A 55,474-nucleotide genomic window follows, 5' to 3' on the forward strand; every position below is an offset into this window, starting at 1 on the left:
CAGGGGAAGGGTGGAACGCCGCGATCTATAAACTATGATCTGTTTCCCTGACGCCATGGAACGATACACCGCGCGTATTCAGCACGAGACGGTCCATTCTGTATCGGCCGGTGTAACAGGTATCCCCACTCTGCGTTACTCATACTGCCGGACAAAAGTCAGTGAACACTCGATCGCGTCTCACGGATCGTCGCTTGTGGCGACGGCCGTTCGAGTGCGATCGACGTGTGAATAGTTTTGTCCGGCAGTATCAATAGTTTCCACGTCGAATTTCGACTGCCAGTAGTAGCGTCGGGCCCCACCCAGACGAAGGTGCGGCGGGCGAGTGCGTACGGGACGGCACGAACACGAAGACAACCGGGCAGGCCAGCGGGGCCGTCCGCCGGGCCTCGGGAGCAGGACTTGTCGGCGGTGAGTCGACCGTGTCGGTGGCTTCCCGTGCCGGTCCACTAAACTGCGATTTACGGCTCATTCTCGTTGATGTCTCCGCGCCTGCTGACCTTCGAATGGACGGCTCCGATCGTTCGGACGCCCCAGAAAATGGTGACGCCGATACCACCGAAGGCTAGCAGGGACACGAAGACCCGGAACAGGTACTCTACAAGGGTCACGCTATGGCCCGTATGCAGTACGACGAACGCTGGTGAACCGATAAGCGAAAACATGGATCGGTCAGATCAGCTACGCGGTGTGAACTCCTCGGTACGACAACACAACCCCGACAATGAACACGATCGTCGCGAGGTAGATCGGTCCGAGATGCGTCACCCAATCGTGGGAGAACGCATTTCCCGTCCAATGCATCGGTAACGCGAGCGCCAGGCCGACGACAGCTGTGACGATCGCAGTCGTCCACGCCCAGGTGAGTCGCTGGCGCACGCCGTACCACGAGAGGCCCGTGATGGCGATGCCCGTCGAGATTATGAACGCGGCAGTGGCGACGTGGAGGTGACTGATGTAGTACGCCACCGTCGGATCGAGTTCGGCGCTCGTCATCCCATCCAGCGTACTGACGCCGAGTTCGAAGCCATCCCCCACGAAATTCATCACGAGAAACACGACGCCGTAACCGACGAACGCGATTCCGGCGAGTGCCATCAACAGCGCTCCGTTCCGGAGTTGCGACTCAATTTGGACCTGTTCTTCCTGTTCGTCCGCGACCGGGTGATTCGTCGTCATGGTGATTATTTGGTCGCCCCGAGTGAGATGCTCTTGACGCCGTACTTCTGGCACGCGTTCGCCGCCCGCTCCGAGACGAATTCGTACTGCGTGTTTTCTCGGACGTCTGTCACCGAGAAGCCAGCCGCTTCGATGGACGTCGTATACCGGTCGATCTGCTCGGCCCCGCCGATGCAGGCCGCCCAGAGGTCTTCGTCGTTTTTGATGCTCTCCGGCAGTAGCTCCTCGCTGATGATATCGGAGATGGCAAGCCGACCGCCGGGGGCGAGCACCCGATGGGCTTCCTCGAACACCTGCGGCTTGTCCGGTGAGAGGTTGATGACCCCGTTCGAGATGACGACATCGAAGGTCCCATCGTCGAAGGGAACGTCCTCGATGTAGCCGTGCTCGAACGAGACGTGCTCCATTCCCGCATCGTCGCGCAACGTGCGAGCCTTCTCGAGTTGCTGGTCCGTCATGTCTAAGCCGGTCACGCTTCCGGCGTTCCCCGTGTGAAGCGCTGCGACGAACGCGTCCGTGCCCGATCCACTGCCGAGATCGAGGACGTCGTCTCCGTCCTCGATAGCAGCGAGATCGAAGTAGTACCCAACGCCGGCGAACGATTCCATCGCCGCCACGGGAATTTGATCGAGGTGCGCCGGCGGATACCCGAGACGTTCCGCCAGCTCTCGCCCCATCTCGAAGTGATACTCTTCGTCGGAGTCCTCCGCGACATCCTCGTAGACTGATTTCACCGCTTGTTCCAGTTTATCGACATCGAGTGAGTTTGCCATTTGTCCCCACCTCAGTCGTCGGCACCCACCTCAGCAGGCGTATTCACCGTGAGGTTGACGTCCTGTTCGAGCGAGACGAGCGTGTAGACTGGCGCCCGCCGAGCCCACTCGTCGACCTCATCCTTGTCGAGGTCGGGGCTCTCGATCTCGATCTCGGCGATCAAGTTTTCGAACACCGTGTCGGCGTTCCCGAGATCCTCCACACTGAAGAGGACGCCGGGGTCAAAGTCGGTGCGAACGCGCGTCTCGAGGTGATCGATGTCGACGCCGGTTGCGACGGCGTTGATGGTAATGCCGACGTTGATGCACGAGGCAAGCGCGGAGAGCGCAACCTCGATCGGCTCCATTCGATCCGTCGCCCCGGCCCAGCCGCCGGCCTCTAGCACTTCCTTCCACCCGCCGTACGGGATCGTGTACGCGCGGGTGTCGCGCTCGATCGTCTCGCCGCCGAGATCGTACGAGTCTATCGTCGCCAGACTGTGGGCACAGGTCCCCTCGTAGGTCGACCGGGCGCGTAGCCCGAGCCGGACTTCCTCGGGATTCTCGGCGGCGTGTTCCGCGAACGCAGCGAACTCCTCGGTGTCGACCCCGTGGGTGACCTCTCGTTCGGATGTCATGGATCAGACCACCTGGAGGTGCTCCTCTCGGAGTTCGTCGTCCGAGTAGTCCCGTCCGTGGTCCTCCTGCATGTGGTTCTTGGCCAGTTCGACCGCTTCGAGTTCGTTCTCCGACTGGATGATAAAGCGGCAATCGCCGGCTTCCGATTCACAGTCGAGTTTGTACGCGTCTACCATTGTGTCTCAGTTGCCTTGCGGCATTCGTGGTAACGTGCCACAAGGTTAGATAGCTACCTCATGCCGTGTGCGCAGCAGGCAACAGCCCGTGTGGAGTCTGCGAGTTCCGCAGTCGTTGCCGATCGATCAGGTGCTGAAAAACCGCGTCGTCATTGCAAGCGAGGTGACCGGAAACACGGCGGGACCCGTCACAGCTACCTCTTGGTTCCGCTACGAACGGCTACCTACTGTCCTCCGGGGGCCCGATGGTCTCGCCTCTCATCCGGCTGGTGGGTCCCGTGGAGCAAGGGAAAAGAACACCAACCGGTCCGATCACCGCCTCATACGGTCTGCTGTAACGATTTACCGGTGCAACCGCGCCCGTCCTGCGGTTGCGCCGGAAACGACTTACAGCAGTCCGTATCAAAGATCGTTTTCGAGAGGGAGTGTTGGCGTCTTTCGTCGGTGGGAAGCGAAGGTTGATTCCGCCCATTCGCGCGCGTCTGTCGCGTCGGTGTCGACAAGAACTCGAACCGTAACCCCCTCGGTGCCGTACCCAATTATTGCGATTCGGTCGTCGCATATACTGACCCCAAACGGCGGTAACCCATCGTGTAATCGGACATCGAGATTGCCGCTCTCTAATGCCTCCGAGAACAGATCCGGGCAGTCCGAGCGAATGTAATCGGCCACCCTCGGCGGGTTGATGAGCTCTGTTTCCATCCCATCGATAACTCTCCGGCAGAGTTCGTTCTTACACGAATCGAGCATGGCAACGTCGAGGCCGGTAAACCGCAATCGATCCGTCTCCTCGATTAGCGAACAGAAACGGGTGATCGGCCGGGATGGGTCCTCGGGGTCAGCGACCGTTACGGTTGCATCCGAGCACATGTCGATGGTGAAACCGCTTTCTTCACCCGGAAGCAAGCGCCAAACGTTACGTAGCTTCTGTTCGGTTTCGACTCGGTCGATCACATCCGCCATCGCTGACGCAACGAAGGCACCCAGTTGTGTCACCGCGTACTGATATCCATCCCTGTAAACCCAATCGCGATCTTCGAACTCGCTGAGCGTCCGTCTGATCGTGGACTCCGAAACGCCGGTCATCTCCCAGAGTTCGGACCGGCTTCGAGGACGAACCGTGAGCGCGATAAGCGTTGGCGCACGGTGTTCGGATCGTGCAAGGTACGCTATATCGTCGATCGGCGTCTTCGTGCCACTTAACCCCATGGTACTAATACACACGAGGGGTTGAAAAGCCCTATTTTTGGCATCCATGCGAAAACCGTTACCGCCGTGCTGCCCGCCTGGTTCCCCGCCCTGACCGCCCTCATCGGCGTCTGGTTCCTCCTCAATGCCCGCAACTCGGCCGCCCCGACCACACGCCGTCCGCGACTGCGGACGAAGACATGAGCACAACCGAGGGATGCTCGTGCTGAGCCACGCCCACCTCGTCGCCGAAGAACTGAAATCCGACCCCGAGCCGAAGACCGTCACCGAACTCGCCGACGCGTGCGATCTCACCGACTCTCGAGTTCGCGAGGCGCTCGATGCGATGACCGACGACGGGACGGTCTATCGGGTGGACCGCGATTCAGCAGACGTCGACCGATACGAACTCGACGAGTCCAAGATGGCCGGGATTGCGTTCGTCCGCTCGCATGGAAAACGCATCGTTCGGCGGTCGGAACGGCCGTTTCGGTGCTAACGAGACGCTATCGTGTCTCTTTGCTGTATTTTAACTACGAGCAACGCACTGATGGCGTATGGAGACGGATCCTGAGCCCGCAAAACGCGTGGTCACCTTCGATCTGATGCTCGCCCTCTCGAATCTCGTTGTCTGTCTGCTGCTAGGTGGCGTGGTCGCGTTCGAGTTCGACTGGTGGCCCGTCGGCGTCGCCGCCGCCCTCGTCACGGGCGTGCTTAGCGCCGCCGCGGACCGAGGGCGGGCGGGACAGTGGCTGCTGAGCGCCGTCGGCATCCTGGCCATCGCCGTCCTCGTCTGGCTGACGATCACCGACGCGCTCGTACTCGAAGCCATCCCGTGGCTGCTCCTCGGTCTTGCGGCCGGAATCGCCGTCAACCGGCTCTATTTCGGCGTCGTTCGACCGGTTCCAGCATTTCGACGCCGCGGATATACCGGTGACGCTGCCGTCGATGACCGGTCACAATAACACGGCAGCGCTGGCATACTCACGACCCGCCGATAGCATTGCATTGCACTCGTTCTGTTCCAATCCACGAACCGGTTCTCTACTCGGCCGTCGGTGCGGGATGGAGGTACTGCTCGAGCGAGTTCACGACGAGGTCGCGAAAGCGGTCGTAGTCGGCGTCGGTCGCGACCGACCCGTTCGGCGGCGCGTCGGTGAGACCCTGTCCGTCACAGACCAGCGCGCCGCGGGCGAGGTCGCTGTCGGTGGCGACCTCGAGGTGGTAGGCGTTCGTCTCGAGCACGGCGGGGTCGGCGATGGCGGCGATAACGAGCGCGTCGTGGATGGCGGCCGATTCGATGCCGTATTTCGCTAACCGGTCCGCGTCGTAGTAGGTGAGCCACTCCCGGATCGAGCGGCCGATCGGGTCGTCCCGCGGGAGCGAGTCGAGCAGGTTCGGCGGGAGCGTGGCGGTTCTGGTCACGTCGAGGCCGACGATCGTCGGCGAGAGGTCTTGCACGACGCGGGCCGCGGCGTGGGGGTCGGTGTGGAAGTTGGCCTCGGAGAGCGGAGTCACGTTCCCCTGGCTGAACGCAGCGCCGCCCATGACGACGAGTTCGTCGAGCAGGTCGGGGAGGTCGGGTTCGAGCGCGAGCGCGAGGGCGACGTTCGTCAGCGGCGCGATTGCGGCGAGGGTGAGGTCGCCCGCATGCTCGCGCGCTTGCTCGACGATGAACTGCGCGGCGTGCGTGTCGATGGGGGCGGTCGCGGCCGTCGGTTCGGGCAGATCGCCGCGGATGCCGCCGGGGCCGTGAATATCCGTCGAGGTCCGGAGGTCGACGGTCAACGGACGCGTTGCGCCCTTCGCGACGGGGATGTCGGTTCGGTCGACGAGTTCGAGGATCGCGCGGGCGTTGGCCGTCGTGTCGTCGACGGCGGCGTTCCCGTGGGCGGTCGAGAGGCCGACGACATCGAGGTCGTCGCGAGCGAGCGCCGCCAGAATCGCGACGGCGTCGTCGCAGCCGGGGTCGGTATCGAGCAACACTGGTCGGGACATACTGGAGAGGTCGGCACCGGGAAGGGATAAAACGCCGGTCGCCCGCCGTCCGGAGACGAGTTCAGGATGTTCACTCGGTCACGCTTCCGTCGGCGAGGAGGGCGACCGCCTCTGGAATCCGGTCGAGCATCCCTCTCGCGAGGAGATATCGGGCGTACCCGTTCGCGAGTTCCCAGCGCCGTTCCTCGTCGGTGGTCGACGAACGGCGTTCGAGCCCCCGATCCCCGGCGGCGAGCAGGTCTCGGCTCTCCGAGAGGAACAGCCGTGCGAGCGGCTTCGGGTCGGTTTCGAGCCGGTTTTCGAGTCGGTCCAGCGCCTCCCGTTTGGCCTCGTCGATCGGGGTGGGATCGAGTTCGTCCGTTCCGTCGGTTTCGATGCGCTCGCGTTCGTCGCGCGCGGCTGCGAGCCGGAGCCAGGACAGCGCGAGCGTGACGGTACCGTGGACTTCGTATCCGTTCTCGACGTGTCTGTCGGCGGTACTGGTGGGCGATCGTCCGGCGGACGAACGCGAGTACAGCGCCGAGTGAACGTCGCGTCGATCGTCGGCGAACTCGGCGGTGTCGAGGCGCGTCTCCCACTCCTGGTGGTCGTCCCGGAGGTCGCGAATCCGTTCGTTCAGTTCGGCACGGCTTTCGGCCAGCGAGTTACGAATGTCGGAGCCACCGGTATCTCGTTCGCGAAGCGCGTCGCGGTAGGCCTTCGCATCGCGAACGCGCAAGCGACTCCGCTGGACGTCGCCGTACACCCGCGCGACCCGTTCGGCACGGCTCGTTTTGCCGTGGGATTCGATATCCGTCTCTTGCCGGCGCGAGAGCCCCTGCTCAGCCTGCGATAGACTGTACTCGACGGACCGACCGTAGGCGAGGAACGTCTCGATATCGGCCGTCTCGTAGGTGAACTGCTCCGTGACCGCTGCCGTCTCTTCGAGCCCGTCCGCGACGCCCGCGGTCGGATCGGCGTCGAACTCGTCGAGGCGCGACCGCGCGTACGCCTCCGCGGTCGCCGCCTGGGAGAGGTGATACCCCGCCGACTCGACCGTACTGACGACCGGCGGCTCCGTCGGGAGCGCGTCGGCGAACTCGGCGGCGGTCTCGAGTTGCCGCCCGGTGATCGTAGTCCGTTCAGCGGGTGGTTCCATCCGGTCCCAGGCCGCGAGACCGGACGCGGCGTGATCGGCGATTTCGTCGGCGGTTTCCTCGAGAGACGCGGTCGTGGTTTCGACGGCCGGGGGAACGTCGGGGATCTCCCGCCGTCGAGTGCGACCGTACGCGGCTCGATCCGGAAGTACGCTGAAGACGGTCGAACAACCCGCCAGCGCGACCGTTCCGGCCGCCGCGGTTCCGGTGAGAAACGCTCTCCGAGAGGACGATGATGGGCGGCGCATACGCGTTCAAAATTCAGGTTGGTTGAAATGTATTCCGGTCGCCGATCGCCTCGTAGTCGACGACGCTAACCCGCTCGAGCGGTTCACTCGACCTACCAGCGATGCGCGCGTTTCGACTCGCCTACGACGGCACCGCCTATCACGGCTTCCAGCGCCAGCCCGACGTGGCCACCGTCGAGGACGATCTCTTCGACGCGCTACGCTCGCTCTCCGTCCTCGCCTCCAAGGCCGACAAACCGGCGGGCTACGCCGCCGCCGGACGAACCGACGCGGGCGTTTCCGCGCTCGCCCAGACGGTCGCGTTCGACGCGCCCGACTGGCTCACCCCGCGGGCGTTGAACAGCGATCTCCCCGCGGACATCCGCGCCTGGGCGGCCGCCGACGCCCCCGACGAGTTCCACGCGACCCACCACGCGCGCCGGCGCGAGTACACCTACCAGTTGCACGCACCGCCCGCGGACGACGCACCACGGCGGTCGGGCACCGCCGACAGCACCGGCGACCCCGACCGCGCCGTCGACGACGACCGATTCCAGCGCGCCTGCCACGCCCTCTCCGGCGATCACGACTTCCACAACCTCACGCCGGACGACCACAACACGGAGCGATCCCCGACGCTGACCGCAACGCGGGACGCCGAGTTCATCGTCATCACCGTCACCGCCGGCGGGTTCTCTCGCGAACTCGTTCGCCGACTCGTCTCGCTAGCATGGGCGGTCGGCACCGGCGACGCACCGCTCGAAAAGGTCGAGCGCGCGCTCGGCCCCGAGCCGTTGCCCGGGCACGAGGGCATCGCCCCGGCACCGCCGGAGCCACTCGTCCTGACTGACGTGCGCTATCCTGAACTCGAATTCGAGGTGGATTCGCAGGCGGCCGAGAGCGCGCGGGCGGTGTTCGAGACGAGACGGATCGAGCGACACACCGGCTCGCGGGTGGCGCGAACCGTCGCGGACGGCCTCCAGTAACCCGGAGGTATCACGCCGCGGTGGACGCGGGGCCGGCGAGGCCGCCGGGACCGCCGAGACGACGGACCCTTTTTATGCCGCGGTTCACACGTCGAATCATGGAACTCTCTCCGGAGGAGTACGGTGCGTACTGGCGCGCGTCGATTCGCGTTGCGGCCGGGATCGTGATCGTCGTCCTCGGGTCGCAGGCCGTCGTCGCGCCGCTGCTTTCCTATCCGAACCCGCCAGCAATTGCACTCGGGGTCCTCCTGTTCGTCGCGATCGTCTTCGTCGGCTGTTTTCTCGCGATGTTAGGCGTTGCGCGCGCCGTCCGGACCGCCGTCGACGTCGAACTCCGCGGGTAACGATTCGTCCGTCGTCGGCGGTGACCGGTGGCCGCTCACTCCCACCCAGTCGGCCAGATCGAGGCCGCGCGCATCCCCGGTTCGTACGCCTGCGCCTCGAGGCGCTCGCGGAGTTCAGTCTCGTCGACCCGCGCGATTTCCGTCGCCGTCAACTCGCGCACCAGCAACGCCGTCAGGATGGCGTGTTCGCGCAGCGTTCGCGGGTCGACCTTGTCGCGGGTGTCGGCCGCCGTGTGCCCCCAACCGCGGCCGCGCTCGCCGCCCGCGGGCGGTTCGCTGTGGAGTTGGAGCGCGGGCACGCCGTCTCGCAGGAACGGCCAATGGTCGCTGAACGGGTGCGGGTCCGGTTCGTGGACGATCGGCTGGCCGGCGTCGGTCGCGACCGCGTCCGCGAGGTCCTCGAGTTCACCCGAGCCGTGCGAAAACGCCTGCAGGTCTCGGAACCGACCGGCACCGTCGACGTTGACCACGGCGCGGATCGACGCCGGTGCCGGATGCAGGTCGTCCGCGAGCGCTTCCGCGCCGAGAAGCCCGATCTCCTCGCAGCCGACGCCGGCGATTCGGACTCGACAGTCGAGTTCGTCCGCGATGGCGGCGAGCATCGCCGTTGCGCCGACGACGGTGGCGATACCGCAGCCGTTATCGAGTGCCCCTTCGCCGACGTCGTGAGCGTCGTAGTGGGCGAGGACGAGCACCGCCTCGTCGGTGGCGGGACCGAGGGTCCCGCGGACGTTCTGACTCGTGCCGGCGGTCGTCTCGGCGTCGACGCGAAGGCGAGCGTCCCGATTCCGACCCGCGTACTCGCCGAGCCAGTCGCCGGTCTCGGCGCTGACGCCGACCGCGGGAATCTCCGCTTCGCCGTCGAATCGGAGAGCTCCAGTCGGCGGCAGTTGTCCGGGGACGTGATTCGCGAAGACGAACCCCGCCGCCCCCGCCTCGACCGCGTGCCCGTACTTCTCCATCCGGTGGACGAACCGCTGCGAACCGGGCGTCGTCGTACTCGCGACCGCGATCGCGCCCTCCAAGTCCGCCGCCTCGATTTCGGCCGGCGTGCCGTAGCCGACGTCGACCAGCGGTCCCGCGAGTTCACCCGCCGGCGAGTACGGGAGCGCGACCGTCTCGAACGCTCGTTCGCCCGACGGCCCCTCGGTGTCGACCGCGAGCGACGAGGACCCCCGCTTCCAGTATCGCATCCCGAACTCGTCGAGTCGCACGTCCTCGAGTCCGGCGTCGGCGAGCGCGTCGCGGACGAACTCGGCGGCGCGGCGTTCGCCGGGCGAGCCGCCCGTTCGGTTCGGGAGTTCGGTCAGGTTCGTCAGCAGGTTCCAAGGGCGGTCGTCGGTCCAGGCGCGGCCGATCGCCCGTTCGATCGCTGCCGATTCGAGCAGGGTGGTCGGTTTCCGACCGGCCGGTCTCTCGTCGGGCGATTGCGGGTCGCGGTCGTCCATACCGGGACATTCACTCGAACGCACAAAAGCGCACGTGCGGCCGCAGGAACCGCCGAATCGGTGTCGTCAGATACGGGGTTCGATACCCTTTACCACCTTCGTTCCGAAACCGCGGCTATGAGTTCCGTTCCAGAGCGGTCCGAGATCGACCAGGAGTACACCTGGGACCTAGAGAGCGTGTACGCGAGCGACGACGAGTGGGAGGAAGCCTACGAGACGGTCGCCGAGCGCGTCGAGGAGTTACAGCACTACGAAGGGCAGACGACCGACGACGCCGAAACGCTGCTGTCCGTCCTCGAACTGCGCGATTCGGTCATGCGCGAAGTGTCGACGGTCGCGGCCTACGCCCGCATGCGCCGCGACGAAGATACGACCGACCAGCAGTACCAGGCGCTTGCAGCCCGCGCGCAGTCGCTTGCGGCCGACGCCCAGTCTGCGGCCTCCTTTATCGATCCCGAACTCCAGGAGCTGACCCGCGAAGCGTTCGACGAGCTAGTCGAAGCGGAACCGAAGCTGGCGACCTACGACCACTACGTCGACGACGTGCTTCGGATGAAACCCCACACCCGCTCGGCGGAAGTTGAGGAACTGCTCGCGGATCTGAGCGAGGTCACCGGCGCGACCAGCGACGTGTACAACATGCTCTCGAACGCGGACATGACCTTCCCGTCGGCCGAAGACGCTGAAGGCCACCAAGTCGAGATCACCCAGAGCAACTTCACGAACCTGCTCAAGCGACCCGACCGCGAGTTCCGCCGGCGCGTGTACGAGAACTACTTCGACGAGTGGCAGTCGATGCGAAACACCGTGGCCACGACCTACAAAAACAGCGTCAAGGCGGACGTCAAGACCGCGCGAGCGCGCAACTACGACACGGCGCGCGAGGCCGCACTCGACGGCCCCAACGTTCCCGTCGAGGTCTACGATACGCTCGTCGAGAGCGTCAACGACAACCTCGACAAACTCCACCGCCACGCCGAACTCAAGCGCCGGGCCCTCGGCGTCGACGACCTCCAGATGTGGGACCTCTACATGCCGCTGACCGGCGACGAGGGGCCAACTGTCGAGTACGATCAGGCCGCCGAGTACGTCGTCGACGCGCTCGAACCGCTCGGCGACCCGTACCAGTCCCGCGTCGACGAGGGACTGAACTCGCGCTGGGTCGACGTCTACGAAAACGAGGGCAAACAGTCGGGTGCCTACTCCAGCGGCACCTACGACACCCAGCCCTTCATCCTGATGAACTACCAGGACGACATCACCTCGATGTACACGCTGGCCCACGAACTCGGCCACTCGATGCACTCCCAGCTCACGAAGGACGAACAGCCGTTCGTCTACTCGGGTTACGAAATCTTCGTCGCCGAGGTCGCAAGCACCGTCAACGAGGCCCTGCTCACGAACCACCTCCTCGAAACCGTCGAGGACCCCGAGTTCAGAACGCACGTCCTGAACGAGTTCTTAGAGCGCGTCCGCTCGACGCTCTACCGGCAGACCCTCTTCGCAGAGTTCGAACACGAGGCCCACCGGCTCGAGGAGGCGGGCGAACCGCTCACCCCGGATCGGCTGGACGAACTCTACGGCGGACTCAAAGGCGAGTACTACGAGCCCGCGGTCGTCGACGACCGCATCGCCCGCGAGTGGATGCGCATCCCGCACTTCTACCGCGCGTTCTACGTCTACCAGTACGCGACCGGCATCTCGGCCGCGCTGGCCATCGTCGACGGAATTCTTCCCGATGGAGCCGGCGGCGAACCGGACCGCGACGCCGCCGCGTCCTACCGCGAGTTCCTCCGGCAGGGCTCGCGCGAGTATCCGCTCGACCTCCTGCGGGTCGCCGGCGTCGACATGAGCAGTGCCGACCCGATCGATCGCGCGCTCTCGACCTACGGCGACCGACTCGACGAACTCGAAGCGCTGCTCGAGTAACGGTCCGTCGTCGGCCATCCGAACCACAGGTTATCACGCTCGTGTAGCTCGTTCGGGTATTACCAAACCGTGAGTAGGCGGCCGCGGCGTTCGAAAACCGTCCGCGACCCAAAGGCACATTTATCGTCGGGGACTTATCCGTGCACGTCAAGATGTCTCGAAGCCCGTCTCTCCCCGAACGACCTCACCGCGATATCGACCCCGATCTCCCCGACGACGAGCGGCTCGAGGCGCTTCGTGGCCACTACACGGAACTCGTTGATGTCAACGCACAACTCGAAGAGCAACTCGAAGACACCGACGAGCGCCGCGAGGACCTTCGCGAGCGCGTCGACCGCGTCGAACGCGAAAACGAGACGCTCAAGAGTTCGTCGCTGTACATCGCGAGCGTCGAGGACGTAGTCGGCGACGGCGAGGTCGTCGTCAAGCAACACGGCAACAATCAGGAGGTGCTCACCGAGGTTTCCCCGCGCATCGCAGAGCGTGTCGAAGCCGGCGACCGCGTCGCCGTCAACGATTCCTTTTCCATCCAGTCGATCCTCGATACCGAGACCGACGCGCGCGCACAGGCGATGGAGATCACCGACCGCCCCGCCGTCAGCTACGAGGACATCGGCGGCATCGACGACCAGATTCGGGAGGTCCGGGAAGCCGTCGAACAGCCCCTGACCCAACCCGAACGCTTCGAGGAAGTCGGTATCGACCCGCCGAGCGGCGTCCTGCTCCACGGCCCGCCGGGCACCGGGAAGACCATGCTCGCCAAGGCCGTCGCCAACCAGACCGACGCCACCTTCATCAAGATGGCCGGCTCCGAACTCGTGCGCAAGTTCATCGGTGAGGGCTCGCGGCTCGTCCGCGACCTCTTCGAACTCGCTCGCGAGCGCGAACCGGCAATCATCTTCATCGACGAAATCGACGCGGTCGCGACCACGCGAACCGAATCCAAGACCTCCGGTGACGCGGAAGTCCAGCGAACCATGATGCAACTCCTCTCCGAGATGGACGGCTTCGAGGCCCGCGGGGAAATCCGCATCATCGCCGCGACCAACCGCTTCGACATGCTCGACCGTGCGATCCTTCGTCCCGGTCGCTTCGACCGTCTGATCGAAGTGCCGGAACCGGACCGCGACGGCCGCGAGCAGATTCTCAAGATTCACACGCGCGGCATGAACGTCGCTGACGGGGTCGACTTCGCCGATCTGGCCGACGAGACCGGGGGCTACTCCGGTGCCGAAATCGAAAGCCTCGCCACCGAGGCCGGAATGTTTGCTATCCGACACGACCGCGACGAGGTCCACCACGAGGACTTCGTCGACGCCTTCGATAAGATCGAGACGGACGATTCGAGCGACGTTATCTCCTCTGCGGGCTACTTCTACCAGTAACACCGGTATCGACGCTGGATCGCAAGTCCTTACGCCGCTCGTCGCTGATTCCACGGTAGCATGAGTACGATTCGAATCGTTCAGGGCACCGGGGAAGCCCCGACAGCGATGGCCTCCTACGACGCCGCACTCGCGGCTGCCGGCGTCGAAAACTATAACCTCGTCTCCGTCTCCTCCGTGATTCCAGCCGACGTTGCCGTCGAAGACGTCGGAACCGCTCCGGAGCTCGGCCCCGCCGGAGAACGGCTCACAGTCGTCGAGGCCTGTGCGACGACCGCCGGACCCGGTCAGGTCAGCGCCGCACTCGCCTGGTCCCGTGCCGACGACTCCGGTCCCGGTCTGTTCTACGAAGTCGCCGGCGAAACCGACCCGGAGGACGTCGAGCACCGCGTTCTCGAGGGGTTAGCCGCCGGCCAGGACCTCCGTGAGTGGTCGTTCGGCGAGCCACGCGTCGCCGTCGAACACAGTCAGTCCGAGTCGGGCGTCTACACCACGTCGCTCGTCCTCGCCGTCTACGGCGAGAGTGAGCCGATCTGTTGAGAACCACTCCCGTCGCTGCGACTCCCGACACTGTCGCCGGCGTTACTACTATCACTACCACTACCACTACCGTTCTCATTACCACTACTACGCCAGTCTCGCCGCCGGTAACAGTCCGTCTCACTATCGCATCACCATTACCCCACCACACCCACCACATCAAAGAGTGTCCGAAGGCGAACCCTTTTGACCCGCCGGCCCCTGATAGCAGACAGGCTTCTCATGAACGGAAATACGCCGTATGCAGGGCTTCCGGGGGAAACAGCTGCTGGTCAGCGCGCTGCGGCGGACATCCCCGACCTCTCGAGTTCACAAAAGCGGGTCCTTCACCGCGACGTCTCGCGGATCGCCGCCCGAACTCGCGAGTTCCTCCCGAACGAGTACGTCGTCGACGCCGATGTCTCGACGGGTGCGACCGGCCCACAGGTAACGGTTGCCGTTCGGCCGCCTGTCGGTCACGCTGTCAGTGCTGGGTTTACGCCGGAGATGGAGGACATCTCCGAGGAGATTATCACGGCAGACGAGCGCGACGAGGTTGCCCGCGGGCTGGCTGCAAGCGCGGCACTGCAGGTGAAACGGGCGGTCAGCGATGCGGTGACGCCGACGGCGAAGTAACGGTCTCCGAACTGGAATCTCCATTTCTTCTCAGTACAATAACTGTTCGAGTTGATGCTGTCGGCGCTCGAGGTCGATCGCCGGCTCCACCGACGGATCGCGCTGTAATCGATCCAGCACCAGCAAGGGGTCCGTTCCGGCGCGTTCGACATCCTTGAGAAGCGTCTCGATCGCCGATCGGTTCGTCGCCAGTGAACTCGCGAGTCCGATCGCGAGCGCGAGCGGAATCGCCTGCGATCGACGCGTGGGGAACGCCTCACTGACGGCGGCGAACTCGGGTTCGGCCCCGGTGTCAGTAGCGGCGTCGCCCGTATCAGTACCGTCAGCGGGACACTCGAGTCGCAGACAGTGCGTGCAGAACTCGGCCACGAGTTCAGTAGTGTCGTCGGTGCCAGTATCAGCATTAGCGTCAGTAGCGCCACCACCCGTCGACTGAGCCGTCGCAGAAGAGTCGGCTGACGAGCAAGCAAATCGGTAGTCAGCCGGAACCGCAAACGCGACAGTCGGCGAGCCACACACCGGACAGGCCATGCCGAGTTAGTCGTCGTTCCCGGGAACGCCACCCGTCGCCGGCGGTTCCATATCCTCTTTCTCGACGCCCTCGGCTTCGGAGTCGTCGGATTCGTCCTCGTCCGCCGCTTCCTTTTCTTCCTGTTCTTTCTTCTCCTTGATCTTCTTCAGTCGGAAGGTTTCCTCGCGCTCTTGCTCTTCGAGTTTCTGTTCGATGTACTCCTGATTTTCGTAGAGGTCGGGGAGAACTTTGAACTCGAGTGCGTTGACGCGACGCTTGGTCGTCTCGATTTCCCGAAGCATCTTCTTCATCGCCGTCTCGACTTCCGCGGCGAGGATGATGCTCTCGAGTAAGTCTTCGTAGGCTTCGGCGGCCTCGTCGATGCGGGCCGACGTCCCCATGATCCCGTAGCCACGCTCGCTAAGGTCCTTCGAGACGCGCGAGGACTCGATCTGCGGGACGACGACGCCCATGATGTTCTTCGATTCGGTCGTGATCTCGGGGTGTTCCTGCAGTGCAGCAGCGGCACCGCGAACGGCAACGTCGCCGTCCATCGCCCGCGCCATGTTGATCTTTCGCTGGGCTTGCTCGTAGTCGTTGGCCAGATCCCCGCGGACGTCCTGGGCCTTGTCCAGGATGTCCATGAACTCCATGATCAGCCCGTCCCGTTTCTTCTCGAGTGTCCCGTGCCCGCGTTCGGAAAGCTCGATGCGATCCTCGATCGCCATCAAGTTCTTGCGGGTGGGCTTGACATCGTTGGCCATCTTGTGGCGAGATTGCGCCCCCAGTCGGATAACTGTTTACAGTTGGTTCGCTCGTCCGGACAGTAGCGCTCGCAAACGGTTCTGTTCTCCGGCCCGCCTATCCAACTTATCCAAGAAAGAGGTCGGCCAGGTCGCTCGTCTTTCCACCTTTGTAGAGTTCAGCGTAGCCGCAGTTCGTACAGGAAACCACGCGAAAGCGACGGTTCTGAATGTCGAAGAACTTCGAGAACCCGGTTCCCGTTGTCGAGATATCGTCGACTTCGGTTTCCGTGTGGCCGCACTTGGGACAGCCGCTGTCAGTCTCGCTTCCGTCGCCGTGTTCGGGTCCGTCACTGGAATCGATCATACGACAGCCTACGAAGAGCGTCAGCAAATGTTTTGTGTTCTACGTGAGAACAGAGAATGGAAGAGTGCCCATGGCTGTCACCATCATTATCGTCCTCTGTATCGGGTTCGCGTTCGTGGCCGGCATGTATCTCCTGGTCGAGAGCGAAACGTCGAATCCGACCGTCATGGACCGAGATCAGGCCGAACAGGTAGCAAAGAAACAGGGCGGACTCGATCGGGAACACGAGACTGACACCGACCGTACGACGTGGGAGACCACTCGGAAGAGTGCTGCTACCGGCGGCGAGACAAAACAGGATTCCAAAAGGGAGCCGTCGGCCGAATCACAAACCGGCTGGGAATTCGACCGCGAGTAACATCCGGCCGCCGACACACTTGGTTGCTATCCCTGCCCGACCATCCCCTCTTCGTCCTCCCACTCCCGTTCGCGCAGTTCGTACTTCTGTACCTTCCCCGTCGCCGTCGTCGGCAACTGCGTGACGAACTCGACCCGCTGGACCGCCTTGTACCCCGCGAGATTCTCGCGGGTGAACTCGATCAGTTCGTCCGCCGATACGCCGGGATCGTTCACGTCCCCGCTGGAAGGCACGACGAAGGCCTTCGGCGTCTCACCCCACTGCTCGCTCGGCGACGGGATCACCGCAACGTCGGCAACCTGGGGATGGTCGAACAGCGTGTCCTCGAGTTCGATACTCGAAATGTTCTCGCCGCCGGAGATGATGATGTCTTTCTTGCGGTCCTGTATCGCGATCATGCCGCGTTCGTCGACGGTTGCGAGATCGCCCGTGTGGAAGTACCCATCGAGGCGCTCGGAAAAGGCCTCCGCAGTCACCTCGGGCTTGTTCCAGTACTCCTCCATGACCTGATTCCCGCGGACGACGACCTCGCCGATAGTCGTTTTGTCGCGGGGGACGTCGTTGCCGTCTTCGTCGACGACGCGAACCTCGGTCCCGAGAAAGCCGAGTCCCTGGCGCTTTTTGATAGCAAACCGGTCGTCGCTATCGGCATCGAAGTGTCGCCGAGCATCCGAGGTCGTGATTAGCGGCCCGGTCTCGGTCGCACCGTAGACGTGTTTCAGTTGCCAGCCGAACTCGTCTTCGACGGTACGGATGGTCGCCTCCGGCGGCGCGCTCCCGGCCGTTGCAATTCGCACGTCGCTCGCCCCGCTCGTTTCCGGGGGCGAGGACGCGTCCTCGTAATGGTCGATCAGCATGTTCAGCACCGTCGGTGCGCCACACAGGTAGGAAACGTCCTCCTCGCGGATCGTCTCGAGAATCCACTCGGCATCGACCCCGCGCGTACAGACGTGTTTTGCGCCCATTCCCGTTACGGCATAGATGTGGCCCCAGCCGTTGACGTGGAACATCGGCAGCGTCCAGAGGTACGTATCCTCGTCCGTGATGTCCTGATGGATCGAGATCAGGTACGCGTGGAGCGTCTCGGTGCGGTGGGTTCGACAGACCCCCTTCGGGTCGCCGGTCGTCCCCGAGGTGTAATTGATCGTGATGATGTCGTCCTCGTCCATCGTGGGGCGATCGTACTCGGCGGTTGCGTCCGCGAGTAGATCGTCGAACGACTCCCACACCTCGTCGGTTACGTCTGATCCGTTCGATCCGTCCGGCTCGGAGGCTCCGGTATCGCCAGCCTCTGCCCCGATGGCGTCGACGTCGTTCGTAATGAATGTCTCCGTTGGCACCTCCTCACGAATGGCCTCAACCTTGTCGGCGAACTCGTAGTCGGCGTAGATCACGTCCACACCGGCGTCTTCGAGAATGTACGCGTAGTCCTCGGGCGTCAACCGATAGTTGAGTGGCGTATGGACCGCTCCGAGTTGCATCGTCCCATAGGCCGCCTCGAGCTGGTAGTGCGTGTTCGGATCGAGCACTGCAACGCGATCACCCTTCTCGACGCCGCGGTCCTGGAGCATCGACGCGAACCGATCCGCGCGCGACCCGAGTTCAGCGTAGGTGAACCGTTCCCCCGTTGTCGCGACAACGGCCTCCTCGTCCCCGTAGTGACGCCGTGCCCGGTCGAGAAAATCCGTCACGAGCAGTGGTTTGTGCATACACCTCAACCAGGATCAACAATGATTATGGTTGTTTTGGTTGGGGCAGTACTGGGCCCATGGATCGGTGCCCGATAGTAGCTACTGCAAGTTAGTGCGTACCTGACCGTACAGCTGTCGTGCGAGTGTGTAAACAGTTTCGGGTGGTACGTCGCTGCCACTGTGGCTCGCGGACCGGCCTGCCATCGAGCCAGATACCAATAGCAACCCGAACGAATGAACGCAAACAGCGGCTGAAGGCGCTTAGGCCTCGACTTCGGCGGCTTCCTGCTCGTCTTCGCGGTAGTGCTCTTCGATGAGTTCTTCGTCGATCCGGTTGAGTTCCGTTTTCGGCAGGTCGGAGAGCAGATCCCAGCCGAGTTCGAGCGTCTCTTCGATGGATCGGTTGGTATCGTACCCCTGCTGGACGAACTCCGTCTCGAAGCGGTCGGCGAAGTCGAGGAACTTGTTGTCCCGCTCGGACAGCGCTTCGCGACCGACGATGTTCACGAGGTCGCGCAGGTCTTCACCTTCCGCGTAGGCGGCGTACATCTGGTCGGAGACGTCGCCGTGATCCTCACGGGTCAGGCCCTCACCGATCCCGTCGTCCATCAGTCGGGACAGCGACGGCAGGACGTTGACCGGTGGCTCGATACCCTGACTGTTCAGGTTCCGGTCCATCACGATCTGACCCTCCGTAATGTAGCCGGTCAGGTCCGGAATCGGGTGCGTGTCGTCGTCGCCGGGCATCGTCAGGATCGGAATCTGCGTGACCGATCCGTCCTTGCCCTCGATCCGACCCGCACGCTCGTAGAGCTGTGCCAGGTCGGTGTACATGTATCCGGGATAACCACGACGACCCGGAACCTCCTCGCGTGCGGCACCGATCTCGCGCAGCGCCTCGCAGTAGTTGGTCATGTCCGTCAGGATGACCAGCACGTGATAGTCCTTCTCGAAGGCGAGATACTCCGCCGTCGTCAGTGCGAGTCGCGGCGTGACCTGCCGTTCGACGGCCGGGTCGTCCGCGAGGTTCATGAAGACGACCGACCGCTCGAGTGCGCCCGTTCGCTCGAAGTCCTCCATGAACTCGTTTGCCTCTTCGGCGGTGATACCCATCGCACCGAAGATGACGGCGAACTCGGAGCCGTCCTCGTCGCCCTCTTCGTCACCGTCACTCTCCTCCGGCACGGTTGCCTGTCGCGCAATCTGCAGCGCGAGTTCGTTGTGCGGCAGCCCGGAACCGGAGAAGATCGGCAGTTTCTGTCCGCGAACCAACGTGTTCATGCCGTCGATGGCGGACACGCCGGTCTGGATGAACTCTTCTGGGTACTCCCGGGAGAAGGGATTGATCGCCTCGCCGACGATATCCTGGCGCTGGTCGGGAATGATCTCCGGCCCCCCGTCGATGGGGTTCCCGGACCCGTCTAGGACTCGCCCGAGCAGATCCTCGGTGACGGGCATCTTCATCGTCTCGCCCAGGAAGCGAACCGAGGCGTTGCGGTCGATGCCGCCAGTCCCCTCGAACACCTGAATCGAGACGATTCCCTCACTCGATTCCAGTACCTGTCCGCGCAGGGTCTCTCCCTGTGGTGTCTCGATCTCGACGATCTCGTCGTATCCGACGGGCTCGTCGACCTCGGCGAACACCAGCGGACCGCTGATCTCCGTGATAGTCTGGTATTCTTTCATCGTTAGTACAGTGCTCGCAGTTGTTCCTCGAGGTCGCTCTCGATCTCGTCGATGAACTCGTTCCACTCCTCCGCGGTACCCATCCGATTGAGCCGCGGGGTGGCGTCGACGTCCTGAATCTCCTCGACCGGAACGCCCGCCTCGAGCGCCTCGAAGGCCTCGTCGTTGAACGTCTTGATCGCCTGGAGCATCCGGTAGGTCTTCTCTGGCTCACAGTAGGTGTCGACGTCGTGCAGTGCGTTCTGCTGAAGCCACGCTTCACGCAGGTAGCGAGCGACTTCGAGCGTGAGCTGTTGGTCTTCCGGCAGTGCGTCTTTCCCGACGAGTTGAACGATCTCCTGGAGTTCGTCCTCCTCGTCTAACACGTCGACGGCCCACTGGCGAACGTCCGACCAGTCGCCGGCGACGTTCGACTCCCACCAGGGGTCGAGTTGATCCTTGTACAGCGAGTAGGATTCGTTCCAGTTGATCGATGGGAAGTGTCGTCGTTCCGCAAGGTCTGCGTCGAGCGCCCAGAAGGTCTTGACGATACGCAGCGTGTTCTGGGTGACCGGTTCGGAGAAGTCTCCACCTGGTGGCGAGACGGCCCCGACGACCGAAATCGACCCTTCGCCGCCGTTGATGAGTTCGAACTTGCCGGCGCGCTCGTAGAACTCCGACAGCGACGCGGCCAGGTAGGCAGGATACCCTTCTTCGCCGGGCATCTCCTCGAGTCGGCTCGAGATTTCACGCATGGCCTCCGCCCACCGCGAGGTGGAGTCGGCCATCAGCGCCACGTCATAGCCCATGTCGCGGTAGTACTCCGCGATCGTGATTCCCGTGTAGATACAGGACTCACGCGCCGCGACGGGCATGTTCGACGTATTTGCGATGAGGCAAGTCCGGGCCATCAGCGGGTTCCCAGTCTGTGGGTCCGGCAGCTCCGGGAAGTCCTCGATGACCTCGGTCATCTCGTTGCCGCGCTCGCCACAGCCGATGTAGACGACGATGTCCGCGTCGGACCACTTGGCGAGTTGCTGCTGGGTGACGGTCTTCCCGGAGCCGAACGGACCGGGAATCGCCGCCGTTCCACCTTTCGCAAGCGGGAACAGACCGTCCTGAACGCGCTGTCCAGTCACGAGCGGCTCGGTCGGCGTTTCCTTGTCACCGGCGGGTCGGGCCTGTCGGACCGGCCACTCCTGGTGCATCTGGATCTCCTCGCCGCTATCGAGTTCAGCGACCGTCTCTTCGACGGTGAACTCGCCGCTCTTGATCGTCGTGATTTCGCCGCCCTCATAGTCCGGCGGCACCATCACCTTGTGCTCGATGGTGACGGTTTCCGGAACGGTTCCGACGACATCGCCGGGTTCGACCGCATCACCCTCTTCGACTTCCGGAGTGAACTCCCACTCCTTCTCCAAGTCGATACCGGGTGCGTCGACCCCGCGGTCCAAGAACGCGGTCCCCATCTTGTCTTCGAGGACGTCGAGCGGGCGCTGGACGCCGTCGTAGATGGAGTCCATCATGCCCGGTCCGAGGTCGACACTCAGGGGCTCGCCCGTGTTCTCGACGGGTTCGCCCGGGCCGACGCCGGAGGTTTCCTCGTAGACCTGAATCGTGGTCAGGTTCCCTTCGATCTCGATGACCTCGCCCATCAGCCCTTCGTCGCCGACGTAGACGACGTCGTTCATCCGGGCGTCGAGGTCCGTGGCGGTCACGACCGGACCGCTCACGCTTTCGATTACACCGTCTTCATCGACGGCTTCGGTGTCTGTTGCCTGGCTCATAGTTTACTCACTGTCTGCGTTCGCCTGCGCTGACTCCTCGGTTTCGCCCTCGCTCTCGTCCATCAGGTCGATCCCGATCGCTCGCTTGATCTGCTCACGTAGCCCGCCACCACCGGTTCCGCTGCCGATCGTGACGACGACCGGTTCGACGCTCGTCTCGACGTTCTGACGGACGTTGCGCGAGAGGAACTCGAGATCGTCATCGTGCATCACGACAATCCCGACCTCGTCGTCGTTGAGCACCGTCGTGGCGGCATCATCGAGTGCAGCGTCTTTCTCGTCGTCCGGGACGTTCTCGAATCGACGGACGCCTGCGAGTCGGAATCCGGTCGTAAACTCCGGACTGCCGACGACTGCGATTTCCTGACTCATAGAATCACCAGTTCCTCTTCGATCTCGCTCTCCGTCAGCCCGACCTCCCGACCCCGCGCGATCGCACGGATGTTCTCGACCTCGCGTTCCTTCGCGAGGATGTACGACAGCACGGCCGAAATCGAGACCGGGTAGATGCTCGAGAGCGTATCTGCGTACTCGAGCAACGCAGCGTCTAGTGCGTGCTCGAACTGGATAAGGCTGTCAGCATCGCGCAATCGACCCAGCGCGCCCGACAACCGGTCGCCGTACCGCTTGTTCTCCGCGATATGGTCGACGAGTTCATCGTAGTCCGCGACGAGCCGGTTCAAATCGGATTCATCGAACAGGACGCCGCCGTCGATGTAGTAGGCCGCCGGATCGAGATCCGCACCGCTGCGGGCGAGTCGCAACGCGTTCCGCGCGTTTCGGAAGTCGATTTCGGCCTGCAAGAACTCGACGTAGCGCCCCATCGGCCCCTCCTGGGGCAGCGTCTGGGGTTGGAGCTGTCCCGGCGATTGTCCAACGTCCTCGAGTAAGTGCTCGTAGAACTCGCGATCTAACGCGTTCTCGAGTGCGACGAGGGTGTCGGTCTCCTCGAACTCCGCGTACGCTCCCGAAAGCGGCTCGTAGAAGAGCGTTCCCGACAGAATCTCGATCGCGTCCTCGATCGTATCGACTTCGAGAAGGCGGTCGAGCGTTCGGTCGTCGAGTTCACCGGCACGGATGAGGTCCGTCTCGATCTCCTCGGAATCGGTGTCGGTGTAGATACCGCGGATGATCGTCTTGAGGTTCCAAACGTCGAATTTCCGGAGGTACCGGGAGATGAGGTCGTACAGTCGCCCGTCCGACCACTCCAGCAGATCGTCGAAGTGCTTGGCGAGATTCTGGTTGAGGGCGTACTCGATCAGATCGACCCCCGAAAAACGCGTACCGAGTGCGTTGATCTCGCGTTCGTACTCCGTTTCCTCCATGAACCGCGCGATTTCGCTCGGCCCCATCCGGATCAGCTTCCGATAGTCTTCGTCTGCGAACAGCGAGGCTCGGCGGGACCGAACGCGAGCGTTCACGTATTCCGGATTCGAGGCGCCTACACTCACGCGAACCACCACGTGTGGTGAGTGTTTGCAGGGAGTGGCTCACGAGCCATGCGAGTGGTAACGACCGTACTCATTGATCGAAGAGTTGGGTGCTGATCTCCCGGAGGTTGTCTTCCCAGACGTCCTCGAGCACCGAGTCGAACGTGTTGTTGACTCGAACGCGGGACTGCTCGCTCTCGACGACGACGCCGCCGAGACAGTCGTACTCGCCGGCGAACTCGTAGCCGTCGTAGTTCGCGAGGATCGACTCGATCAGTTCCCGGTCGTCGCTCCGACCGTAGACGCTGACATCGTCGTCCTCGTCGAACTCCGAACTCGCGGCGTCGAGGAGATCGCGGGTGAGTTCTTCGCGGGTGTCGCCCTCGAGGGACGCGAGTTCGGCTTCGACTTCCTCGCGGACGTTGCCGAGAACGTCACGGCGGGCCTCCAGGCGCTTTTGTTTCGCCTCCAGTTTCGCACTGGAGAGTCGCTGTTCGCGCAACTGCTCGATCTCTCGATCGGCTTCGGCCTCGGCCTCGGCAACGATCTCCTCGGCGTCGGCCTCGGCTGCCGATTCGATCTCCTCAGCGCGTGTCTCGCCAGTTTCACGGATATCCTCCGCACGCGCGTGAGCCTCTTCTCGAATGTCTTCGACAACTGTGTCCAAACTCATTGGTGAGAGAAGGGGTGTGGTTACGCGCCGACGATGAAGACGACGACCAGCGCAAGGATCACGAGCGTCTCCGGCAGGACTGTCATAATCAGTCCCGGCACGAACAGGTCATCGTCTTCCGCGAGTGCGCCAACTGCAGCTGCACCGATCCCGCGCTCTGCGTATCCCGATGCGAGCGCGGCGAGACCGACCGCAAGCGCTGCGGCCCCGGCGTCGGTCAGGAACGGGCTTTCTTCGACGGTACCATTCTGCAGGACGATATTTGCGAAGTCTGCTGCGTTTTCAATCATTATTAGTAGTGGTCCTCAGTGTCGTTTCGATCGTGTCCGAACGGTTCGTAGTTCGCTCCACCGCCTTCATAAAACTTGTTAAAGAACTCGACGTACTCGAGGCGTACAGCCTGTAAGCCGGCGCTTGTCACGCCAAGCGCTAGCACGACGAGGTGACCGACGACGAGAATGACGAGCCCGCCGACGAGCGCTGCGGTCCCCGAGTGCATGAGGCCGTTGAAGATGACCTCGGCACCGTCGCCGTAGTGTTCGGCGACGTAACTTGGCTCGTGGGTCCGCAGGAAGTGGAACGCGCCATCCGGGTCCCGGTACGCACCGAAGAACAGCAGGTTGACCACGAACGCCATACCGGCCTTCGCGAGCAACACTGCGCCCATCCGGGTGTACGAGAACACGTTGACGATGACGTCGAGCGCCTCGACCGCCTCGACGGTGTCGGTGACGAGGAGCATACCGAAGCCGATCAGGAAGACGAGCAACGGTGCCGTAAGCAGGAAGTCGGTGATTCCCAGCGGAATCGTCACGAGTCCCCACTCGGGGAACCCGGTGAACCCGATCGGGAACGGGCCATCACTGGCGAACGTGTTGAACAGGAAGTCCGGTTTCGATCCCCTGCCCTGTGCCGAGAAGATCCAGATCCAGATGCCGTTAAGCATCAGGAGCCACGAGCCGCTGTGCATGACGGCGTCTTTGACGCCGTGGCTCATGTTCTCGTAGAAGTCCAGGATGTACCCGATGTTCAGGTGGACGATGCCGGCGATCACGCTCACGACCATCCAGCCGAGCGCGAAGTCGGCGGCCGCCGGCTCGAGTCCCTTGTTCAGCGGGAGCAAGTCGACGTGCAGCGTGTCGTGCCAGAGCACCTCGCCGAGCACGTGTAACCCGAATATCTCGCCGTAGATGAACCCGAACAGGATCGTGAACAGCCCCGCCCAGATGGCGACGCCGCCGAGACTCGTAATTCCCTTGCTGTCGAACTGGGTGGCCATGTACACACCGATGGCCACGTACAGGAGCCCGTATCCCACGTCCCCGATCATGAACCCGAAGAACGCCGGGAACGTCAGGAACAGGAATATCGTCGGATCGAGTTCACTGTACTTCGGACGGTTGACCGCCTGAACCAGCACCTCGAACGGTTTGGCTGCAGAGGGATTGTCCTGGATCGTCGGAGGCTCATCGCCCATCGTAACCGCCGAGCCGCCGTCCGTGACGGCCGTCTGTTTCTCGCCGTCGGCGGCCTCGTCGTCGGCGGTGGCGTCTGCGTCAGCCTGCGCTGGCGCATCCGCGTCTCCCTCCGGGGTTCCTTTCTGGATCTCTTCCGTGTGCGAGTGTGCACCGTGACGGTCGTAGCTCGCACGCTCGAGTTCTTCGATCTCGAGGCTATCACCGACGGCGTTCCGCAGTGCCGTGGTGAGCCGATCGAACTCGTCGGATGGCACCCAGCCTTCCGCGATGAACGCCCGGTTGCTGGTCGCAAACTGCAGCGGCGCTTCCGCGCGCTGGACCTCGATCGTCAGTTCCTCCTCGAGTTGAAGCAGGAACTGGCCGTCCTCGCGTTCGATGCGCTCGAGTTCATCGTCGATCTCGGTGAGACGCGACTCGAGGTCGGTTTTTCGCTCTTCGAGTTCGGCGACGTAACCCGACGGGCTCTGGTCGGTGTCTGGAACGTCGTAACGAGTGAACTCGATACCGACGAGGGCATCGTCGATGACGTTGCCGTCGTCTTCGCTTCCGCTTTCGCTTTCGTCGACAGCCGCCTCGACGGCGTCGGTCGGTGCGGCGACGATCGCGATGACATCGCCGCTGGTGAACGTTTCGTAGGCGCGGATGTCCTCGGCGGCATCGAGTTCGGCTTCGATTTCGCCGGGTGAGCCCTCGCCAACGAGGATGTCAACCGTTTCGTATCCCGAGAGCAAGTCGAGATCGATTCCGAGTTCGGCGAAGGGAGATACGCGATCGATTCGGTCTTCGACCTGGCGTAGTTCTTCGCGGATCTCGGTGCGCTGGTCGTCGAGTTCGTTGACTCGGGTGCGTACTTCCTCGAGTTGTTGTTCCCAGTTGTCCGCGAGCGTGCCCCGGGGAGCGGGGGTCTCCTCATCCGCGAGATCCAGCGTACTCTCGAGTGCTCGGACGGTGACGAGTTTTTCGGAGGCGTCGTCGGCACCCTCGATTGGGTTGCCGTTGTCGAAGCCTTCCCAGGACCCGTCGTAATCCGAGAGATGGACCAGATTCAGTTCGTGAATCGTCTCGATGACCGTGGGCATGACGCCCTTTGCACCGGTCACCGAGACCTTGCTCATCCGCTCAGGTCTGAGCATGGACGTCCTCCTGGAACAGGGAGACGACGTGGTCTGTTACTTCGTCGACCCGGTCTTGGGCACGCTCGGCGAGCGCCTCGCGCTCCTGTTCGCCCTCTTCGAGGACGCGTTCACACTCCGCGTTGATCTCGTCGCGCGCCTCCTCCAGACGGCGTTCTTTGAGATCTTGCGCCTCTTGTTCCGCTTCCGTGCGAATCTCCTCGGCACGTTCCCGGGCCTCGGCAATTCGCTCGTCGCGGTCGTTTTCTGCCAATGCGACGATCTCGTCGGCCTCTTCCTCCGCCGACGTAATTCGTTCGAGAACCTGTGGCCTCGGCATACTCTAAGCAAGGGAACGTTTGCGACAGCGCGTATATGGTAGTTGCGAAAGCGTCTCGGATTCACTGGCCTCGAAATTCGATCGCTGTGTCGCGTGCGATCATCTCTACTACCAGCCGGTCCACCGGCCGGACGCCGCGGGCGGAACAGCAGACATATCCCGGTTGGACAAAAATCGAACTCTCAATGGGAATCCTCGAGAACAAAGCCAGGGCACGGCTGTTCTATAAGTACCTCTCGACGGTCTACGATCAGGTGAACCCGTTCATCTGGAACGAGGAGATGCGTGAGGACGCGCTTTCCTTGCTCGAGTTCGACTCGGAGATGACGGTACTCGACCTCGGCTGTGGAACCGGCTTCGCGACCGAAGGCCTCCTCGATCACGTCGAGGAAGTGTACGCGCTCGATCAAAGCAACCATCAGCTCGAGCAGGCTTACGCAAAGTTCGGGAAACGCGCACCGCCGATCCATTTCCACCGTGGCGACGCCGAACGCCTCCCGTTCGCGAGCGACACGTTCGATGTCGTCTGGTCCTCCGGATCGATCGAGTACTGGCCGAATCCGATCCTCGCGCTCAGGGAAATTCGCCGCGTGCTCAAACCCGGCGGCCAGGTGCTCGTTGTCGGGCCAAACTATCCTGATAACGTACTGGCACAGCGACTGGCCGATTCGATCATGCTGTTTTACGACGAGTACGAGGCCGACCGGATGTTCAAACGAGCCGGCTTTGAAAACGTGAAACACGCGTTCCTCGGACCGTCGTACAATCCGGACGTTGCGATTACAACGATTGGACGCGCGCCGAAGTAACGCGTCCCGAGAAGTTGCTTGATACTCGAAACCACCTGCCTGCAGTCAGTCCGCTCTTACGTTGCCGTCGTTTCTACTTCCGTTAGCAGTTGGCCATCAAATCCGAGCGTGACGGTCACTGTGTCGCCACTATTCAGTGATGGCGTATTGTTCCCAGCGAGTGTAATGGTGGTTCGCTCACCGGTTTGCCACGTTGAATCCGCTTGAGCGTTGAACGGTCCGTCTGGCGTTCCACGAAATCCCTCCGCTCCGACGAACGGGATTGGTGGCTGTTTTTCGAGTTCAGTGTCGTCAATACGGACCGTCAGTGAGAGTTGGTCGACGGTGACTGAATCGCCAGCGATGTGTTCGAGGGTGATCGTCGAATCGTCACCGTCGGCCTGGAGTTCGAATGCCGCAGTTGGCGCCGGCGTATCGATCGACCACGTCGCGATACCGGCGGTGACAACTGCAACAAGACAGATAGTAACAGCAAGGAGTAAGACGACCCCAATAACGGGGCTAATTGCACGGGTATCAGAACGGTCAGCGCGTGCATCATCCCTTACTGATGCTGCTGACACAGCGGGACCGATAGTCACGTGCCAGACTGGATTCGGTCTCTGATATAAAGTATCGGATCAACGCTCCGTTGTCACGAACCGAGTCTCACCACAACTACCACGGGATCCCCGTACTCACACGGCTCGATTCACCGTTGATGGCGAGATCATACGCTTCGGTGGGTGGCAGATATTCGAGTTGTCCGTTCTCATCGGTTTCACCGATCTCGACGCCGTCAATCATAATCGTTGCCTGTATTGGCTCACCCGTATCTACATCGGTGGCCGTTAATTCGACTGGACCATGCGCTGGCGTCTTGTTCAGCGTCACCTCGAAACTCGAGTTCCAGGACTTCGTCTTGGATTCTACTGTCGGCAAGGAGTCGGCTGAGACTACTTGTATCTCTTGGTAAATATCACCCGTCCCGCCATCAAGATACGTACTGAGTTCACCGTGTGGATGATCGAGAGAAAGCCAATAGAAATTCTCTACGCTATTGTCCTGCGTATGAGAGCCCCGATGGCTGAGCGTCCAGGGGTAGAGCTCCTTGAGGCGCTCTTGTGCCTCATCTTGAGACTGGTACTGATTCTGTTCAGTCGTATCGCGGTTGTCGAAGCGTGCCGTCTCGATGAGATACGAATCACCGCTCAGTGTCGAAAGCCTATAGCCGTTCTGTGACGTCTGAATCCGGTATTCATACGTATTACCGGACCTAATTGATTGCGATGCATCGGCGATATTCGTCCGTATCGTTGATGTATAGAAATCGAGGGTCTTCTGGTCAGTACGTGGCTGTTGAGCGGGAAGTGAGTAATCTGATACCTGGTCGGCCCGGACCTTTAGGTCTGTGAGCAAGTCAGAAAGCGCAACTGCCTCGTGATAGGTCTCTAAATAAACCTGGATTAATTCTGTATCGCTTAAATCGCCGTCTGCATGGGCTCTGACAGCGGTGCGTTCGCGTTCGTCAAGAGCGTTGATTCGTTCCTGAGTGCGGTTGTATGCTGCTTGGATCATCGCTACTTGCTCGTCATTCGTTGCTTGGGCGAACTCTTGGTCGACGAGCGCATACTGTTCGTAGTCGACCTGCATTTGAATGCTACTGCTCGCGAGTGAGGTACCGAGGTCCGCTCCCGTTTCCGCGTGTGATCCTTGTATACCGCCCGATAGCGGAAGTTGGTTCGTCGTATTCTCGATCGCTACCGGCGTTTCTTGGGCCCCCTCTTGCAGACGGTAGTGCTGGTTCGCGCTACCGCCAGTACTTGCTTCCTGTTCGGGTGATGCTGCGACGACAGTCATCGCAGGCAGCGAACAGACGAGAAGCAACGCGAGGAGGGCAGGAGCCGCGTTGTTCATTGTATGGGCTTATGAATTCATGATATAAAAACGAGTCGCACTTGCGAAATCACCGGTTCCCAACACAATACAAAAATACCACTGGTCGGATGATCGAAGACGTTTGGTTCTCGTTGCCGGCGTGAAGCGGTGGGTTCCGCATTGGCAGTGGTGTCGAACGTTTCACCATTCATGCTACTTTAGACGGCTGATAGTACAGAAGGAGACGTTTTACGTGAGAATTCCATAGTATGCAACCATCAGAATACAAACCGCTGTTGGATGAAGATACCGTTTGCAAGTCGTGATAACGCTTTAAGTGTCGATGGAAAGCGTTTTTTCCCCCGGGAAACCACCAGTTGATAGATATGCGGTTGTCCACCGCCGGAACACTTGCCCTCATCGCCCTCCTTGCCACCACGTCATTCGGTTCGGTGGCTGCGGCGCCGTCAGCACGCGCCGGCACCCCTTCTGCTGGAATCGAGCAGCCACAGGCAACAGTTGAGCAGTCATCTACCGCATCTACGGCCGAAGCTGCCACGCTAGCCGATAGCTATGGAAACACCGAGAAACGTTACGCATACGCGAGCTATGGCGACCAACTCGACCAAATCATACGCATCAACGTCACCGATGACGGCGACACACACTGGGCCATAGAACACCGCGTCATCCTGGAAGATGAGGATGAAGTCGACGCCTTCACCGATTATGCAGCGGCGGTCACCGATGGTCAACGAGATGCAGACACCGACTTCCCGATCCAAGAGTTCCGTCAACAGGCGAGCGAAGCCAGTGACTCGACTAACCAAGACATGTCGATCACCGATGCAGGCTGGAACGAGTACGACGTGAAACCGTACGAGGATGCCATCGAGACAGACGATACAGACAGTACCGACTACGAGAGCGCTAAAATAGGTGTCATTTCCTACACCTTCACTTGGACGAACTTTGCAACGATCGAGGGCGATCGCATCTACTTCGGCGAGGCGCTGCAGACGGATTCGAACGACTACGTAATCTCGACGCTCTCTAGCGGCCAGCGACTCGTCATCGAATCGCCGGACAACTACGGTCTCGATACACCAACGCAGCTCACTTGGAACGGCCCCCACGAGTTCAGTGAGAACGAACTCGAAATTGTCTTCCTCCGCGGTGCCCAGCCGAGTACCGGCATTTGGGGTCTGATTACCGATGGACCGGTGCTGGCGGTCATTGCATTGGTTGGTATTATCGCGATCATTGTCCTGGGTTGGGCGGTGGCGTCACGGAACGGAAAGACGTGGGACGAGGTTCGTTCGTCGCTCGAATCGATACTTTCGTTTGAACGGGATGGGGGTCCTGATGGCGAACAACCGGGTGTCACAGCCGATTCAAACGCTGTCCGGGGTGGCACTGAGAGCACCGAGCCCCCACGAGAACCGGCTGCAGATGCGCCGTCGGAAGGTCAGGGGGCGCAGTTCGAGTTCACCGAGCCGGTAAACGAGGATATTGATCCGGAGTTGCTGAGCGACGAAGAGCGGGTGCAACGGATGCTCACCAGGAACGGTGGGCGGATGAAGCAGGCTGCGATCGTTTCGGAGACGGGGTGGTCGAACGCCAAGGTTTCGCAGTTACTCTCACAGATGGATGAGGACGATCAGATCGAGAAGTTGCGGATCGGGCGCGAGAACCTGATTACGCTGCCGGAAGTGGACCCGACAGAGGTCGACTGATCTGGATGAAATCGCTCTTCAGTTACGGCGGATTACTGTTCGTTCGACGCTGAGTCAGTTGTCGTCTCGGTCTCACCCTCTGTCTCGGTTTCCGTCTCCGGGTTGAACTGAATGCTCGTGCTAACGGCGTCGTAGATGTCGTCCCAGTCCTTGTCCTCGTCCATCAAGAAGACTTCGAGAGACAGGTCCCTATCGGCGAACTCCTCGATTCCGGCCGGTCGTACGTCGATGTGGTACGTGCCGTTGTCCTCCATTTGGACCTGACCGGTTCGTTCGATGAGTTTTCGCTCACCCGGCCCCTCGTTGATCTTGACGAAGAAGTACGGCTCGCCGATCACGTCGCCGTGTTCCGGCGGGTCCACGTTCTCCATGCTGGTATTGGCGACGACTTCGAGGTTGAAGTTCGAGTAGCCCTCCCCGTCTGCTGCGGGTTCCGTGTCGACGAACTCGACGCTCTCGATACGATCCTCACTTTTGTCCTCCAGTGGACGGTTCGGCTCTTGAGGGGCCGACCAGTCCTCGGTGGCCGTTTCGTCTTCGCCGTCGTCGACTTCATTGCCGTCGTCGGCTGTATCACCACTATTGTTGCCCGTTTCGGACCCCGTATCCGCGGTCCCGTTCGAGTGAGTCGTGTCGGTGGTATTCTCGGTTCCGTTGTCACCTGTGCCCCCATCTGCATCTGCACCGTTCTCAGTGTCATCTGCCGTCGACTCGTTCGACGCGTCCGGCTGTGACCCACCGAAGGCGCTACACCCTGAGAGGACCACGAGTAGTGCGACCGCAACGACGGCGAGTTTCCTGAACTGCATCGTAACCGATCGGTCACGCCGACGGCCCATTATTACGACGTGGATAAGCGACACTGGCTCGATTGCCGATTGTCGGAGTCGTTCCGACTCGAACCGGCCGATTCCGAAGTGTTGGCCGCTGTGGAACGGTCGGTCCGTTGTCCGTTGGACCCGCTCTCAACCCCGGCCGACGGACTCACAGGGCTGCCGACGGACACCACTCTATGCCGGTCGCTACTGGTATTTCACACGCACAAAAGGGCAACAACAGTTTGCTGTCGTCTCGGTCGCTGTCAGGCCAGCGGCGTTCGTTCGACGACCTGTCCGTCGTAACTCGGATACTGCTCGACGATTTCACCGCCTTCCAGGTCTCCCTCCTCGATCATCTCCTCTAACAGCCACCAGGCGACCTCGACGTGCTCCGATTTGACGGTGTAGAACTCCTCCGGCACCCCGAGTTCAGCGAAGCGCTCCGGTTCGGCGTAGGTCTTGCCGTAGACCAGCGTCCCGTCGTCGGTCACGTCGTCGAACTCGCGGCGGACGTTTCGGGCCATGCGCTTGAGGCGGCGGCGGTGCTGGGCGGCGTCCTTGAACACCGAGGTACAGAAGTAGACGCGCTCGTGGTCGCCCATCACGTCGAGAATGTCCTCCCGGGAGCCGTCGACGGCACTCATGTGGCCCTCTTTGAGTTCGAAGCCCTGCTCTTGCATTCGGCGGTAGTTCCCCTGGGACATCTCGAACTCGTTGACGTTGCAAAAGTCGGCAGCACCCTCGTCGAGAAAGTCGAGGAACTCCGTTTCGGCGCGGATACCGGGAATTTCGAAGGCCGGGGTGAGGCCTTCGTCGCGAGCGATGTAGAGGATCTCTTCCCACTCGGTGCCGTGGAGGTCGCCCCACTGCTCGTACGGCGGGTGGAAGCGAATCTCGTCTAAGCCGGCCTCGGAGAGGCGGCGCATGTTCTCGCGGCCGCCGGGGATGCCCGTATAGAGGTGGGTGTGGTGTTCCTCGCCGAACTCGTCCGTGAGCAACTCGAGGTAGTGACAGGTGCGGTCGAGAGCCTCCTGGGGTTCTCCGCCCGTGATCGAGGTTCCGAGCGCGTCCATTCGGTGGGCTTGCTCGAGGACGTCTTCGTCCGACTCGACGAGTCGCTCGTTCGCGTAGACGTCGGTGACGTTCTTGCGGTTCTCGCCGAGCGGGCAGTAAAAGCAGTCGCGCTGGTCGCAGTAGCCGTAGACGAACAGCACCATCTTGCCACCCTTCGCGCACTGCTCACAGCCCTTCGATATCATTCAGTATGTCGGGTTGTCGGGCCGCGTTCAAAAACTGCACGGATCGGATCGAGCGGTCTGATCGGGACAGCGTGGCGGTTCCTGTACCGCTCGGTCAGCCCAGAAAAGGCATATACCGCGCCGACAAACATCCGATCGATGCTGCTGGTCCTGTGTGTCGACCTCGACGATGACCTCGGTCGCAAGACGGGTTTTTCGACGCCGGTTATCGGCCGCGAGCCCGTCGAAGAGGCAGCCGTCGCGCTCGCGACCGCAGATCCGGAGGACTCGGATGTCAACGTCATCTTCCAGGGGTTGCACATCTACGACGACTTAGACGAGCGCGACGAGAGCGTCGAGGTCGCCGTCGTCACCGGGAACGATGAGGGCGATGTCAAGGCCAACCGGGAGGTCGGCGACGAGGTCGATACTGTGCTTGCAAGCCTCTCAACGGCGGAAGACGTCACCACGCTCGTCGTCACCGACGGTGCACAGGACGAATCCGTGATCCCGATCATCCGCTCGCGAGTGCCGATCGATGGCGTCCGTCGGGTCGTGGTCAGGCAAGCCCAGAACCTGGAGTCGATGTACTACACCATCAAGCAGGTGCTCGACGATCCCGAAACGCGGGGAACGGTGTTGATCCCGCTCGGAATCCTCCTCCTCATCTACCCGCTCGCACTGCTCGGGAGCGCGCTCGAGATGCCCGGATTGGTGCTTGGAACGACTTCGGCTCTCCTCGGTCTCTATCTCATCTCGCGCGGGTTGGGTCTCGGCGAGCGACTCGACGCGGCGGTCGAACGCGCTCGCCGCTCGCTGTACGCCGGTCGGACGACACTGCTCGCCTACGTCGTCGCCGCCGCGCTGTTCACCCTCGGTGGGATGAACGGACTGAACACCTTGGAACGAGTGCAGCGTGAGACCACTGGCCGCGTGAGCGCGCCGGTCATGGTCGCCGCGCTCGTCTACGGGTCGATCCAGTGGCTCGCAGCGGCCGGGATTACGACGAGTCTCGGCCAAATCACCGACGAGTACATCGCGGGGACCTTCGAGTGGCGCTACCTCAACGCACCGTTTTACGTGCTCTCGATTGCGATCGTCCTCCACGCCGTGAGCGCCTTTTTCCTCGGCACCGTCACGATCACGTATCTCGCAACGGCGCTGACAGCCGGCACGCTCCTCGGCATCGGAAGCACCCTGCTCTTTGCAGTCGCGGAGTCGAAATTTGCCGACTCGAACGCGGGATCGGAGCGGGGAACCGAAACTGGTGCGGGCTCCCGGTCGGACTCGGATCTTGGGCCGGGTCCCGGGCCGGAGCCGAGTTCAAACGCAAACGCACACCTGAACGCAAGATCGGTGACGAATACGGAGTCGGAAGCTGAGGCGGAATCGGAGGAGCGACATGCGACGGACAACCCTCCCTAATCCTCGACGACCCTCGATCCCAATCGATAATCCACCGTCGTCACATCGGGTGCACGTTGCGGTTGCATCCTATCCTCTCCCACCACCATCCCCACTCGCGTTCATATCGACCGCTATCGCTCCCGTTCGACGACGAACTCTGCCAACTGTTGCAGATACGCGCTGGCATCCGGATCGGCGGCCTCGACTCGATCCAGGGCGGCTAACGCTCGGTCGGCTTCCGATTGCGCACGGGCATTTGCCTCCTCGGGAGAGAGGTCGGTTACCTGGATGACCGACGGACGCTCCATGGCGGCATCGTGGCCGGTCGGCTTTCCTAACTCCTCGGCATCGGCAACCGCGTCCAGCACGTCGTCTCTGATCTGGAAGGCGACGCCGACTCGTTCGGCGTACTCGCCGAGCGCCTCGACCGTCTCCGGCTCCGAATCGGCGGCGATCGCCCCGAGTTCAGCCGCGGCTCGGAAGAGCGCGCCGGTCTTTCGTCTCGCGAGCGTCATGTACTCCGCTTCGGAGGCGGGCTGGGCGGAGAGTTCGGTCGCTTCGCCGACGCCGAGTTCGACCATAGCATCGGTGACGGCGCGCATCGCGTCGGGATCGGCGGCGAAGAGGTCGAAGGCCTCGCCGAGGAGGCCGTCGCTGGTGATGATCGCGGGGCCGTGGCCGAAGGCGGCCCAGGCGCTTTCGGTGCCGCGGCGCAGTTCCGAGCGATCGATGATGTCGTCGACGACGAGGGAGGCGGTGTGGACGAGTTCGATGCCGACGCCGAACTCGACTGCGTCCTCGACGGTGCCGCCGACGGTCTCGCAGGCGAGAATGGTGACCATCGGCCGGACGCGTTTGCCTCCGGAGAGCGTGACGTGGCGCACTTCCTCGGAGAGCGCCTCGGGGTCGATACCCTCGACCACGTCGTGGAGACGTTCCTCGATTAGCGCCCGTCTGCGCTCCAGAAGTTCCATTGGCAGCGTTTGGGAAGGTGGGAAAAAGTACGTGACGGTTCGGTCGACGGTTCGTGAGTGCGTGCCTTAGTTCGCCCCGTTCACGCAACTCGAGCCGTCAGTTGCTCCCATCGTCGACTTCGTCGTAGGTGAACGGATCGACGGGTTCGTCGTCCGCAGCCGTCTCGTCGTCTGTATCCGTCTCGGCATCAGCATCGTCGCTGGATCCGGCTTCGACGTCGTCCGAGTCGGAATCGGGTTCGGACGCGGACTCCGTCTCGGAGTTAGCTTCTGAGTCGGATTCTGAGTCAGGCTTCGTCCCGCTCGCCGCCTCGGTATCGGCCGTGTCGTCGCTCGTCGATTCGTCCAGTATCGTGCCCGAGTCACCGGTCGTCGCGAGTTCAGCCGACGCGTCGTCGGTACCGGCGTCGGTTTCGAGATCGGTCTCGTCGAACTCGAGCGTTGGCTCGTAGTCGCCGTCGACGAGTTCGCCGGGCGAGACGCCCGCCGACTCGACCGCGGAATCGGTGTCGAAGCGGTCGAGCATCTCGTTCAGGTGCGAGGCCTGGTTTGCGAGCGAGCCGGCGCTTTTCGTGACCTCCGAGAGGGCGGAGGTCTGTTCCTCAGCAGCGGCGGCGACGCGCTGGGATTCGGTCGCCGTCGATTCGGAGATGTCCGTCGCCGTCGAGACCATGGCGACGACCTCCTGGGTCGAGGCGGCTTGCTGTTCGGTCGTCGCGGAAATCTCCTGGACGCCGTCGTTGGTCTCCTGTGCGTAGTCGGCGATCTCGTCGAGCGCCTCCGCGGCGTTCTCGACCGCGTCGACGTGCGAGGAGATCTTGTCCGCCGTCTTCTCGACCTCCGTCGCCGTCCGTTCGGTGCGGTCGTTGATCCGCTCGAGACGCGTCTCGATGTCCTCGGCCGTCTCCTTCGTGTCGGCGGCCAGTTCCTTGACCTCGGCGGCGACGACGGCGAACCCTTCGCCTTTCTTGTCCCCGCTGCCGCTCCGGGACGCTTCGATGTTCGCGTTCAGCGCGAGCATGTTCGTCTCGCGGGCGACCTCCGTGATGAACTCGATCAGTTCATCGATCTGTTCCATCTCGGCGGTGAGGTCCTCGATGGCCTCGACGGTCTCGGTCGATTCGGCTTCGATTTCGTGCATGCCTTCGATCGCCTCGCGGGCCGCTTCGCGACCGTATCGGCCTGTTTCGGCCGTCTGTTCGGCGATGTCGGCGACCTGGTTCGACGAGGCGGCGATCTGTTCGGTGGTCGCCGAGAGGCCGCTCATCTCGTCGGAGACCGCCTGCAGGTTCTTGTTCTGTCGGTCCGCGCCGTCGGAAATCTCCTGAATGGAGTGACTGACCTGCCCGGACGCGGAGCGAACCTCCTCGGCGCTCGCCGTGACTTCCTCGCTCGCCGCGGCCACCTCGTCCGCGAAGGACTTGACGTGTGCCGTCGTCTCCTCGAGTTCGTCGACCATTTCGTTGAACGCGACGGCGATGTCGGTCATCGCCTCGTTATCGCTTTCGGGATCGAGTCGCTGCGTGAGATCGCCCGCGGCGCACAGTTCCATCACGTCGCGGTACTCGTCGGCCTTCGATTCGAGGTGGTGGTTCATCGCCTCGGTCTCGGCGCGTGCTTTCTCGGCGTCCGCGCGGGCGGATTCGGCCTCCTGAATCTGGTCTCGCAGCGACGTGCGCATGCTGTCGAAGCCGTCGTAGAGACGCCCGATCTCGTCGATGCGGGACGTTTCGAGGTCGACCTCGAGATCGCCGCCTTCCATCGCCGCCGCCCGGTCGCGAAGTTCGGTGAGCGGGACGACGGTCTGTCGTCCGAGCACGACGCCGACGAGTCCGAGCGCAACCAGGCTCACGAGGACCATCACGATGACGTTCGTGCCGACGTCGCTCGCGACGCCGTAGGCCTGCTCCGTCGGAACGGTCGTGACCGCGACCCACTCGGTGTCCCCGACGGGGACGTACGCCTGAACGACGTCCTCGTCTTCGATCTGGCTCGACCGACCGCCGAGAGCGCCTTCAATCGCGTCCTCGTCGGTCTGATTCGTGAACTCGCTCGAACCGGTCTGGAGCACGGCGTCACCGCGCTGGTCGACGATCGCCGTCGATCCGGCTGCCCCGTCCTGCTGAAGCTGGTCGACGCGGTACTCGAGCGTTCCGATAACGACCATCACGTGGTCGTCCCGCTCGGGGACCGGGCTCGCGAAGGCCATCACCTGATCGTTCAGGGCCGCGGATTCGTAGGCCTGCTCCGAGTTCCAGACGTCCTCGTCGAGCGTGAGTTCGTCTTCGAAGTCGGTCTCGGACCACGGGTCCTCGACGGCGTCGAGTTCGGTACCGCGAAGTTGGGCGTCCGTACTCGTGAGGACTTCACCCTCGCCCGTATCGACGTAGTGGATCGCCCGCACGTCGACGCCCATCCGCGCCTGTTCTTCGACGATCGCGCCCTGGATCGCCTGCACGTCGCCGTCCTGGACGGCCGGCGTTGCGGACGCGGTCCGCGTCTGAACGTTCATGTTTGCGACCCAGTCGCCGATCGCTTCGGCCTGTAATTCTGCGGTCGACTGGAGATGGTCGCTCGAATCGTCCCGCACCGTCTGGTCGATCTGGGCGTAGCTGACCGCGCCGATGGCACCGATCACGAGCACGACCGCCAGGATCGAAATTACGAACTTGAACAGGTAGCGTCGTCTGATGAACGACGGCACCAGTTTCGAAAGCGTCGACATCAGGCGCTCACCCGCTCGAGTTCCGTAATACCGCCATCTGCCTGTTCGTCGAACTCCCAGTACGAGAAGTTCGCCCCCATCACGTCGCCGTTCTCGTCGAACGTAACCGAACTCGAGGCGCCCTCGTAAGCGACGTTCTCACCCTGCGCTGCGCGTTCGAGTCCCTCGGCGAGCGACGCCGGCGTGATCGTCTCCCCCGGCGTATACGTCACGGACCGCATCGCGTTTCTGATCGCCGTCCCGTCGTTTTGCCCGGCGTAGGCGTTCGCGAGCAACAGGACCGCCGACGCGTCGTAGGAGTGGGCCGTAAAGAGCCCCGGTTCCTCGTCGTAGGCGTCGACGTACTGCTCGCTGAACTCGTCGTAGCCCGGTCCGCTTGCGAGCGGGGCCGTCCCGCGGATTCCGTCGAGCGAGTGCTCGGTGCGTTCGTGGAGCGTGCTCTCTTGCATCCCTTCGGTGACGAGGACGTCGACATCGTCGCGCGCACCGCGGTCGGCCAGGTCGTCGAACAGCTGCGCCCCGGTATCGGGGTAGCCGATAACGACCAGGAGGTCGGGATCGTCCGCCAATGCGGTATCGAGCGCATCGTCATAGGAGTCTGCACCCTCCGTGACGGCCACTTTAGCAGTGACCGTGCCGTCCTGTTCGGATTCGAACGCCTGCGAGAACGACTGTGTGAGCTGCCAGCCGTAGTCGTTGTCGACGTACAGGGACGCCGCGCTTTCGGCACCGAAGTCCGCGACGGCCTGTTCGGCGAGCGCGACTGCCTGCAACGAGTCCGACAGCGCGGTGCGAAAGCTCAGTCCGGCGTCGTTCACCGAGGTGATCGTCGGCGAGGTCGCGCCGGCCGAGCAGTTGACGACCCGGTACGGAATCAGCACCTGTTGGGTCGCCTGCAGCGTCACGTCGGAGGCCAGCGGCCCGTTGACCATCGGGTAGCCCGCATTGACGAGGTCGTTCGCGCTCTGGACGCCCGCGCTGGGCGAGGTCTCCGTGTCACCGACCTGATAGTCAATCGATAGGTCTGTTTCGTCCTGGAATCGTTCGATCGGTAACAACGCAGCATCTCGAGTCGCTGCCCCGATCCCCTCGAGACCGCCGCTGAGCGGACTCAGTATCCCGAGTTTGAGCGTTCTGTCTGTACCACCGACACTGTCGTCGGCTTGTTCATCCGTGCCAAGCACGGGAACGTCAGAAAGGCATCCGGCAAGCCCGCCAAGTGATGCGGTACCGGCCCCCACCAAGAGTTCCCGGCGATTCGGTCGGAACGTCATATCCGTGCTATCAGATTACTGGTTTATAATTGTGCTGTACAGTCACCGAAAACTGTATAAATATATCTGACACTCTCTTCAAATGATTAATTATTGGTCGGTGTTAACTACACACGTGGCTGTTCGAGAGACGGAACCAGCGGTGCGGAACTGATATTCTATAGACTGTCTCCTGCAGAAATTCCCCTCTATAATCCTCGTTTATGACTACTAACCGCCACAAAGCCGCAGTGAGGAGAGTTCGTTACTGGAATTCCTCGGTCAGTGCCGGGACGACGTCGAAGAGGTCGTCGTGGATCGCGTAGTCGGCGATGTCCATGATCGGCGCGTTGGGGTCCGTGTTGATCGCGACGATCGTATCGGAACCTTTCATGCCAGCGACGTGCTGGACCGCACCGGAAATACCGATCGCGATGTAGACATCGGGCGTGACGACTTTCCCGGACTGACCGACCTGCCGGTTCTTCGGCAGCCAGCCGTTGTCGACGATCGGGCGCGACGAGGAGACCGTCGCGCCGAGTGCGTCCGCGAGATCGCGGATGATGTCGAGGTTCTCCTCTTCCTCGATCCCGCGGCCGACGGAGACGAGCACGTCCGCCTCGCTGATGTCGACGTCGCCGCCGCCGACTTCCTCGAAGCCGTTGACGGTGGAGCCGACCGCGTCCTCGTCGATATCGGCCTCGAACGCTTCGACGGACGCATCGCCGGTTCCTTCCGCAGCGGGCCACTCTGCCTCGCGGATCGTGACGACGGCCTCGCCGTCGAGTTCGTTCGTCGTCTCGACCTTGCCGCCGTACATCTCGCGGGTCGCAGTCAGCGTCTCGCCGCTGGTCTCGAGGTCGACCGTGTCGGTGACGACCGGTAGTCCGAGTCGGTTTGCGACGGCGGGCGCGTAGTCGAGGCCGTTGACGCTGTTGGGCGTGAGAACGTACTGCGGTGCGAGTTCGTCGTAGAGTTGCGTGATCGCCTGCGTGTAGACGTCGTGGTTGAACTCCTCGCCGTGGGAAACGGTGTGGATTGCGTCGACGCCCTCGCGGTTTACCTTCTCGGCGAACTCGTCGACGGTGCCGCTGATGACGGCCAGATGGAGGTCGCCGCCGGTCTCGTCGGCGAGTTCGCGCCCGGCGGTAATGAGTTCGTAGCTGGAGTCGCGCAGTTCGCCGCGGCGGTGGTCAGCGACTGCGAGGACGTCCGTCATGGGGCCACCCCCTTGTCGCGGAGCAGTTCACCTAACTCCGCGGCGGTCTCGTCGGCGCTGCCCTCCCAGACGGTGACGTCGCTCTCGCTCTCGGGTTCGTACATGTCGGTGAGCTCGAGGGCGGACTCGACGGCGCTCTCGTCGACGCCGAGATCGGCGAGCGTCTGCACGTCGAGTTCCTTGCGCTGAGCCTGGCGAATACCGCGCAGACTCGCGTAGCGTGGTTCGTTGATCCCCGTCTGAATCGTCAAGACGGCGGGCAGTTCGATTTCGGTAAGTTCCTCGACACCCCCCTCGAGTTCTCGTCGGACCGAGGCGACGTCGCCGTCGAACTCGTGTTCGAGGTGGTTGACGACAGCGCCCCACTCGTAGCCGATGTCCGCGGCGAGGGAGACGCCCGTCGCGCCGAAGCTGTCGTCGCCGGCCTGGACGCCGGTTAGCACGAGATCCGGGTCCTCCTCTTCGACGACGGCGCGCAGGATTTCGGTCTTGGCGTCGACATCGAGCAGGTCGATACCGTCGAGGGAATCGTCCCAGACGCGAACCGCGCGATCCGCGCCCTTGGCGAGCGCCTGGCGGATGGTCTGTTCGCAGTCTTCGGGGCCGATGGTTACCGTCACGACTTCGTCGGCGACGCCAGCTTCCTGGAGCTGGACGGCCTCTTCGACGGCGTAATCGTCCCACTCGTTGAGGTCGGCACCGAGGTACTGGTCTGCAATCTCCGTTCCCTCGATTTCGAACTCGTCTTCGACGGTCGCAACTTCCTTGACCGTAACGAGGATCTTCATCGTTTATCACTCGCACGTCACCCCCGTAAACGTTTTCGAAACGCACAGTATTGGAGTCGGCGTTCACTTGACACGTCGATCCTGGGCTGTCCCGTCCGCGTTCGTGGTCGAGGGGCGAATCCGCGCGACCGCCATCGGCCAGCGGACACACGAGCGACGAGGATCGGCGGCTCGACGGCCACCGCGCGCACACAAGACGGAAACGGTTTAACGCCGCCACCGGTAGTACACCGTATGGCAGACTGTCCACTGGCCGACGACTGTCCGAGTTTCTCCGAACGGATCTCGGGAATGGGCTGTCAACACTACGGCGACCGTGGCGGTAAAGAGTGGTGTAACCACTACAGCCAGCCGATCGAGGACCTGAAGACACAGCCGGTCAAAGCCGGCGAGGAAGTCGTCATCGACGTCGTCGACATGCACGAAAGCGGTGCCGGCGTCGGGCGAACCGAGGACGGGTTCATCGTCATGGTCGACGGCGTGCTCCCGGAAGCACGCGCTCGCGTGGAGATTACGCGGGTACACAGCAACCACGCCCGCGCAGAGGAGTTGGAACTGCTCCCGATGGACGGTGAACTCGACGAGTCGGATGGAGACGAGCCCGACACCGACGAACCGACTGCAGACGCGGATTCGGACGACACCGCGGACGAGAACGGTGACGGCGATACTGAGACTGACACTGACACCGATAGCGGCCAGACCCGTGAACGCCTCGGCAGTCGCGAGAACTTCTGGGGCTCCTGATCGGCCTATCGAGTCCGGGACCACGCGTCTCGAGTGGACAGTCGACCGTCGGACACCGGACACCAGACACCAGACACCGATTCCCCATCATCGTCGACGGCCATCCGGACCATCCGCGCACAACCCACAATTGGACAGTCATGCGGTCGGTGAACTCGATTCTGCGATCCGTTGGCGACCGGTTCGTTCCCGAGAGCGTCAGTCTGAGGGAGCGACCGGGAGAGCTTTGATCCCGCCTCCGTTTAGTTCGAATACGCCATATGAGCACGCGAGTTCAGGACGAGCGGAGCCGTCCCGCCGGTAGTGGTGTCTGTGCACGGAGGCGATCACGATATCCATGATCGACGAGGTCGACGAGTTGCTCGCGGAGATCGGTTTCGAGGCCGAGACGAGCGTGCTGACCGATCGGCAGGCCCAGGTGCTCGCGTTGCGCGAGCGGGGGACTTCCCAGGCCGATATTGCGGCCGCACTCGGGACCTCGCGGGCGAACGTCTCTTCGATCGAGGCGAGCGCCCGCGAGAACGTCGAAAAGGCCCGCGAGACGGTCGCATTTGCGGAGGCGCTTCGCGCGCCGGTACGCGTTCGCGTTCCGGCCGGTACCGACCTGTACGATGTCCCGAACCGAGTCTACGACGCCTGCGACGACGCCGGCGTCAAAGTCGATCACACCGCACCGGATCTGATGAAGGTCGTCAGTGACGCGGCGGGGCCGGCAGTCACCGGACGACAGATTTCGACGCCGCTGATCATCGGTGTGACCTCGGAGGGGATGGTTCGCGTTCGCCACCAGGACGGCGAGTAAGTGCCGCGACGAGCGGGGCCAAACGGCGGGGATGAGACCGAACGGCAGACATGAGGCCGAACGGCGAGAACGGAAACGCGAGATTCGACGCCGGCAGCCCCCGATCAATTTGGTTCTCCGCGTCGTCGCTTGGCTATGGACCTCGATTTGGCCGATGACACGGCACTGGTCACTGCCGCCAGCGATCTCGGCTTCGCGAGCGCCCGGTCACTGGTCGGGGAAGGCGCGAACGTCACCATCTGTGGCCCAGACGCGGATCGTCTTGCGGAAGCACGCGATGAACTCGACGCCACCGGGGACGGCGACATCCTCGCACTCGACGCCGACCTCACGGACCCCGACGCGATCTCGCGACTCGTGAGTCGGACCGCCGACGAGTTCGGTTCGCTGGACCACCTCGTCACCGATGCCGGCTGGCCGCCGCGGACGACGTTTCTCGAAACGGACGAACAGGACTGGTACCGAGCCTACGACCTGCTCGTGATGAGCGTCGTCTGGACGGTCGAGGCGGCGCATACGCACCTGCTCGATGGGGCGAACGGTTCGATCACCTGTCTCACCGCACACACCGTTCGCGAGGTCGGCGATGGACTGGTACTGTCGAACTCGGTCCGACGGGCCGTTATCGGCCTCGTGAAGACGCTCGCCCGCGAGTTCGCGCCGGAGATCCGTGCGAACGCGGTTCTGCCGGGGCGGTTCGAAACGTCTGGTGAGGGCGTCCCCGGTGGTGCCGTCAGCGGCGGGGGTGATGCCGAGGGTGAGGTCGAGGTCGACGCCGGCACTGATACCGATACCGACACCGACACCGACATTGAGGAAGACACCACTGCACTCGACCACGACGTACCGATGGAGCGACTCGGCGACCCGACTGAACTCGGCGACGTGGTCGCGTTCCTCGCGAGTTCGCGCGCGAGTTTCGTTACCGGGGCTGCCGTGCCGGTCGACGGGGGATTATTACGCAGCTAGTAGTTGTTCGGTTGAGCGTCACGGATCGTAACGTACTCGGTCGCCCTCCGGGGATTGTGGCGTGTGTCAGAGTCCGTACCCGCGCCCGCTTTCGCGTCTGTGTATCGGCCGGTCCAGTTCGCAGGCTACGTCGCGCTTTTGCTGACACCCGCCGCGTTGCTCGTCAGCGCCGTCGCCGGTCTTCCTGCTCTCTCCGCGGGAAGCCTCGGCGTGCAGGTGGGGATCGTGCTCACCCTCACCGGAACCGTTACGGCCGCCGCGGAACGCGACCGCGTCATCGACGAGTTCGCTCTCGATGCCGCCGGCTTCGACCGAACGGACGGCATCGACGTGGTCGCGGTCACCGTCGGTGCTCTCGTCACCTACGGTGCGAGCGTCGGCGCTGAACTCGGGCCGGTACTTGCGTCCGCGCTGGTCGGACTGGCTGCCGGCCTCGCCCTCCCGCGGGTCGCGGTCCCGCTCTACTGCGGTTCGTTCGTCGGCATGGCCTCGCCGGCGGTGTTTCCTGGCCCCGAGTTCGTCGCGGTCGCCGGCCTGCTCGCCGGCCTCGCGTTCGTGGCGACGGCGGAGTCTTTCGGGGGCTTCGGCGGCAAACTCGGGACGATCGCCCTCTTCGGTTGCACCACAACGGTCGCGTGTCTGGGACTCGAATACGGCGCGACGAGCGCGCCCGCGTGGGACCTCGTTCCGATCGTCGTCCCGGTCGCGGCTGTCGCCGCCGTCGCGACCGTCGTCCTGAGTCTCCACCTCGAGCTGGGAGCCGTCGTCGGCTCCGCGCTCGTGGGCACCGTCGCCGGAATCGCGTTCCCGTTCCTGTTCGCGCTCGCTGAACTCGGGACGACGCTTGCGACCGTCGCGTTCTGTGCCTCTTTCGTCGGCATGTCGAGTACGGAGCGGCTGGCGACGGCGGGTCACGTTGGGGTTGCCGGCGGGCTGTGCGGACTCGTCTATCTCGCGGTGATGCCGTCGGTCGCCGGTGCGGGCGGCAAACTCGGGACGACTGCGTTCGTCTCCTGTATCGCCCTCGTCGGTCTCGAAGAAGTGCGTGATGCTGTGGCCGTCTCGGGCGAGTAACCGGTAAGAAATTACAACGGCGTCTGCGAGCGTTCGGCGGGCGAGCGCTTAGTCGGCCGAGATCGTACAGGTTCCGTCGTAGGAGACGTCTTCGACGGATTCGATCTCGGGATCGTCGCCGCAGACGGGACAGGATGGATTCGATAGCACGTCGACGGTCTCGAAGGTCATGTCCATCGCATCGTAGAGGAGGAGACGGCCTTCGAGGAGGTCTCCCTTCCCGAGCAGGTACTTGACGGCTTCGGTCGCCTGGATGCAGCCGACGGTGCCGGGGAGTACCCCGAGGACGCCGGTGGTCGCACAGTCGGGAACGGTTCCGGGTTCGGGTGCCTCGGGGAAGATACACCGGTAACACGGCGGATCGTCGTCGCCGCTGCGTTCGTTCGTGAACGTCGTTACCTGTCCCTCGAACCGGTAGATCGCACCGTGACAGAGCGGCGTTTCGGTGAGGACGCAGTGGTCGTTAAGCAGATAGCGCGTCGCGAAGTTGTCGCTCGCGTCGAGGACGAGATCGTAGTCGGCGACGAGTTCGGTCACGTTTGTCGCGGTCAGACGCGTTTCGTGGGTTTCGACGTCGATGTCGGGGTTGAGCGCGGCGACGTAGTCGGCGGCGCTGTCGACTTTCGGGCGGCCGACATCGTCGTCGCGGTGGACGATCTGTCGCTGGAGGTTCGACCGTTCGACGACGTCGTCGTCGACGATGCCGAGGCGGCCGACGCCTGCGGCTGCGAGGTACTGGATCGCCGGGGCACCGAGGCCGCCTGCACCGACGACGAGGATACTGCCTTCGAGGAGGCGCTGTTGGCCCTCGGGACCGATTTCGTCCATGATCACGTGTCGCGAGTAGCGATCGAGTTGGGTGGCATCCAGACGCAGGTCGCTCATGGTCGAGTGTTCGGGCGAGAGGTGGAAAAGTTCGCGGGTCGGACAGAGTGAGAGCGCGGTGTCGCTGTCTCGGTCTCGTAGTGGTGTTCGTCGGTGCGTCTCCGGAAGTGGTTCGAGCAGAGGTGTGTATGTATGTGTGGGTTATAGTCCCAAGGTATCGGCAGCGTCTTCAGCGACCCCACAATTTAAGACTGTGCCTGTCTTTCACACACTCATGGCATCCGCACCCGATGATGCCGGTGACGTTTTTGACCAGTTCCTTACTGACCGCGGGCACGCTGTCGATGAAGTCGGCTGGGAACGCGAGTATAATAAGAAACAGTGCCCCGAGTGTAGCGGGCTGCACGACCTTTCTGCGAGTTCGTGTACAGTCTGTGGGTGGGAGCCATCGGTATAGGGCTGGCTGACGGCGGCCGACGCCGGTAATTTCCGCCAGCCGGTGACGATACAATTATAATGGATAGCTCACCAATAGGTCACCGAAGAGGACCTATGCCGGAATGCCAGAACTGTGGGTCGTTCGTGACGGATGCGTACGCCCGCGTTTTTACGCCTCGTAACGTCGATGAGCCCCGCGTCTGTCCGGAGTGTGAGGACAAGATTCGCGACGGAGCGGACGTTCGAACCGCCCGCTCATCACGAACCACGTGAGTTGTGGCTGTCGGCACCGGTGCTGACGCGCTATGGGCGTCTCCGGGAGGCTTTGAGTGGCGGTTGACACCGATACCGACGTGATACAGCCGCTGCCATCGCTACTGGCACAGCACCAAAGCACCATCTGCAATTGCAACTGTACTGTCAGTATCGACTGTGAGGCGGGCTGCTGTATCGATTTCCCGGCACAGCGGCAGGACAGGTCGCAGGTGTGCCGGAACTGACCGACACCGTTCCGTCTGCGTGCTGGCAATTGTCGTCCGGAGTCCGGCCGTGAGAAGCGTGTACAGGCCATCTAGCGCTCGGGGAAAACCCACGTCACTTATGGGTGTCGCGCCCCTGAACAGGGATAATGGCTACCACGGAGACGAAGGTGACCCGGTTGTTCGGTGGTCCGGGGAGCGGGAAGACGACGGCGCTTCTCGACCACGTCGAAGAGATTCTAGAGCAGGACGGTGTGACGTTTCGGGACATCCTCGTCGTTTCCTATACGCGAGCAGCAGCACAGGAGGTTCGCGAACGATTGGCCGACCGACTCGGCGAGAGTCCGCGTGCACTGCAGGGAAACGTCTGTACGATGCACGCCAAGGCCTACGATCTTCTCGATCTCTCTCGGAGCGACGTTATCGGCGAGTCGGACAAAGAGGAGTTCTGCGAGGACTACGGCCTCGAGTTCGAGGACGAGTACAGCGGTGCCGGTCGCCGAACCGCCCGGTCGACGACGATCGGAAACAAGGTTATCGCGACGAGCCAGTGGCTCCAGCGAACGCGACGGGACGTCTCCGACTGGTACGACGTGCCGTTCCAGTGGGACGACGAGGAGGTCCGACTGCCGCCGGAGATCGACCCGAACGCACAGGAGGGTAACAAGTACACGCCGACCTGGCCGAGCGACGACGATCGAATCGACGTTCCGGAAGCGATTCGCGCCTGGCGCTCGTACAAAGGTGAGCAGGGCAAGATCGGCTTTGCGGACATGCTGGAGCGGGTCCGACAGCGATCGCTGCTCCCGAGCGTCGACTACCTCGTTATCGACGAATTTCAGGACATCACCACGCTCCAGTACGACGTGTACGACGAGTGGAAATCCCACATGGAGCAGGTCCTGATTGCCGGCGACGACGACCAGGTCGTCTACTCCTGGCAGGGCGCAGACCCCGCACTCTTGCTCGAAGAATCGGTCGACGACGACGTGATTTTGCCGAACTCCTACCGGCTGCCGTCGAACGTGCTCAACGCGGTCAACCAGGAGATTCGCCACATCGATCACCGGCAAGACAAAGACCTCAAGCCGCGCAAGGAAGGCGGCGCAGTCGAGGCGCGACGGAACGCATCGATGCTCGACGTGGTCCGAATGGTCCGGCGCACCCTCGCCGCGGACGCCGGGACGATCATGATCCTCTTTCGGGCGCGCTACCAGATGTTCCAGTTCATCGACGAGTTCATCACCGAGGGAGTGCCGTTTACCTCGCTGACGGACCAGCGGATGTGGACCGATCGGCTCACCCAGTACGTTCGCGCCGTGGAGGCGATCGACGCGGGCGACGACGTAACGGGCCTGCAGGCGCGTCGCCTGGCGGATATGCTTCAGGAGTCGGCTTTCGGGACCAACGAGCGCGACGAGCTGTTCGATACGATCGACGAGCGCCAGGAAGAGGCAGGGATCGACGACTTGCAGGAACTCATGATCCCCGCTAAAGTCATCGAGGACCACGCGCCGTTCATGCCCGGCCCGTCCTCGGCCGGCGACATGGTGCGCAAGGTGACGAACTTCCAGAAGAAGAGCATCCGCTCGTACTTCGGTATCGGGGAGTACACCGGCATGGACACCGACCGCGTCCGCGTCGGCACGATCCACTCCGCGAAGGGCCGTGAGGCGGATCACGTCATCGTCGGCACCGACCTCACCGAGAAGGTCGTCGAACAGATGGTCGCAACCGTCGACGACCCCACCGACGTTCCCGGCTGCGAGGAGTTCACCAAGACGACCTCGCCCGTCCCCGTCCTGACGGACAACGAACGCCGCGTCTTCTACGTCGGCATGTCCCGCGCCCGCGAACGGCTCGTCATACTCGAAAACTTGGTCGACGGCGCGCCGACGCTGCCGATCGACGTGTTGCTCCACAACCGGCTCACCGAGACGCCGCTCGAGGAGCTGATCGAAACGGCCCAGCAACCGGCCGATGCAGACGCGACGAGCGAGGACGAACTCGAAGCCGAAGCGCCGTAAGTCCACACCGTGACCGTGGACGAATTCGATCCGAACGACGGGAGCGGGACACTCCTCAGCCGCGCCCTTGAGCGCCGCGAGGCCGCGGCGTTCGTCCACGTCGGACCGCTTCGCGAACCGGCGATTCGCTACTGTGTGGCGCACAGCGGAGTCGGCGTTGACGCCGGACCCGAGTTCGTCTCGGACTCGAAATCACAATCGAAACCGAGACTCCAGTCCTCGTCCGCCCCGGAACCGTCGACGCTCGTTGCAGTCGCCTTCGTTCGGCCGGCAGAGAGCGGGTCCGCTGCCGAGTCGGCCGACCGGTGGCTCGTCCGCACTCGGGCACCGACCGACGACTCGTCGCCCCACCCCGCTTCCGAACTCGCCACGACGCTGGCGGAGCGCCTCGGCTCTGCGACGGTGCTGACGCCGCCCTCGATTCCACACGATGCCGCGCTCTATCTCGAAAACGCCGGGTTCGCGCTCGCCTCGACGACGGCCCTCGAACGCGCTCGTGCGAAGAAGACACCGTCCGAACGGCGGGAAATTACGGCCGTACAGGCGGCCGCAAGCGCCGGCATCCGCCGAGCAGCAACCCTGCTCGCGGCGGCGACGGTACGCGACGGTGAACTCGTCAACGACGACAGTCCACTGACCCCCGAGCGACTTCGAACGGCGGTCGACGAGGCCATCGTCGCAGCGGGCGCGTTCCCCGCTGGCAATACAGTCATCGCTCTCGAGCGGGGACACACGTCCACAACTGCCACGGAGGGTGAAACCGCGTTTGCCCCCGACGACCTCATCGTCATCGAGGCCGCACCCCGCGGCCCGTCCGGGTACCACGGCGGGCTCGTCCGCACGTTCGTCGTCGACAGCGACGGGGGCCGCGAGCGCAGGGCACACGTCGGCGTCACGCAGTCGTTTCGCTCGGCGCGAGCCATGCTGACCGCGGCTACCGAACCGGTCGGTGCCGTCGAAGCCGATCTCGAGGCCGAGGTCCGCGCGTTCGGCTTCGAAGAGGCCGACGCGGTCACGACCCGCGTCTCCGGCGTCGGGCTCGAACCGACCGAGTTCCCGCGAGCCGTCGGCGACGATATCGAACCCGGCCACGTCGTCCGGCTCGAATCGGCGGTTCGCGTCGCGGACGGAGCCTGGCTTCGGGTCGCGGATCTACTCGCGGTCGGTGAGGTATCCGAGGTGGCTGGCGGTGCCGACGAACACGGCGAATACAGCGAACACGGCGAATACAGCGAACACAGCGAATCCACCCCCACCGACTGGCTCTCCGCACCGTCACGATCGCTCGATCCGAACGCCGTTCGAGAACCGAACTCGTAACCACTCGGCGGGTCGATCGATCCGGAATCGGAAACGAACCGTCCGACTAGCGCCCGTTCGCGGTATCAGTCGTCTCCGTCTCGCTCTCATCGTCTGTCGACTCCGGATCCGTAACAATCGATCCGACGACGCGGCTGGCAACGAGTTCGGGAATGTCCGACGGCATCGTTATCCATCGTTCGACGACGACGAGTCCGGCGGCCAACCCGAGCAAGATCACGCCCGTAGTCGGGTCGCCGCGGACGAGGGCGAACTCGAGTCCGGCGAGTGCGGCGGGAATCGCCAGGACGAGGACGCCCGCGAGCTTGATCGTATCGAGGATGCCGGCCATTGCGCCGTGCTACGGTGGGTGTCATCAAAAGGTCGACGACTGCGATCTATCACAGATGTGGGATGGATGACGGTATCGGAACGGATTTAGGAGTCGACTGGCACCTTCGAGTATGTTCACGGGAATCGTCGAAGAGACCGGGACGATCGTCGGACGGGAGCAAACTGCCGACGGCCTCCGGCTTCGGATCGCCGCCGACGAGGTCGCTACCGGCCTCGAACACGGACAGAGTATCAGCGTTAGCGGCGTCTGTCTCACGGTCGAACGCTACGAGGCGGGCGCGTGGTTCGAGGTCTTTCTCGCGACCGAGACCGTCGACCGATCCTATCTCAGTGAACTCGAGGAGGGTGACGCGGTTAATTTAGAGCGAGCGATGCTGGCAGACGGGCGATTCGACGGTCACGTCGTGCAGGGTCACGTCGATGCGGTCGCGACGATTTCGGGGATCGAATCCGTAGCGGAAAGCGAAGCACCACGTGCTTCGGACGAACCGACCGGTGACGACCCGGGCGGTGACTGGTTCTTCGAGTTCGAACTCCCCGACGGGTACGGTCAGTACGTCGTCGAGAAGGGGTCGATCACGCTCGACGGAATCAGCCTGACCGTCGCCGATTTGGAGCGCGACGAGGACGGCCGTGCGCGGGTGACGGTTGCGATCATTCCGACGACCTACGAGTTCACGACGCTGTCGGAGAAGGCGGTCGGCGACCCGATACACCTGGAGGTCGATGTGCTCGCGAAGTACGTCGAGCGGTTGCTCGAGTCGCGATTCGAGTAACGTTGCTGGCGTGTGGTGATGCGGTGGTGAGTGCGGTCGCATCGGGACCGGTCTGTTCTCTCAGACGGTTCGGAGGTCGTCAGTCGCCCGAGAGCGGATGGCGGCCGCCGCGACCTCGTCGGCCCGCCTGACGAGTTCGGCTTCGATCGTCGCCGGTTCGACCGCGGTTCGACTCGTGTGCGAGAGGACGATGTGGGCGAGTTCGATCGGCAAGTCCGCCCGAGCGACGACGTGGACGCCGTAGTAGGGGTGTCCGAGGAGGCCGTAGACGGCCGTCTCGTCCATGCCGTTGAACTCGGCGAGTTTGCTCACGTCGTGGACGAGTGCGCCTGCGATGACCGTATCCAGCGAGAGGGGAAGCGCTCGCCGCTCCAGGAGGGTCTCTGCGAACGCGACGGCGCAGGCGGTCACGTCTCGTACGTGGTCGACCAGGAACTCGTTCCGGAGACCCAGTTCGCGCTGTGTCGGTGGCAGCCAGGGGATTGTGGTGAGGTCGTCGATCTCGTTTTCCGCGATAGCTGTCGTCCAGGCATCGACGACCCGGGCCCGCAGGTCGTCGTCTTCGATAGTATCGAGTTCGGGGAATGCCGTCCGGACCGTGTCTTCGCTCATGCGCGAGTCATCGGGCCGCGGTGTAAAAGCACGGTTGTTGCGTCGAGGGGCGGCGGGACTATCGCTGTGGTGGCTCGAACTCGGTCAGTTCGGACCGCGGCGCAGGTGCCATGTCTTCCCTGACGTCCCGATAGTGCCGGCGGTAGCGGGAGAGTTTCCGGTAGAGGAAGTAGCCGGCACCGAGGTTGTACGCGATGACGTAGCCGAGAAACGCCAGGCCGAAGCCGACGGGGAGGACGGCGGCGATGAGGTCGGGAACGATGCCGACGGTGACGTTGTAAGTAGCGTGGATGAACGCCGCGATAAGGAGGCCCTTGACGACGAGTGGCCCGGCGTATTTGGGATTGAATTTCGCGAGGCCGAGGTAGTAGCCGGCGATGGCGGAGTAGATGACGTGTCCGGGACCGACGAGTGCGCGGAGGGCCGTGATGCTGGTCGCCGCGGCGGTCGGGCCGAGTCCGGTCTGGGATTGGGCCTGAATTTCGGCGACCGTGCTGGCGATGTAGGTCGCGTTTTCGATCGCCGCGAAGCCGAGGCCGGCGACCGCGCCGTAGACCGCGCCGACGATGACGGCGTCGAAGGTGTCCCGGCGATAGGCGAAGACGCGGACGGCGAGGAGTTTGACGGTTTCTTCGACCGGACCGACGATCAGGTAGAAAAAGAGGATCGTTCCGATTCCCGGAATCGCCCGGACCCAAAGCCCGACGGTCGAGTTCACGAGGGCGGCGAACGCGGTAAAGAGGACGGCGAGGACGAACGTGGCGACGAGGACGCCGAGCGGTTCGTTGGTCGTGATATCCGAGTACCAGATGAACGCCGCGAGGACGGCTGCGGGGATGATCGAGAGGCCGAAGAAGACGGCTATCGACGGGTCTTCGCTGACGAGAACGGCCGGTTGGACGAGGACGAACAGGGTGATCGCAGTGGCGACGATGAGGACGATCGCGCGGAGGCCGTAGTTAAGCCCGTTGTAGACCGAGTAGGCGAGCCGGTCGGTGACTGACCGCGGCTCCCACGTCGAGATATCGTACAGATCCTCCGACTCGTCGGCTGCTCGTTCGACTGGGTCACGCCTCCGTTGCATGAGCGGGGATACAACGGCCGGTCCGGTAAGCGTTCGCCGTCAGGGATCCTAGTATGATATTGAGTCTCATGTTCGTATAAGGGCGATGTTTATGCTGGTCCACCGGCCATGACCGATACCATGTACAATGCACGTCGCGGCATCCACTACACTGCCCCGCCGGATCCGGACGGGGAACGCGATGACGACGACACGACAGCCACCGTCGGTCGCGAGCGGACGGACCCCGCCACCGCCGGTCGGTCTCGGTCGGACACCGCCGACACACCGGAGTCGGCTCCTGCCGACGACTGACGATCGACAGCTACTGCCCGCCGACTGAGTCAAACCTTCAGTAGTCTGTTACACGAGACGGACTCGGAATCCACAAAGGCCTGCCGTCCGAACGGGCCGGTATGCACTTCGACCAGCGAACGCAGCAGGCACTGCGGGCAGTCGGTCTCGACACCGACGACCTCCGGGCGGCGTCCGACGCCGTCGTCGAGGCCGTCGAGGAGGACGCGAGGACACTGGAAGCGTTTTTCGACGAGCACGACACCGTCTACTCCGACATAGACATGGCTCACTCGGCCTCTGACTACCCCGAACACACGGTCGAGTTCATCGACATCACGACGCACGCAGCCGAGATGCGCGGCTGGCTCCGGTTCGATACGTGGGGCGTCTACGTCGAGGATGGGCGTGTACTCGACGCGGAGAGCGAGTACGTCGAGTTGACGCTCGGGCCGACGATCAACGGCCGCGTTCGGTTCGCGGCGGACCGCGAGACGCTGCGGTGATCGTCGTGGTCGCAGCTGCGATGTCCGTGACTGCGGTTGCCCGTATTGCGACCGACGCGACGGCGGGGGCTCGCTTTCGATGACCGAGACGGCGGTTCGCGTTCGCGGCATCTACACCACGGCAGTAACGCATCTGCTCGAGGACGCGGGTGGAAACGACTCCGAGAACGAGTGCAGGGTCGTCCAGGCGTCCGAGCCGATCCGCGAACGCTTCGCACAGTCGTTCGACGCCGCGCCGGCGGACGTGGCGATCGAGACGACTCGAGACAGACAGGGGCTGTCGGTGTCTGGCGACGGCGATGCCGTCGACCACGTTGCTGACACGCTCACGGTCGGGATCGATACCTTCCGGTGGACTGCGACCGTTCCCCGCGGAGCCGTCTTCGACGCCGAAGTGATCGACGCCGCTGGCGGCAGCGGTGCCGTCGTCGACCTCGGCGACGGTCGCCGCGGCTACCTGAATTACGACGACGTCGACGGCTACGTCGACACCGGAAACCGCTACCGGGTACAGGTCACGGAACCCGCTCCGCCGTGGGCCGACGACGAGCCGCGGGTCACCCCGACCCGCGCCGTTCGTAGCGGTCTCGGAACCCTCTCGCGGGATCGGACCGGCGTTTCGGCCGCACTCCGGGGCGAGCGCGCCGACGAACTCGTCGGCATGACCGACCTGCTCTCCGCGGACGTACCAGATGGCTGGGGACTCCGCTGGCATCACGCCGCCGCCGACGCGGATCTCGCAGCGATGGAAGCCGGCCTCGAACGCCTCGTCGAACGCGCCCGCGACCTCGAAACTGAACTCGCCGACGCACCAGCCGAACCCGGTGAGCCGGGACTGCTCGCCGCCCCTCGAACGACCGCGTGGCTCTGGTTCGGCCGGCAATCCCGGTTCGCCCTGGACGACGCCCGCCGCGCCGTCGAAACGACGATGCCGGGCCACCACCGGACCAAGGCCGCCGACAGGGCGGCGAGTTCAGCCGTGGACTTCGCGGAAGCGATCTGTGGCTCGGTCGCGGGTGACTTAGACGCGGACACGGACGGCGCGTTCCCCTTCGACGCCGTCGCTCGCCAGTTCGGTCCCGTCTCGGGCGACCGACTCGAAATCGGCCACGGCAAACCCGACGGGAGGCGCATCTCGCTCGGGTACGGCGACGTGACCGACTGGGACCCCGAGGGAAAACTCACGCTCGAGCGCACGATGAGCGGCGGCGGCACCTACGACGCCCTCGGCACGCCGAAGGAAGCGGGCGACACCGCCGTCACGAAGTTCCGCGAGGGCCGCTGGTGGTATCCGACGACCTACACGGCGGCCGACGGCTCGACGAAAGGGACCTACGTCAACGTCTGCACGCCGGTCGAACTCTTCCCCGAAACGGTCCGCTACGTCGACCTCTACGTCGACGTGATCCGTACCCCTGACGGCACCGTCGACATCGTCGACGAAGCCGAACTCGAGGCCGCAGTCGCCGACGGTCACGTCTCTCCCGAACTCGAAGAGAAGGCCAAAACCGTCGCGGCGGCCGTCAAGCGGGCGCTTTCGACGTAGTGTGTACTTGGCACAGGGCCATAGCAACGAGCGAGGCGCGTCAATCCGAGGCCGCTGCGAGTTCAGCGTTGCGTTCGCCGGCCCGGTCGGGCAGTGGGAGCAACTGCACGTAATCGTCGAGGTCGAGTGCGAACTCGCGGGC

General features: G+C 63.1%; 59 protein-coding genes (1 of these 59 cut by a window edge). 24 read left to right on the forward strand and 35 right to left on the reverse strand.

The annotated features are described in order from the left end of the window. Positions 1-461: 461 nt before the first annotated feature. The 6 genes from C480_RS10755 to C480_RS10775 all read right to left on the reverse strand — a co-directional run bounded on the left by C480_RS10755 (position 462) and on the right by C480_RS10775 (position 3,955). Positions 462-611 carry a hypothetical protein gene (locus tag C480_RS10755; protein WP_241433817.1) on the reverse strand — a complete coding sequence of 50 codons (150 nt, stop codon included), beginning with the start codon at positions 609-611 and terminating at the stop codon, positions 462-464. Between the two features lie 70 nt (positions 612-681). After that, positions 682-1,179 (reverse strand): hypothetical protein, encoded by a 498-nt coding sequence (locus C480_RS10760; protein WP_006665641.1) that lies wholly within the window; start codon positions 1,177-1,179, stop codon positions 682-684. Between the two features lie 5 nt (positions 1,180-1,184). Next, positions 1,185-1,952 carry a methyltransferase domain-containing protein gene (locus tag C480_RS10765; protein ID WP_006665642.1) on the reverse strand — a complete coding sequence of 256 codons (768 nt, stop codon included), beginning with the start codon at positions 1,950-1,952 and terminating at the stop codon, positions 1,185-1,187. Positions 1,953-1,963: 11 nt separating this feature from the next. Then, the gene (locus C480_RS10770; RefSeq protein WP_006665643.1) at positions 1,964-2,569 is read right to left on the reverse strand and encodes an OsmC family protein; all 606 of its coding nucleotides are present in this window, start codon (positions 2,567-2,569) and stop codon (positions 1,964-1,966) included. A gap of 3 nt (positions 2,570-2,572) precedes the next feature. Beyond that, positions 2,573-2,746: a DUF1059 domain-containing protein gene (locus tag C480_RS22210; RefSeq protein ID WP_006665644.1), complete on the reverse strand. Its 174-nt coding sequence runs from the start codon at positions 2,744-2,746 to the stop codon at positions 2,573-2,575. A 402-nt stretch (positions 2,747-3,148) separates the two neighbouring features. After that, a complete protein-coding gene (locus C480_RS10775; protein ID WP_006665645.1) occupies positions 3,149-3,955 on the reverse strand; it encodes a helix-turn-helix transcriptional regulator in 807 nt (268 codons plus the stop codon). A 196-nt stretch (positions 3,956-4,151) separates the two neighbouring features. On the opposite strand from C480_RS10775, the gene C480_RS10780 reads away from it, so the two are divergent. Both C480_RS10780 and C480_RS10785 read left to right on the forward strand, forming a co-directional pair. Then, the gene (locus tag C480_RS10780) at positions 4,152-4,433 is read left to right on the forward strand and encodes a hypothetical protein (RefSeq protein ID WP_006665646.1); all 282 of its coding nucleotides are present in this window, start codon (positions 4,152-4,154) and stop codon (positions 4,431-4,433) included. 58 nt (positions 4,434-4,491) lie between these two features. Continuing rightward, the gene (locus C480_RS10785; protein WP_006665647.1) at positions 4,492-4,899 is read left to right on the forward strand and encodes a hypothetical protein; all 408 of its coding nucleotides are present in this window, start codon (positions 4,492-4,494) and stop codon (positions 4,897-4,899) included. A gap of 79 nt (positions 4,900-4,978) precedes the next feature. Here C480_RS10785 and C480_RS10790 read toward each other — a convergent pair whose 3' ends face one another. Together C480_RS10790 and C480_RS10795 are read right to left on the reverse strand one after the other, a co-directional pair. Continuing rightward, positions 4,979-5,932, reverse strand: a complete 954-nt coding sequence (locus C480_RS10790) for a nucleoside hydrolase (protein WP_049903572.1) — start codon at positions 5,930-5,932, stop codon at positions 4,979-4,981. A 70-nt stretch (positions 5,933-6,002) separates the two neighbouring features. After that, entirely contained in the window at positions 6,003-7,316 is a 1,314-nt protein-coding gene (locus C480_RS10795) for a hypothetical protein (RefSeq protein WP_006665649.1), read from the reverse strand. A 101-nt stretch (positions 7,317-7,417) separates the two neighbouring features. Here C480_RS10795 and truA point away from each other — a divergent pair, with 101 nt between their 5' ends. After that, a complete protein-coding gene (gene truA, locus C480_RS10800; RefSeq protein ID WP_006665650.1) occupies positions 7,418-8,281 on the forward strand; it encodes a tRNA pseudouridine(38-40) synthase TruA in 864 nt (287 codons plus the stop codon). A 98-nt stretch (positions 8,282-8,379) separates the two neighbouring features. Further along, the gene (locus C480_RS10805; protein ID WP_049903574.1) at positions 8,380-8,625 is read left to right on the forward strand and encodes a hypothetical protein; all 246 of its coding nucleotides are present in this window, start codon (positions 8,380-8,382) and stop codon (positions 8,623-8,625) included. A gap of 35 nt (positions 8,626-8,660) precedes the next feature. Here the strand turns inward: C480_RS10805 and C480_RS10810 are convergent, their stop codons facing one another. Then, the gene (locus C480_RS10810; protein WP_006665652.1) at positions 8,661-10,073 is read right to left on the reverse strand and encodes a M28 family peptidase; all 1,413 of its coding nucleotides are present in this window, start codon (positions 10,071-10,073) and stop codon (positions 8,661-8,663) included. Between the two features lie 117 nt (positions 10,074-10,190). Here C480_RS10810 and pepF point away from each other — a divergent pair, with 117 nt between their 5' ends. The 4 genes from pepF (at position 10,191) to C480_RS10830 (ending at position 14,542) form a co-directional block, all read left to right on the forward strand. Further along, the gene (gene pepF, locus C480_RS10815) at positions 10,191-12,002 is read left to right on the forward strand and encodes an oligoendopeptidase F (RefSeq protein WP_006665653.1); all 1,812 of its coding nucleotides are present in this window, start codon (positions 10,191-10,193) and stop codon (positions 12,000-12,002) included. 152 nt (positions 12,003-12,154) lie between these two features. Further along, a complete protein-coding gene (pan2, locus tag C480_RS10820) occupies positions 12,155-13,387 on the forward strand; it encodes a proteasome-activating nucleotidase Pan2 (protein WP_006665654.1) in 1,233 nt (410 codons plus the stop codon). Positions 13,388-13,447: 60 nt separating this feature from the next. After that, positions 13,448-13,927, forward strand: coding sequence for a pyruvoyl-dependent arginine decarboxylase (locus tag C480_RS10825; RefSeq protein WP_006665655.1), 480 nt, complete (start codon positions 13,448-13,450; stop codon positions 13,925-13,927). Positions 13,928-14,149: 222 nt separating this feature from the next. After that, positions 14,150-14,542, forward strand: a complete 393-nt coding sequence (locus C480_RS10830; RefSeq protein ID WP_006665656.1) for a DUF5811 family protein — start codon at positions 14,150-14,152, stop codon at positions 14,540-14,542. A gap of 30 nt (positions 14,543-14,572) precedes the next feature. Here the strand turns inward: C480_RS10830 and C480_RS10835 are convergent, their stop codons facing one another. The 3 genes from C480_RS10835 to C480_RS10845 all read right to left on the reverse strand — a co-directional run bounded on the left by C480_RS10835 (position 14,573) and on the right by C480_RS10845 (position 16,163). Next, a complete protein-coding gene (locus tag C480_RS10835; protein ID WP_083873372.1) occupies positions 14,573-15,073 on the reverse strand; it encodes a DUF6276 family protein in 501 nt (166 codons plus the stop codon). 6 nt (positions 15,074-15,079) lie between these two features. Beyond that, positions 15,080-15,817, reverse strand: coding sequence for a V-type ATP synthase subunit D (locus C480_RS10840; protein ID WP_049903576.1), 738 nt, complete (start codon positions 15,815-15,817; stop codon positions 15,080-15,082). Between the two features lie 106 nt (positions 15,818-15,923). Beyond that, positions 15,924-16,163, reverse strand: coding sequence for a zinc ribbon domain-containing protein (locus C480_RS10845; RefSeq protein ID WP_006107790.1), 240 nt, complete (start codon positions 16,161-16,163; stop codon positions 15,924-15,926). Positions 16,164-16,233: 70 nt separating this feature from the next. Here C480_RS10845 and C480_RS10850 point away from each other — a divergent pair, with 70 nt between their 5' ends. Then, complete coding sequence (locus tag C480_RS10850; RefSeq protein WP_006665659.1) at positions 16,234-16,521, forward strand: hypothetical protein; 288 nt, start codon at positions 16,234-16,236, stop codon at positions 16,519-16,521. A gap of 26 nt (positions 16,522-16,547) precedes the next feature. Here C480_RS10850 and C480_RS10855 read toward each other — a convergent pair whose 3' ends face one another. The 9 genes from C480_RS10855 to ahaH all read right to left on the reverse strand — a co-directional run bounded on the left by C480_RS10855 (position 16,548) and on the right by ahaH (position 26,697). Continuing rightward, positions 16,548-18,230 (reverse strand): long-chain-fatty-acid--CoA ligase, encoded by a 1,683-nt coding sequence (locus C480_RS10855; protein ID WP_006665660.1) that lies wholly within the window; start codon positions 18,228-18,230, stop codon positions 16,548-16,550. A gap of 243 nt (positions 18,231-18,473) precedes the next feature. Beyond that, positions 18,474-19,898, reverse strand: coding sequence for an ATP synthase subunit B (locus tag C480_RS10860; protein ID WP_006665661.1), 1,425 nt, complete (start codon positions 19,896-19,898; stop codon positions 18,474-18,476). Between the two features lie 2 nt (positions 19,899-19,900). Further along, positions 19,901-21,664: an ATP synthase subunit A gene (locus C480_RS10865; protein WP_006665662.1), complete on the reverse strand. Its 1,764-nt coding sequence runs from the start codon at positions 21,662-21,664 to the stop codon at positions 19,901-19,903. A gap of 3 nt (positions 21,665-21,667) precedes the next feature. Beyond that, positions 21,668-22,036 carry a V-type ATP synthase subunit F gene (locus C480_RS10870; RefSeq protein WP_006107798.1) on the reverse strand — a complete coding sequence of 123 codons (369 nt, stop codon included), beginning with the start codon at positions 22,034-22,036 and terminating at the stop codon, positions 21,668-21,670. Next, positions 22,033-23,115, reverse strand: coding sequence for a V-type ATP synthase subunit C (locus tag C480_RS10875; RefSeq protein ID WP_049903589.1), 1,083 nt, complete (start codon positions 23,113-23,115; stop codon positions 22,033-22,035). Before C480_RS10875 ends, C480_RS10870 begins: the two co-directional genes overlap by 4 nt. Positions 23,116-23,185: 70 nt before the next feature. Further along, positions 23,186-23,767, reverse strand: coding sequence for a V-type ATP synthase subunit E (locus C480_RS10880; protein ID WP_006665664.1), 582 nt, complete (start codon positions 23,765-23,767; stop codon positions 23,186-23,188). Positions 23,768-23,787: 20 nt separating this feature from the next. After that, on the reverse strand, positions 23,788-24,057 hold the full coding sequence (locus tag C480_RS10885) for a hypothetical protein (protein ID WP_006107801.1): 270 nt from the start codon (positions 24,055-24,057) through the stop codon (positions 23,788-23,790). A 2-nt stretch (positions 24,058-24,059) separates the two neighbouring features. Further along, positions 24,060-26,360 carry a V-type ATP synthase subunit I gene (locus C480_RS10890; protein WP_006665665.1) on the reverse strand — a complete coding sequence of 767 codons (2,301 nt, stop codon included), beginning with the start codon at positions 26,358-26,360 and terminating at the stop codon, positions 24,060-24,062. A gap of 4 nt (positions 26,361-26,364) precedes the next feature. Continuing rightward, positions 26,365-26,697, reverse strand: a complete 333-nt coding sequence (gene ahaH, locus C480_RS10895) for an ATP synthase archaeal subunit H (RefSeq protein WP_006665666.1) — start codon at positions 26,695-26,697, stop codon at positions 26,365-26,367. A 185-nt stretch (positions 26,698-26,882) separates the two neighbouring features. Between ahaH and C480_RS10900 the strand changes: the two genes are divergently transcribed. Then, on the forward strand, positions 26,883-27,506 hold the full coding sequence (locus C480_RS10900; RefSeq protein ID WP_006665667.1) for a methyltransferase domain-containing protein: 624 nt from the start codon (positions 26,883-26,885) through the stop codon (positions 27,504-27,506). Between the two features lie 56 nt (positions 27,507-27,562). Here the strand turns inward: C480_RS10900 and C480_RS10905 are convergent, their stop codons facing one another. Next, positions 27,563-28,069, reverse strand: a complete 507-nt coding sequence (locus C480_RS10905) for a type IV pilin (protein ID WP_006665668.1) — start codon at positions 28,067-28,069, stop codon at positions 27,563-27,565. A 94-nt stretch (positions 28,070-28,163) separates the two neighbouring features. Continuing rightward, complete coding sequence (locus C480_RS10910) at positions 28,164-29,402, reverse strand: DUF7096 domain-containing protein (RefSeq protein WP_006665669.1); 1,239 nt, start codon at positions 29,400-29,402, stop codon at positions 28,164-28,166. A 347-nt stretch (positions 29,403-29,749) separates the two neighbouring features. Between C480_RS10910 and C480_RS10915 the strand changes: the two genes are divergently transcribed. Beyond that, positions 29,750-31,099: a helix-turn-helix transcriptional regulator gene (locus C480_RS10915; protein WP_006665670.1), complete on the forward strand. Its 1,350-nt coding sequence runs from the start codon at positions 29,750-29,752 to the stop codon at positions 31,097-31,099. Between the two features lie 32 nt (positions 31,100-31,131). Here the strand turns inward: C480_RS10915 and C480_RS10920 are convergent, their stop codons facing one another. Beyond that, on the reverse strand, positions 31,132-31,908 hold the full coding sequence (locus tag C480_RS10920; protein WP_006665671.1) for a hypothetical protein: 777 nt from the start codon (positions 31,906-31,908) through the stop codon (positions 31,132-31,134). A gap of 272 nt (positions 31,909-32,180) precedes the next feature. Next, positions 32,181-33,176: a radical SAM protein gene (locus C480_RS10925; RefSeq protein ID WP_006665672.1), complete on the reverse strand. Its 996-nt coding sequence runs from the start codon at positions 33,174-33,176 to the stop codon at positions 32,181-32,183. Positions 33,177-33,314: 138 nt separating this feature from the next. Here C480_RS10925 and C480_RS10930 point away from each other — a divergent pair, with 138 nt between their 5' ends. Then, a complete protein-coding gene (locus C480_RS10930) occupies positions 33,315-34,580 on the forward strand; it encodes a DUF373 family protein (protein WP_006665673.1) in 1,266 nt (421 codons plus the stop codon). A gap of 113 nt (positions 34,581-34,693) precedes the next feature. Here C480_RS10930 and C480_RS10935 read toward each other — a convergent pair whose 3' ends face one another. The 5 genes from C480_RS10935 to C480_RS10955 form a co-directional block, all read right to left on the reverse strand. Then, positions 34,694-35,536, reverse strand: coding sequence for a polyprenyl synthetase family protein (locus C480_RS10935; RefSeq protein ID WP_006665674.1), 843 nt, complete (start codon positions 35,534-35,536; stop codon positions 34,694-34,696). A gap of 97 nt (positions 35,537-35,633) precedes the next feature. Next, positions 35,634-38,261, reverse strand: coding sequence for a methyl-accepting chemotaxis protein (locus tag C480_RS10940; protein WP_006665675.1), 2,628 nt, complete (start codon positions 38,259-38,261; stop codon positions 35,634-35,636). Further along, positions 38,261-39,535: an ABC transporter substrate-binding protein gene (locus tag C480_RS10945; protein WP_049903580.1), complete on the reverse strand. Its 1,275-nt coding sequence runs from the start codon at positions 39,533-39,535 to the stop codon at positions 38,261-38,263. The genes C480_RS10940 and C480_RS10945 overlap by 1 nt, the downstream gene beginning before the upstream one ends. 244 nt (positions 39,536-39,779) lie before the next feature. Further along, positions 39,780-40,733, reverse strand: a complete 954-nt coding sequence (locus C480_RS10950; protein WP_006665677.1) for an electron transfer flavoprotein subunit alpha/FixB family protein — start codon at positions 40,731-40,733, stop codon at positions 39,780-39,782. After that, positions 40,730-41,521 (reverse strand): electron transfer flavoprotein subunit beta/FixA family protein, encoded by a 792-nt coding sequence (locus tag C480_RS10955; protein WP_006665678.1) that lies wholly within the window; start codon positions 41,519-41,521, stop codon positions 40,730-40,732. The genes C480_RS10950 and C480_RS10955 overlap by 4 nt, the downstream gene beginning before the upstream one ends. Before the next feature lie 234 nt (positions 41,522-41,755). On the opposite strand from C480_RS10955, the gene C480_RS10960 reads away from it, so the two are divergent. The 4 genes from C480_RS10960 (at position 41,756) to C480_RS10975 (ending at position 45,113) form a co-directional block, all read left to right on the forward strand. After that, positions 41,756-42,268 carry a TRAM domain-containing protein gene (locus C480_RS10960; protein ID WP_006665679.1) on the forward strand — a complete coding sequence of 171 codons (513 nt, stop codon included), beginning with the start codon at positions 41,756-41,758 and terminating at the stop codon, positions 42,266-42,268. Between the two features lie 337 nt (positions 42,269-42,605). Next, positions 42,606-43,070 (forward strand): Tfx family DNA-binding protein, encoded by a 465-nt coding sequence (locus C480_RS10965; protein WP_006665680.1) that lies wholly within the window; start codon positions 42,606-42,608, stop codon positions 43,068-43,070. Between the two features lie 135 nt (positions 43,071-43,205). Continuing rightward, positions 43,206-44,039 carry an SDR family oxidoreductase gene (locus C480_RS10970; protein ID WP_006665681.1) on the forward strand — a complete coding sequence of 278 codons (834 nt, stop codon included), beginning with the start codon at positions 43,206-43,208 and terminating at the stop codon, positions 44,037-44,039. Between the two features lie 99 nt (positions 44,040-44,138). Continuing rightward, positions 44,139-45,113, forward strand: coding sequence for a hypothetical protein (locus C480_RS10975; RefSeq protein WP_006665682.1), 975 nt, complete (start codon positions 44,139-44,141; stop codon positions 45,111-45,113). Positions 45,114-45,161: 48 nt separating this feature from the next. Here the strand turns inward: C480_RS10975 and ubaA are convergent, their stop codons facing one another. After that, the gene (gene ubaA / locus C480_RS10980) at positions 45,162-45,998 is read right to left on the reverse strand and encodes an SAMP-activating enzyme E1 (protein WP_006665683.1); all 837 of its coding nucleotides are present in this window, start codon (positions 45,996-45,998) and stop codon (positions 45,162-45,164) included. A 214-nt stretch (positions 45,999-46,212) separates the two neighbouring features. Here ubaA and C480_RS24220 point away from each other — a divergent pair, with 214 nt between their 5' ends. The 4 genes from C480_RS24220 to C480_RS10990 all read left to right on the forward strand — a co-directional run bounded on the left by C480_RS24220 (position 46,213) and on the right by C480_RS10990 (position 50,202). After that, on the forward strand, positions 46,213-46,395 hold the full coding sequence (locus tag C480_RS24220; RefSeq protein ID WP_083867296.1) for an HVO_0416 family zinc finger protein: 183 nt from the start codon (positions 46,213-46,215) through the stop codon (positions 46,393-46,395). A gap of 95 nt (positions 46,396-46,490) precedes the next feature. Further along, on the forward strand, positions 46,491-46,649 hold the full coding sequence (locus C480_RS24915) for a DUF7563 family protein (protein WP_006825125.1): 159 nt from the start codon (positions 46,491-46,493) through the stop codon (positions 46,647-46,649). Between the two features lie 355 nt (positions 46,650-47,004). Next, a complete protein-coding gene (locus C480_RS10985) occupies positions 47,005-48,882 on the forward strand; it encodes a UvrD-helicase domain-containing protein (protein ID WP_006665684.1) in 1,878 nt (625 codons plus the stop codon). A gap of 9 nt (positions 48,883-48,891) precedes the next feature. Continuing rightward, positions 48,892-50,202 carry a M24 family metallopeptidase gene (locus C480_RS10990; RefSeq protein WP_006665685.1) on the forward strand — a complete coding sequence of 437 codons (1,311 nt, stop codon included), beginning with the start codon at positions 48,892-48,894 and terminating at the stop codon, positions 50,200-50,202. A 46-nt stretch (positions 50,203-50,248) separates the two neighbouring features. On the opposite strand, the gene C480_RS10995 is transcribed toward C480_RS10990, so the two are convergent. Next, entirely contained in the window at positions 50,249-50,533 is a 285-nt protein-coding gene (locus C480_RS10995) for a DUF7533 family protein (RefSeq protein ID WP_006665686.1), read from the reverse strand. Positions 50,534-50,645: 112 nt separating this feature from the next. Here C480_RS10995 and C480_RS11000 point away from each other — a divergent pair, with 112 nt between their 5' ends. Further along, complete coding sequence (locus C480_RS11000) at positions 50,646-51,311, forward strand: riboflavin synthase (RefSeq protein ID WP_006665687.1); 666 nt, start codon at positions 50,646-50,648, stop codon at positions 51,309-51,311. Positions 51,312-51,371: 60 nt separating this feature from the next. On the opposite strand, the gene C480_RS11005 is transcribed toward C480_RS11000, so the two are convergent. Then, positions 51,372-51,923, reverse strand: a complete 552-nt coding sequence (locus C480_RS11005; protein ID WP_006665688.1) for an HD domain-containing protein — start codon at positions 51,921-51,923, stop codon at positions 51,372-51,374. A 58-nt stretch (positions 51,924-51,981) separates the two neighbouring features. Then, positions 51,982-53,007: a PrsW family intramembrane metalloprotease gene (locus C480_RS11010; protein ID WP_006665689.1), complete on the reverse strand. Its 1,026-nt coding sequence runs from the start codon at positions 53,005-53,007 to the stop codon at positions 51,982-51,984. A 120-nt stretch (positions 53,008-53,127) separates the two neighbouring features. On the opposite strand from C480_RS11010, the gene C480_RS11015 reads away from it, so the two are divergent. The 3 genes from C480_RS11015 to C480_RS11025 all read left to right on the forward strand — a co-directional run bounded on the left by C480_RS11015 (position 53,128) and on the right by C480_RS11025 (position 55,332). After that, positions 53,128-53,301 (forward strand): hypothetical protein, encoded by a 174-nt coding sequence (locus tag C480_RS11015; protein ID WP_241433818.1) that lies wholly within the window; start codon positions 53,128-53,130, stop codon positions 53,299-53,301. A 101-nt stretch (positions 53,302-53,402) separates the two neighbouring features. Beyond that, a complete protein-coding gene (locus tag C480_RS11020; protein WP_006665691.1) occupies positions 53,403-53,786 on the forward strand; it encodes a DUF7532 family protein in 384 nt (127 codons plus the stop codon). Between the two features lie 79 nt (positions 53,787-53,865). After that, a complete protein-coding gene (locus tag C480_RS11025; protein WP_006665692.1) occupies positions 53,866-55,332 on the forward strand; it encodes a DUF402 domain-containing protein in 1,467 nt (488 codons plus the stop codon). A 40-nt stretch (positions 55,333-55,372) separates the two neighbouring features. Here C480_RS11025 and C480_RS11030 read toward each other — a convergent pair whose 3' ends face one another. Next, positions 55,373-55,474: the final stretch of an NUDIX hydrolase gene (locus tag C480_RS11030; RefSeq protein ID WP_006665693.1), read on the reverse strand. It continues 369 nt past the right edge of the window; only the last 102 of its 471 coding nucleotides appear in the window; its start codon lies beyond the right edge, outside the window; the stop codon is at positions 55,373-55,375.

This window comes from Natrialba aegyptia DSM 13077, assembly GCF_000337535.1.
GTDB lineage: Archaea > Halobacteriota > Halobacteria > Halobacteriales > Natrialbaceae > Natrialba > Natrialba aegyptia.

Excerpts from the sequence above, each read along its gene's own strand:
- C480_RS10830 (WP_006665656.1), top strand. The coding sequence starts at position 14,150 with ATGAACGGAAATACGCCGTATGCAGGGCTTCCGGGGGAAACAGCTGCT.
- C480_RS24915 (WP_006825125.1), top strand. The coding sequence starts at position 46,491 with ATGCCGGAATGCCAGAACTGTGGGTCGTTCGTGACGGATGCGTACGCC.
- C480_RS10915 (WP_006665670.1), top strand. The coding sequence starts at position 29,750 with ATGCGGTTGTCCACCGCCGGAACACTTGCCCTCATCGCCCTCCTTGCC.
- C480_RS10985 (WP_006665684.1), top strand. The coding sequence starts at position 47,005 with ATGGCTACCACGGAGACGAAGGTGACCCGGTTGTTCGGTGGTCCGGGG.
- C480_RS10760 (WP_006665641.1), bottom strand. The coding sequence starts at position 1,179 with ATGACGACGAATCACCCGGTCGCGGACGAACAGGAAGAACAGGTCCAA.
- C480_RS10865 (WP_006665662.1), bottom strand. The coding sequence starts at position 21,664 with ATGAGCCAGGCAACAGACACCGAAGCCGTCGATGAAGACGGTGTAATC.
- C480_RS10925 (WP_006665672.1), bottom strand. The coding sequence starts at position 33,176 with ATGATATCGAAGGGCTGTGAGCAGTGCGCGAAGGGTGGCAAGATGGTG.
- C480_RS10860 (WP_006665661.1), bottom strand. The coding sequence starts at position 19,898 with ATGAAAGAATACCAGACTATCACGGAGATCAGCGGTCCGCTGGTGTTC.
- C480_RS10780 (WP_006665646.1), top strand. The coding sequence starts at position 4,152 with ATGCTCGTGCTGAGCCACGCCCACCTCGTCGCCGAAGAACTGAAATCC.
- C480_RS10825 (WP_006665655.1), top strand. The coding sequence starts at position 13,448 with ATGAGTACGATTCGAATCGTTCAGGGCACCGGGGAAGCCCCGACAGCG.
- C480_RS10930 (WP_006665673.1), top strand. The coding sequence starts at position 33,315 with ATGCTGCTGGTCCTGTGTGTCGACCTCGACGATGACCTCGGTCGCAAG.
- C480_RS10835 (WP_083873372.1), bottom strand. The coding sequence starts at position 15,073 with ATGGCCTGTCCGGTGTGTGGCTCGCCGACTGTCGCGTTTGCGGTTCCG.
- ubaA (WP_006665683.1), bottom strand. The coding sequence starts at position 45,998 with ATGAGCGACCTGCGTCTGGATGCCACCCAACTCGATCGCTACTCGCGA.
- C480_RS10995 (WP_006665686.1), bottom strand. The coding sequence starts at position 50,533 with ATGGCCGGCATCCTCGATACGATCAAGCTCGCGGGCGTCCTCGTCCTG.
- C480_RS10850 (WP_006665659.1), top strand. The coding sequence starts at position 16,234 with ATGGCTGTCACCATCATTATCGTCCTCTGTATCGGGTTCGCGTTCGTG.
- C480_RS11010 (WP_006665689.1), bottom strand. The coding sequence starts at position 53,007 with ATGCAACGGAGGCGTGACCCAGTCGAACGAGCAGCCGACGAGTCGGAG.
- C480_RS11025 (WP_006665692.1), top strand. The coding sequence starts at position 53,866 with ATGACCGAGACGGCGGTTCGCGTTCGCGGCATCTACACCACGGCAGTA.
- C480_RS10920 (WP_006665671.1), bottom strand. The coding sequence starts at position 31,908 with ATGCAGTTCAGGAAACTCGCCGTCGTTGCGGTCGCACTACTCGTGGTC.
- C480_RS22210 (WP_006665644.1), bottom strand. The coding sequence starts at position 2,746 with ATGGTAGACGCGTACAAACTCGACTGTGAATCGGAAGCCGGCGATTGC.
- C480_RS10870 (WP_006107798.1), bottom strand. The coding sequence starts at position 22,036 with ATGAGTCAGGAAATCGCAGTCGTCGGCAGTCCGGAGTTTACGACCGGA.
- C480_RS10890 (WP_006665665.1), bottom strand. The coding sequence starts at position 26,360 with ATGAGCAAGGTCTCGGTGACCGGTGCAAAGGGCGTCATGCCCACGGTC.
- C480_RS10970 (WP_006665681.1), top strand. The coding sequence starts at position 43,206 with ATGGACCTCGATTTGGCCGATGACACGGCACTGGTCACTGCCGCCAGC.
- C480_RS10795 (WP_006665649.1), bottom strand. The coding sequence starts at position 7,316 with ATGCGCCGCCCATCATCGTCCTCTCGGAGAGCGTTTCTCACCGGAACC.
- C480_RS10945 (WP_049903580.1), bottom strand. The coding sequence starts at position 39,535 with ATGACGTTCCGACCGAATCGCCGGGAACTCTTGGTGGGGGCCGGTACC.
- C480_RS10845 (WP_006107790.1), bottom strand. The coding sequence starts at position 16,163 with ATGATCGATTCCAGTGACGGACCCGAACACGGCGACGGAAGCGAGACT.
- C480_RS10880 (WP_006665664.1), bottom strand. The coding sequence starts at position 23,767 with ATGAGTTTGGACACAGTTGTCGAAGACATTCGAGAAGAGGCTCACGCG.
- truA (WP_006665650.1), top strand. The coding sequence starts at position 7,418 with ATGCGCGCGTTTCGACTCGCCTACGACGGCACCGCCTATCACGGCTTC.
- C480_RS10955 (WP_006665678.1), bottom strand. The coding sequence starts at position 41,521 with ATGAAGATCCTCGTTACGGTCAAGGAAGTTGCGACCGTCGAAGACGAG.
- pan2 (WP_006665654.1), top strand. The coding sequence starts at position 12,155 with ATGTCTCGAAGCCCGTCTCTCCCCGAACGACCTCACCGCGATATCGAC.
- C480_RS11005 (WP_006665688.1), bottom strand. The coding sequence starts at position 51,923 with ATGAGCGAAGACACGGTCCGGACGGCATTCCCCGAACTCGATACTATC.
- C480_RS10950 (WP_006665677.1), bottom strand. The coding sequence starts at position 40,733 with ATGACGGACGTCCTCGCAGTCGCTGACCACCGCCGCGGCGAACTGCGC.
- C480_RS10810 (WP_006665652.1), bottom strand. The coding sequence starts at position 10,073 with ATGGACGACCGCGACCCGCAATCGCCCGACGAGAGACCGGCCGGTCGG.
- C480_RS10840 (WP_049903576.1), bottom strand. The coding sequence starts at position 15,817 with ATGGCCAACGATGTCAAGCCCACCCGCAAGAACTTGATGGCGATCGAG.
- C480_RS10900 (WP_006665667.1), top strand. The coding sequence starts at position 26,883 with ATGGGAATCCTCGAGAACAAAGCCAGGGCACGGCTGTTCTATAAGTAC.
- C480_RS10775 (WP_006665645.1), bottom strand. The coding sequence starts at position 3,955 with ATGGGGTTAAGTGGCACGAAGACGCCGATCGACGATATAGCGTACCTT.
- C480_RS10855 (WP_006665660.1), bottom strand. The coding sequence starts at position 18,230 with ATGCACAAACCACTGCTCGTGACGGATTTTCTCGACCGGGCACGGCGT.
- C480_RS11000 (WP_006665687.1), top strand. The coding sequence starts at position 50,646 with ATGTTCACGGGAATCGTCGAAGAGACCGGGACGATCGTCGGACGGGAG.
- C480_RS10940 (WP_006665675.1), bottom strand. The coding sequence starts at position 38,261 with ATGTCGACGCTTTCGAAACTGGTGCCGTCGTTCATCAGACGACGCTAC.
- C480_RS11020 (WP_006665691.1), top strand. The coding sequence starts at position 53,403 with ATGCACTTCGACCAGCGAACGCAGCAGGCACTGCGGGCAGTCGGTCTC.
- C480_RS24220 (WP_083867296.1), top strand. The coding sequence starts at position 46,213 with ATGGCATCCGCACCCGATGATGCCGGTGACGTTTTTGACCAGTTCCTT.
- C480_RS10885 (WP_006107801.1), bottom strand. The coding sequence starts at position 24,057 with ATGATTGAAAACGCAGCAGACTTCGCAAATATCGTCCTGCAGAATGGT.
- C480_RS10790 (WP_049903572.1), bottom strand. The coding sequence starts at position 5,932 with ATGTCCCGACCAGTGTTGCTCGATACCGACCCCGGCTGCGACGACGCC.
- C480_RS10935 (WP_006665674.1), bottom strand. The coding sequence starts at position 35,536 with ATGGAACTTCTGGAGCGCAGACGGGCGCTAATCGAGGAACGTCTCCAC.
- C480_RS10960 (WP_006665679.1), top strand. The coding sequence starts at position 41,756 with ATGGCAGACTGTCCACTGGCCGACGACTGTCCGAGTTTCTCCGAACGG.
- ahaH (WP_006665666.1), bottom strand. The coding sequence starts at position 26,697 with ATGCCGAGGCCACAGGTTCTCGAACGAATTACGTCGGCGGAGGAAGAG.
- C480_RS11015 (WP_241433818.1), top strand. The coding sequence starts at position 53,128 with ATGTACAATGCACGTCGCGGCATCCACTACACTGCCCCGCCGGATCCG.
- C480_RS10965 (WP_006665680.1), top strand. The coding sequence starts at position 42,606 with ATGATCGACGAGGTCGACGAGTTGCTCGCGGAGATCGGTTTCGAGGCC.
- pepF (WP_006665653.1), top strand. The coding sequence starts at position 10,191 with ATGAGTTCCGTTCCAGAGCGGTCCGAGATCGACCAGGAGTACACCTGG.
- C480_RS10910 (WP_006665669.1), bottom strand. The coding sequence starts at position 29,402 with ATGAACAACGCGGCTCCTGCCCTCCTCGCGTTGCTTCTCGTCTGTTCG.
- C480_RS10785 (WP_006665647.1), top strand. The coding sequence starts at position 4,492 with ATGGAGACGGATCCTGAGCCCGCAAAACGCGTGGTCACCTTCGATCTG.
- C480_RS10765 (WP_006665642.1), bottom strand. The coding sequence starts at position 1,952 with ATGGCAAACTCACTCGATGTCGATAAACTGGAACAAGCGGTGAAATCA.
- C480_RS10805 (WP_049903574.1), top strand. The coding sequence starts at position 8,380 with ATGGAACTCTCTCCGGAGGAGTACGGTGCGTACTGGCGCGCGTCGATT.
- C480_RS10770 (WP_006665643.1), bottom strand. The coding sequence starts at position 2,569 with ATGACATCCGAACGAGAGGTCACCCACGGGGTCGACACCGAGGAGTTC.